The organism is Verrucomicrobiota bacterium, from assembly GCA_019247695.1.
Taxonomy (GTDB): Bacteria; Verrucomicrobiota; Verrucomicrobiia; order Chthoniobacterales; family JAFAMB01; genus JAFBAP01.
The window spans coordinates 1-56,402 of record JAFBAP010000078.1 but is presented as its reverse complement, the minus strand read 5'-3'; the positions used below and the strand labels follow the sequence as shown (position 1 = coordinate 56,402).

Genomic DNA, 56,402 nt, shown 5'->3' with positions numbered 1-56,402 from the left:
CCTGACTGGGACGAACACCTCACCGACCCGGAGTACTGGCGCCGGGTCATCGATATTCCCGACGAGGTATTGTGGGAAACGCACCAGGGGCTCAAACAGCGGCTGATCGAATTCGTGCGCAAACGGCTTCGAATACAGCGCGCGCGTCATGGTGAGTCGCCGGAGCAGTTGCGCCGGATCAACAGCATCCTCAACCCCGAAGTCCTGACGATCGGGTTCGCCAGGCGTTTTGCCACCTACAAGCGCGGCAACCTGCTTTTCACGAACAAGGAACGCCTGCTTCGACTCGTCCAGAACGAAGAGCGGCCCGTGCAATTTGTTTTTGCCGGCAAGGCGCACCCGAAAGATGAGCCGGGTAAACGGTTCATCCAGGAGGTTTACCAGGCGTCGCGGGAGGCCGGCCTGGAGCATGCGGTGGTCTTCGTCGAAGATTACGACACCTACATCGGGCGCCGCCTCTACCAAGGCGTCGACCTCTGGCTCAACAACCCGTTGCGTCCCCTTGAGGCCAGCGGCACCAGCGGCATGAAGTTGCCTCCCAACGGGGGCCTGAACTTCAGCGTTCTGGACGGCTGGTGGTGCGAAGGCTACAACGGGAAGAACGGTTGGCCGATCGGGCCGGAAATCACCGGCGGTCCCGACGATTTCCAGACCGCGGTTGACGTGGACAGCCTCTTCAACATCCTCGAGAACCAGATCATCCCGCTCTATTACGCCAAACCGGATGGACGCCTGCCGATTGCCTGGATCCAGCTGATGCGCGAGTCGATCCGCAGCGTGACGCCGGTGTTTAACACGCACCGGATGGTGACGGAGTACAATGAACGGCTCTATGAACCTGCGGCGGCGGCATTCCAGGCCCTGAGTGCAGGCAAGTGCCGGGCCGCGGTGGAGCTGGCCGAATGGAAGCATGCCACTCGGGTCGACTGGTCCAAGATCCGCATTGAATCGGTCGACACCAGTGAGAACGGCGCCGCCATGATGGTGGGCGACACCCTGAAGGTGAACGCGCGCGTTTACCTCGGCCCGGTCAGCCCGGCTCACGTCAGGGTCCAGGCCTACATCGGGGAGACGGATCACGGTATCCTGCGGAACCCCTACACGGTGGACCTGACCGAGGTGGAGAAGGCCAACGGCAACGGTGTCTACTGTTTCCGGGGCGCCATTTCGGCTTCGGAAAGCGGCAGCTACGGGCTTAACGTGCGGGTGGTCCCTACTCATCCGCACCTTAACCAGGAACACGAGATGCGCTTGGTGACCTGGGCAAGTTGAGCAACGCACCTATTACGAGGCGGACGATGCGGCCCCGACCAGGCAGACGATGCACCGCGCGGCGCATCCGGCTGGCCGGAGGACGCTCGTTTGGGTGCTCTGCCCCGGTTCCAGCCCTGCTCGTATCGGTGCGCAGGTGAACGAACCGGCTTTTTCAACCTGCTGGAATTCCGGACGCCACACCCGGGGCGAGCAGATGCTCGCCGAGATTGCCGGCCTGGGCTTTCACCGGGTGGAACTCGGGCATGGCGTCCGGCTGTCGTTATGGGACGGTATCGTCGATTACCTTGGCAGGCACGAACTGGAAGTAACCAGCCTCCACAACTTCTGTCCGTTACCGGTGCAAATTCTCCGGGCTGACCCGGACTGCTACCAATGCACTTCGCACCGGCCCGAGGAACGCGAGCGGGCGGCACGGTACACCCGGCAAACCATCGATTGGGCGGCCACCCTGCGCGCCCGGTACGTGGTGCTGCACCTCGGTTCCGTCCCAATGCCGCCTTACACCGACAAGCTGATTGCATTGATCCGTCGCGGCCACTATCTGGATCGGGGCTACGTCAAAGCCAAGATCGCAGCGCTTAAAGCGCGCGAAGGCGCACGAGCCCTCGTCCTGGAGCGGGTCCGGCAATGGCTCGTTCCTTTGGCGCAGTACGCAAAGGCCGCCGGCGTAAAACTGGCGATCGAAAATCGAATCGGGCTCGAGACCGTCCCGAGCGAACGGGAATTCGCGGCGCTCTTCGGTGAAGCTGACTTTGCGGAAGTCGGCTACTGGCACGATTTCGGCCATGCCCAGGTCCGGGCCAACCTCGGCTGGATCGATCACCGGGAATGGCTCACGGCGATGAAATCCCGCCTGTTCGGTGCTCACGTGCACGATGTACGCTTTCCGGACCTCGATCACCTCGCCCCGTTCACGGGGATGACGCCCTGGGCGGAGCTGTTCGCGATTTTGCCGCCGGAAACCTTGTGCGTTTGGGAGATGAGCCCGCGGCTCCCTGCAGCTGAAATCATCGCCGCACTCGCCAAATGGCGCGTCTTAGGGCAACGGTAGGTTGCCGCATGCCGCGTCCGAAGGTCCTGATCAATTTTGCCTTGACTGTTGACGGCAAAATTTCCACCGCCAGCTTTACCCCGACCACTTTCACCAGCGCTTACGACAAAAGGCGCCTCCTGGAAATCCGCTCCCTTGGCGATGCGATCATGGTCGGGCGGGGAACGTTGGAAAAAGACCGGATGACGATGGGCATGCCGGACGCGGAACTCCGCCGGGAGCGTAAGGATCGCGGGCAAACCGAGTACCCGCTCCGGGTGATTCTATCCGGTTCGGGCAAGCTGGACCTGAATCTGCCGGTATTCGGCCAGAAGTTCAGTCCCATCCTGCTTTTTACCGGCAGTTCGATTGAGACCGAGGTCCCCTGGCCGGACCACGTTCGCGTGCACCGGTCTGAGCGCGACTGGCAGGATCCGGACCAGGTATTGTCGTTTCTCTATGCCGAATACGGCGTGCGGACACTTGTCTGCGAAGGCGGACCGACGCTGATCCGGGCATTGGCGCAACGAGACCTGATCGATGAAATCTATGCCACCATCGTCCCTAAATTATTCGGTGGCGAGCATGCACCGGGACTTTTAGGCATTTCTGATGCGTTCTTATCAGCAAGCCGCGCGTATCGGATGATGAACCTCGAAGTCCATGGAGACGAGGCCTATCTGCATTACCGGCGAGACCGATAATACGAAATGCACCAGTCCAATTCCATCATCATGCACGCTTCCAAGGAACGGGTGTTCGAAACCGCCGCCAACCTGGAAGCCTGGCCCCGGTTTCTGCCTCATTACCGGTACATCCACTACTATGAGCGCGGTCCGGAACGAAATGTGGTGAAGATGGCAGCAAAACGGAACGGTTTGCCGATTTCCTGGGTCTCGGAGCAGATCATTGACCGGCGGGCCGGGCAGGTCCGGTTCCGGCATCTGAAAGCCTGGACCAAAGGGATGGAGGTCGTCTGGACTTTCGAGGAACAGGAGCGGGGGGTGCTGGTGACGATTCTGCACGATCTGCATTTCCGAATTCCGGCACTGGCGCCTGTTGCTGAACCGATTATCGGTGGATTTTTTATCGGACCCGTTGCGAGCCGGACCCTCGCTTGCATGAAGGCTTACCTGGAGACAAAATGAGACGAGTCGTCATAACCGGCCTGGGCCCCATAACCTCGATCGGAATTGGGAAAAATGCGTTTTGGGAGGGTCTCCAGGCGGCCCGCACGGGAATCGGGCCCGTAACCTATTTTGATGCGGCTATCTTCAACGCCCGCAGCGCGAGCGAAGTTAAAGATTGGTTCCCCGAACGTTACTTCCCGCCGCACCGCCTCAAGCGCCTGGACCGATACGCGCAGTTTGCGGTCGGCTCCGTGGCCTTGGCCCTGCAAGACGCCGGGCTGAACTACTCAACCGGCGATCCCCAGCCTCGCGTCGGCGTCAGTTTCGGGACGGCCCTCGGCGGGGTGGCCAATGCGGAAAGCCAGCACAAGGCGTTTGTGAAAGGGGGCCCGAAATCGGTGCACCAGACGTTGGCGCTCCAGGTGTTCGGCGGATCAGCTCACTGTAACGCGGCGATCGAGTTCGGCCTGCGCGGCGTGGGCACCACAAACTCGAACAGCTGCGCAAGCGGCAACGTGGCAATCGGCGAAGCCTTGCGCTATATCCGGGATGGTTGGGCGGACGTCATGGTGGCAGGAGCGGCAGAGGCGCCGCTGAGCCCCCTTACCTTCGGCGCATTTGCCTTTATCCGGACGATGAGCCGCAGTGCAGACCCGAGTTCGGCGTGCCGCCCGTTCGACAAGCGGCGCGATGGCTTCGTCATGGGCGAGGGTGCGGCAAGCCTGGTGCTGGAGGAATACGAGCATGCCAGGGCGCGCGGCGCGCACATTTACGCTGAGGTCATCGGTTACAGCCTCAATAATGATGCGTTTCACATGACGACGCCCCTGCCAACCGGTGAATCATGCATCCAAGCCATGGTCGACGCACTGGCTTCGGCCCGGGTGCATCCCGAACAGATCGATTACATCAACGGCCATGCCAGTTCGACGCAGTTAAACGATGCGAATGAATGTTTCTGCGTGAAGGCGGTCTTCGGCGAACACGCGCGCCGGTTAATGATCAGCGGCACCAAAGCGTACTATGGGCATCCGCTCGGAGCGAGTGCCGCCATCGAGGGGATCATTTGCGCGCTGGCCCTCGAGCGTGACTTTGTGCCCCCGACGTTAAACTATGAGGAAGTCGACCCCGCCTGTGACCTTGACGTCGTTCCGAACCAACCGCGCGAAAAGCCGCTCACTTACATCCTGAGCAACGCCTTCGGATTCGGCGGGATCAACTCCTGCGTGGTTTACAAGCGGGTCTAGCAAATGCCACGGCAGAAAATGCCACAAAGGGAAGAGGTGTCGGGTGTCGGGTGCCGGGTAACGGGTAACGAAGAGCGGGTGCCGGGTGCGATGCCACGAATGGAAGAGCCCCTGATTTGGAGCCCTTCTCCCTGAGGTTACACGGTTAAGGAATCAAGGAAGGTCACCGGCGTGGTAAGCAGAATGCCACAGATGGAGATGCCGGTCACTCGTGGCATTCGACTCGACACCCGGCACCCGGCACCTCTTCCCTTTGTGGCATTCTTACGCCGTGTGGCGGTGCACGCGGGTGGCAACTTTCAACCGCAGCGCGTTCAACGCGATGAAACCGGTCGCGTCGGATTGATTGTACGCCTGGGTCGGATCCGCTTCCATCGTGGCAATCTGCGGATTGTACAGGCTCACCGGCGAGGTGCGGCCTGCGGCGATCGCGTTGCCTTTGTAGAGTTTTACCCGAGCCAGGCCGGTGACGTGTTTTTGCGATTCGGTGACCAGCGCTTGAATGGCTTCACGTTCCGGCGCAAACCAAAATCCATTGTAGACGAGTGCCGCGTACTTCGGCCCGAGACCGTCACGCAGGTGCATCACCTCGCGATCCATCGTCAGCGATTCGAGTTGCCGGTGAGCAAAGAACAAGATCGTGCCGCCCGGCGTCTCGTAGACTCCGCGGCTCTTCATGCCCACAAAGCGATCCTCGACCATGTCCACGCGGCCGATGCCGTTGCGGCCGCCGAGCAGGTTCAACACCCGCATAACCCAAAGGGGCGATAACCGGACCCGCTCCTGCTGGCTGCCGGGCAGCTCGCCCGGGTAGCCGAGATCGTGCAGCAACCGGGACAGGTTTTCATGACCCAGCGCCGTGCAAATGCCGCGCTCGAATTCCAGCTCCACGTATTCCGGACGGTCCGGCGCCTCTTCGGGTGACACGGTAAGGCGGTACATGTCTCGGAGATCCTCGGCGCTGGCGTCAATCCATGGGTCTTCGAGTATCCCGCTTTCATAACTGATATGCAGGAGGTTGCGATCCATCGAGTACGGCTTTTTGGCGCTCGCCGTAACGGGAATACCCTGTTCCTCGGCATACCTGATCATCTCGGCGCGGCCGGGGAACTCCTTGCGGAAACGCTCCTGGCGCCATGGGGCAATGACTTCGATCTCCGGCGCCAGCGCAGCGGCCGTCAACTCAAAGCGCACCTGGTCGTTGCCTTTCCCGGTTGCCCCGTGGGCCACGGCCTGGGCACCTTCAGCGCGCGCGATGTCCACCATGCGCTTGGCGATTAACGGCCGGGCGATGCTGGTTCCAAGATAATACTGGTTCTCGTACAGCGCCGATGCCTGAAAAAGGGGAAAAACGAAGTCGCGCGCGAATTCTTCCCGCAGATCATCTATGTAACATTTGCTGGCGCCTGTTTTGATCGCTTTTTCTTCCAGCCCCTCCAGTTCCTCCTCCTGGCCGATATCTGCACAGAACGCGATGACTTCCGCGTCGTAAACCTGCTTGATCCATTTCAAAATGACCGAGGTGTCGAGCCCTCCGGAATAAGCAACGACGATTTTCATGGCGGCTGCACCAATACACGGTCACACGGCGGGCACAACGTAAGAGTTCACACGGTCACGCGGCGGCCGCAGCGGGTGTGGCGGGCACCACGTAAGAGTTCACACGGCGAACACGGCGAGCCACGGCGAACACGGCGGGAAGAGGAGGGAGTTCGGAGTTTGGCATTCGGAGTTCGGAGGCGTCGTATCAACGGGTCCGATCGTCCGGCGGAACACGGCGGGAAGAGGAAATCATCCGCAAAACACGCAGAGAACGCAGAAAAGGGAAAACGTCCACGGATTACACAGATTGACACAGATTAAGGTCACACGGCGGAGGTATAGGTTACGTGGCTTCTCCTGATTTACCCGGCACCCCACACCCGACACTCGGCACCATTACGTGAGGCCCTTTCAGGTAGAGCGGTTCGACCGAAGCAGTCCAGGCAGGGGACCGACTCAGAAGATGTTCTGCGCCAGGGTCGCTAAACCGGGCCTGAACGTTTTCCGGAATTGGCGTGGTCGCAAAACAGGGTATGGACGGCAATGCGGCCAGCGTTACGTGGAGGTCGTGGGCGGGGATAAGCCGGGGACCGTCAGCGAGGCGGTGGTGGCGGACCATGGCAAAGAAATAGCTTCCACGGCGAGCGTTCCCGATCACAAGGTAGGTGTCCTCGGCAAACCCGAGTACGGACGGGCATCCCGCCAACTCGCAGCCGAGAGCTACCTGTAACCCCAGGGCCGTTGCGGCTGCCACCCGCAAACCGGTGTACGAACCCGGTCCGGTACCGATTACGATACGATCGAAAGCGGTTACCGCCTGCCGGGCCGCGGCGACGGCAAGCGCCAACTGGCTGGACCCCTCAAACGACGCCGTCTGCACTACGCAGCCATCCTTCGCGACGGCAAGGCTGCCCCGGCCGGTTGAATTCTCGATCGCAAGCTCGATCACCACCGTACCTCACGGGCGTCATCCGTTAAGAACGACAGATAAACGTGTTGAGTTCCCGGCGGCAATTCCGAAGGGAACCTGCCGGCCCATTCGATAACCGTCACCCCGCACCGGTCCAGGTAATCGTAGAATCCGGTTTCCTCCAGCTCGTCGGCACGTTCGAGCCGGTACCAATCGAAATGGAATACCGGCAGCCTGCCTCCCCGATATTCGTGAACGAGGGTAAATGTGGGACTGCTGACGGGTTCGTCGCTCCCCAGCCCGGCAGCCAAACCCTTGACCAGCTCGGTTTTGCCCGCTCCCAGGTCCCCGTGCAAGGCCAATACCGCTCCGGGTACGGTCGATTGACCCAGATCGAACCCGACCGCCTGCGTTTCCTCGGGAGAATGACAAATCCGTTCCACGATCCGGTCGAGCGTTAACGCCGAAAATGGTCATACCCTCCCGGCACCCCATCAACCGCGGTGCCGGTGTTAAGCTCACCAATCCGGCTCAGCTTCAATTTGGGAAACGCCTGAGGCCACGCAGCCTGGAGCCGGGCACCCTCTTCCGGCGCGACGATGAAAAGCAGTTCGTAATCCTCGCCGTCCCCCAACCCCTGGTCGACGGTGCAGCCGCGGTTCAGGGGCACGGCCGCGCGGTCGATCCGGAACCCGACGCCGCTCGCCCGCGCCAGACGCGGTAAATCTTTGGCGAGCCCGTCACTGAGATCCATCATGGCGTGAAGACGGAAATTTTCGTTCAGCCACACGGCCTCCTCCACCCGCGGCTCGAAACGGAGGTGACGGCCGGCCAGGGAGCCACCCAGTTTTCCCGTGACGAAAATCGAGTCACCGGGTTCACCGCCGGCCCGAGTCACGTATCGTCCCGAGGGCACCGACCCGGTCAGGGCGACGGAAATGAAGATGCCACCCAATGATCTGGCAGTCTCGCCGCCAACGACGTTGATGCGATACCTTTCCGCCGCGCGCCGCAATCCGGCGTAGAGCCCGCGCACCCAGGAGAACTCCAGCGCGGGAGGGGCGGCAAGGGTAATCAGGGCGTCTCCAGGCCAGCCCCCCATGGCCGCCACGTCGCTGACCGCCCGGCAGAGCGCCTTCCAGCCGACCGCTCGCGGCGGCGATGCGCGCGTGAAATGGACGTCCTCTATCACGCAATCGGTCTTCAGCAACAGAAGCTCGGGCCCGTGACGAACCACCGCGCAGTCGTCCCCTGCCGGCACAAGCACGCGCGCATCGTTAGGCAGCGCCTTGATGAGCTGCGCCACAACCTGATCTTCACCGGCGTCAGCTAAGGTCATGCGGAAACATCAGGACTGCGACAAGGTTCAGCGCGTTGAACACCGCATGCATCGCCATCGGCACGAACAACGACCCGGTCACCTCGTAGGCGATCGTAAACGCGCACGCCAGCACAAATAACGGCACCAGCGCCGGGACGTTCACGTGCACCAGGCCGAACAGCACCGCCGTGAAAACAAGCGATGGCAGCGACCCGAAAAATCGTTTCATCACCGTGTACAGATAACCGCGAAACACCAGTTCCTCCGCCACGGGTGCAATCACGACGGCCAGAAGGATGATGGACACGCGCTGCCCGGGCTGGGTCGAGTCTCGGAAAACCTGGATGATTTCCTGCGAATCCTGCCCGGAACGGTCTCTCAGCCATTGGGTGACAATTTCACTGGTCCCGAAGACCAGCGGCAGTGCCGTGAACAACAGCCCAACCCCCCACACGATCGCCCGCAGGATCGGCAACCGGTCGAAACCAAACAATTGGCCCACCCGAATGCCGCGGGCTCGAAAGGAGATGAGGATCGGGCCGAGAATCAGGGCCCACGAAAGCAGCGTCGCCAGGATCAACTGCTCTCCTGAGAAGCTTGCGGCGCCGGGCGAACCCGCCGTCTTCAAGTGGGCAAACGATTGAAAAACGATGTAAAACACCAGTGCCGTTGCAAATACCACGTCTACCCATGTAAGCTGCTCGGCGCTGACCTTTCCCCCGCCGGTCGCGTAAACGAGCCGAAAGAGACGCACGTAGACAGCCAGGCTCACCGCAACGAGGAGCGCGGCAACCAATGCGAAGGGATAGCTCATGGTAAAACGCAAAGCTTACACGCGTTCGCCGAAACGTCGAACCGGGTTCCGGCCATGCGCGCCTTGATCCAGCGGGTAAAAACGGCTTCGGTCACGGTCGACGGCCATGAGGCAGGGGCAATCGGCAGCGGGTTACTGATGCTGCTCGGGGTCGGCGTCACGGATGGACCGGAAGACCTGGAGTGGCTGGCACGGAAAACATTGCAGCTTCGCATCTTTTCGGATGCGCAAGGGGCCATGAACCGTTCCGTCACGGAGGTGGCCGGCGGCATTCTCGTGATCAGCCAATTCACACTTTTCGCGCGGACAAAGAAAGGCAACCGGCCCTCCTTCGTCGATGCGGCTCCCCCGGAAAAGGCCGAGGCGCTCTATGAAAGCTTTTGCCGGTTACTGGCGGGACGGCATTGCGGCCCGGTGGCGTCGGGCAAATTCGGCGCCCACATGGAAGTCAGTCTGATCAACGACGGCCCCGTTACCATCTGGATCGATACCCGGGAGTGGCAGTAAAAATTCGGTCACACGGCGGGCGCGGCGGAGAAGAATCACACGGCGCCACGGCGGGCCGCAGCGACCACGGCGGGAAGAAGAATGCCACCAATGAGGGCGGCTGGACAGGCACGGCGTAATCCTTGCCAGGAGCCGAATTCGGGGTCAAGCATCGGGTGCCGGGTAATTTTCTGTCTTCCCGCCGTGGTCGCTGCGGCCCGCCGTGGCGCCGTGTGATTCTTCTCCGCCGCGCCCGCCGTGTGACCGGACTCCGAACTCCACATGCACGCCTTTTCGGACATAAAGCGAATGGTCATCCTCTCGGACACTCATGGTTTGATCCGCACCGGCGTGGAACCGGAATTGGCCGGTGCGGACCTGATCCTGCATGCGGGAGACGTGGGCTCCGCCGGTGTCCTGGCGTGGCTTGAACGTTTTGCGCCGACCATCGCCGTGTGCGGCAATGTCGACGGCGATCGACTGAGCTTGCCGGCGACCGAAATCATCTCGGTCAACGGTGAACTCGTCTATCTGCTCCACCAGCTTGAACGGCTCGACCTCAACCCGCGCATAGCCGGTTTGCGGCTGGTCGTGTCGGGCCACTCTCACAAAGCGTCCATCACCCAGTCGGACGAAGTCTGGTTCTGTAACCCGGGCAGCATCGGGCCACGGAGGTTCCGGCTCCCGATTACGCTGGTGGGCTTATACCTGGGCGCGAAAACCTGGGATGGTACGCTCAGGGAACTTATGATTCCTCCCGGGCACGGCACGGAGCGCCTCGAGACGCGCGCCAGCTTTGTCATGGAGTTACCGGACAGGGATGCCGGGCTTCAGACCGACGAAGGGTAAGAGGCCAGGCCAGCCTGGACCGGCACGCCTCGGCCTCCGCCGTTGGTCGCATGCCGTCATGGAGATCCCGTCCGGGCCCGGGCCGCTTAACGCAGTGCCCCTCCCTTGCCCTGGTCGACCACGTTCAGGATGGCCTGCACCAAGTTAGCCGGTTTGGTGGGCTTGGCCAGATGCAGGGAGAATCCAGCGTGTTGGGTCCGCACTCTCTCGTCCGGACTGGCGTGCGCCGAAAGCGCAATCATCGGAACCGCCCCGCCCGACTCCGCCCCCAAGGCTCGCACTTCTCGAATCAACGTGTAACCGTCCATCTCCGGCATCGCCAGATCTGCCACCACGACGTCCGGTCGCAGGATGCGGATCGCAGCCAGACCTTCCTGCCCGTTTGCACCCGTCGTAACTTGCGCACCGTACATCTCGAGAATGCGGCTGGTCGATTCCCGGGTGTCCGCGTGATCCTCAACAAGAACGATTCTGATCCCTACCAACTCGTACACGCGAATGATGACACACGAGCGTTCAAGCCCCGATCGGCACGGCTTCCACCCCCCTTTCTCAGCGCGCCGCCTTGAACATCCATGGTCCTACCTCCTTGTCTAATGGTCATGTCGGTCATTGATAAGCCTATGCCGGAACGGGCCGGCTTACACCCCGGCCGCAGAGCAACACTCTGCACAAAATGCCTGAGTTGCCACTGAAATAAATCCGTCCCGACTTCCCTGCATTTAGTCGTGGAAACGGCGCCAAGGCAAACCGCCTCCTGGGTGGGCGGGATGATTTGTACACGCGTGGTCGGGTTCGCTCAAGAGTGCCGTACGACTATTTGTCCCGGCCGGTATCTCCCCTGTTTCCAAGGAAGGCACCGGCAGGACGCCATTGATCATGCGCTGGCACCAGTGTTCTTGCGCCGGACAGACACCTCGACGTCATGCCGGTTAACGCTGAACTCGAATGATGAATTGCAGCGCGATGTTGTCAGGCCGGAGCTTTCCCTGCTGCTTTATCATCGGTCCGAGGTCACCTCGCAACGCCATGGCGTCAACCTCCGCATCGGCTCCAGAGGCCGGGGGTTGGGTCTGCGCTTGCGTTTGCACCGGGGCGACGGGGGCATTCGGCGTCTCCCCGCCTCCTATGGCCGCTGGGCTGGGCGCCGCCCCCTCCACGCCGGCTTGCGCCTGAACGGGATTCGGGCTTGCTGCCCCGCCGCCGGGCGCCGAAGCCAAAGGGGCATTCCCCGGCGCCTCGCCGCTGCCAACCGGGAACGTTCGGACATCACTGCCAGGTCTCAGCTGCTCCCGCCGCTGGGTCTGATAAGCAAACAAATTTCTGCTCTGCTCCGTCCCCAGACCGCCCGCTACCCGCACGTCGGAGACGTCGTGGGTGTGCTGCGGCAGCTTCTCAGCCTGCTTACTCCCAACCTCACGAGGGGCATCTTCGTCGATTTTATCAGGGTCTCCGCTCTTACGGGTGTCAGCACCACGGATGAAATACCCCCTTAAATCCGGCACATGGACAGCCTTCCCGCCGTCGGTTGTCCAGTAAGCGTCCCTGAAAAGCTGGCAAAACTCAGGGCCTTCCTGACTGGTCACGGGCTGGCCATCGCAAATTCGCCATTTCGCAGGCGGCTTTTCCGTGAGCGGCCACATCAGGATGCTGCCGATCGGCATCTGCTCAAGAACGAGGGCTCCGACGTTATTCTCCAGGTCCTTCACCATCCCCTTGAATTCAGCCTCTTTAACCGTCAGAACCGCATCATAATTGCGAATGATGATCTGAAAATCGTTAATGACCTGGTGCGCCTGCTGGTACTGGCTTCTTGCCTCGTTCAGATCCTTGGAAGCGTCTGCGGCCCGACCTCTAAGCCGCTCAACTTCGTCCTGAAACGGCCGGAGCCGGTTCTCAGCCGCGTTGACCCGCTGCACCAGATCGTCCAGCCGCCCTTTGTCTTCACCGTTGGCCCTCTGAACGGATTCCCGCAGCGAGACCAGTTCATTGCTCAACCCTTGCAGGTCAGCTTTGGTGACGCCCTGCAGCGAATCCCGCAGCGAGGCGAGCTCATTGTTCAGCCGGTCAAAGTCGGCCTTAGTCACCCCCTGGAGCGAGTCCCGCATCGACGCAACCTCGTTGTTCAAGTGCTGGATATCGGCCCGGCTGACTCCCTGCACCGAGTCGCGTACGGAACGAAGTTCGTTGTCTAACCGCTGGATGTCGGCCCGGCTAATTCCCTGCAGCGATTCGCGGATTGGACGCAGTTCAGTATCCAGCCGCTGGGCGTCAGCCCGGCTGGTCCCCTGTACCGAGTCCCGGACGGAGCGCAGTTCGCTGTCCATTCGCCGAACGTCGGCTCTGGTATGGCTGCTCACCAAGCCTGCAGTCACGAGCGACACGATGACCGCGATAATCGGGGCGATGATTGCTACGATCAGCATCCCTTCCTCCGGCCGCAAGTCGCGGTACCAATCCCGCCACCACGGTCCGGGGGGGGATGGCTGTGCAGCAGGTGTCCTTTCTGGGGGTTCGCCGCCAATGGGCGGAATGGGGCTATCTGGGGGTTCGCTCATAACCGTGAATTAAGTCCAAGAGAGCCCCGATGGCTAGGGCAATCTAACGGCAGCTAAGAAAGCTTGCTCGCGGCGCGCCGGTTGCTGGATGCCGGCCTTGGGAGTCGGGCTGCTGACCGGCGGCTACGGTCGCGGGTGAACTTGAGCGCGCGGGCCTATGAAGATCCGGCCGACCTATTCCGCCGCCTCGATGAAGTTGCCGGCCGTCGCCGACGGCGGCGAAGATCTTCGCCGCCGCATGTAACGTTTGGTGCCGACCGCACGCGTTCACCCGGCGAAACTGTTGTGATGAACGGAATCAAGTTATGTCTCCCACGATAGGGTGGCCGGAGGTTGCTCTACGGTTAGTCCTGACCGTCCTGGCGGGTGGGTTGATCGGCCTGAACCGGGGCGAGCACGGCCATCCTGCCGGGCTGCGTACGACCCTGCTGGTCTGCCTGGCTGCCTCCATCACCATGCTGGAAGTCAACCTACTGCTCGACACGTCCGGCAAGGCCGCCAATTCCTACATCCAGCTGGACCTCATGCGCCTGCCGCTCGGCATTTTGACCGGTATGGGGTTCATCGGCGCCGGTGCGATCGTGCGCAAGGAGGGCCTCGTCCTGGGCCTGACCACCGCCGCCGCCCTATGGTTCGTCACCGTGCTCGGTCTCTGCTTCGGCGGCGGCCAACTCGCACTCGGTTTGGCATCGCTCGCGTTGGGCCTCGTTGTCTTGTGGGGCTTGAAATGGGTCGAGAAACGCTGGAAACAAGACCGCCACGCAACGCTGACGTTGACGGTGGCGGACACCGGGGAGGGCCCGACCGAGGATGAGATCAGTGCCCGTTTCAAGGCGACCGGCTACAAAACCGATACCTGGGCGATAACCTATGACGAACGGCGCCATGAGCGGCAGTTCAGCATCGAAGTGCACTGGCGGGCCTCCCCCGACGATCCGCAGCCGCCTCCGTTTCTGCACAGCCTTGCGCGGCAGCCCGGAGTCCTCAACCTCGAGTGGAAGCCCTGACCGGCGGTGAAGCGGGCCCACCGTGGCACCGGCCGGGAGGCCCGGGCCCGCACGGGGCGAGTTCACGGGATCAGGACGATTTTTCCATGGGCACCGGGTTCCATCAGAATCTGGTGAGCCCTTGCAGCCTCGGCCAACGGCAATTCGCGTCCTACCACCGGTTTCAAAATCCCGTTCTCCAGGGCCGCCGCCAAGGCCGCGTGAATGCGCTCGAGCTCTTTCTCCGGCGTGTTCCAGAGCGTCATCCCAAGGACGGCGGCGTCGCGGCTCATGGCGTCACGCGGGTTGACTTCCACGGTTCCCCGGCTGCCGACAACCACGACCCGGCCGGAGCGCGCAAGTGCCGTCAGATCTTTGCCCAGATTCACATTGGCCAGCATCTCGATAATGACGTCGACGCCGCCGCCACCGGTGATCTCACGCAGTTTCTCCAGATAATCCGGCGCATGATGGTCCAGAACGTGGTGCGCGCCTTCGCTGCGGACAAGCTCCCGGCCTTTGTCGCTGCCGGCAGTACCGATCACCGTCAAACCATAAGCTCGAGCGAGTTGCACCGCCGCGGTGCCCACCCCGCCGCTTGCGCCGTGAACCAGTACCGTCTCGCCGGGCTGCGCCTGGGCGCGGAAGAACAGGGCGCGGTAGGCCGTCGCACACGGGGTGTTCACGGCCGCACCTTGCGAGAACGACGCCGCCGGCGGCAGAGGATGGATCTGAGTGGATTTGCAAAGGGTGAACTCAGCGTAAGAGCCGGTAATGGTTCCACCCGTATAGACGCGTGCCCCCACGTCGATGTCCGTAACGCCCGGACCGGTTTCAGCCACAATGCCGCCTGCATCCGTACCCAGGGTAAACGGCCGTTCAGGTTTTGCAGGGTAGGTTCCGGCCCGGATGTAAGTCTCGAACGGGTTCACACCCGCTGCTTTCACCTGCACCAGGACTTCGCCGGGCCCGGGTTTTGAGATCGGGATGTCCTCCGGTTTCATTACCTCCGGGCCGCCGAATTCATGGATTCGAATCGCTTTCATTTCATGTCATGTCATGTCACAGGTTCGCCGCAGGCCGCCAGCCGGAGCCCGCCCGTTTACAGCCGTGATCGCCCGGAATCGGCGGCCTGCGGGCCTACAGGTAATCAACTGCGGTATTCTCCGATTGCAAAGCTACGAGTCTACACTGGACGGCTGACCGGCATGCGCCTGAGGGCATCATCAGGTCACCCCGCCAAAACCGTTCAGCCCACCCAAACCGCCGGGCTCACCCGGCTCGTCCGGGCGCAAAAACGGTACGCCAAGGCTGACTTGATCCACACACCTGACGCGTGAACCGGCGCAATTTTCGTTAAAAAACAGACAACATTACCGAAAATACTAGATTTGGGAGCATATTATCATATAAATGATAACTCTTAAGGATGGGTAGGAGTTTGAAAACGGTGTTTTTGGCCCTGCTGCTTGCCACCGCATGTGCAGCGCCGGCGCTGGCCTCAAGCGCTGATCAGGTTTGGACCTTCGACTCGGTTTCTTCGGATTCAGCAAACGGCGAGCAGTCGAGTGCCCACCAGGTATATCTCCTGATCATGGGGCAGGTGGCAGCCTGGAATTCTCAAGACATTGAGGGCTTTATGGCAGCCTACTGGAAAAGCCCGAAGCTGGTGTATCTCGATGACGGGGAGCAGGTCTTCGGCTGGGACCAACTCTACGCAAATTACGTGAACGGGTTTTCTGACCGCTCACTGATGGGTTATCTTGAGGCCCAGCGCGTGAAGGTTCAGATGCTCGAGCCCGACATGGCCTACGTGCTCTTATGGTGGGATATGCTGCTGGGGCGCCCGCGAAGCAAGGTTGTCGGGACTTCAACCCTGGTGGTACGCCGGATGGACAGTGAGTGGAAGATCGTCGCCGCGCACACCACTTCCCTGCAACCTTAAGCTTGACGCGGGTCGCCGCACCCGCGGGCAAGCTTCCGCGATTACCCGGCATCGGGATCTGCCCCGCTCCACGGGTCACCGGCTGAATCCTTTCTTTTTCATCCCCCTTGGGGCTGATTTTATGCCCTAAGGGGGGCAATGGCAACGAGCGATCGGTCCGGGTTGCACGGCCGGGAAAAGTCCCCTCTTTCCGCGCCCCGGTATCCCGTCACGCGACGGCCCGGCCGGCGGCTATACCCGTTGAACTTTCGGGCGGAGGGGAGTCCAACTGACTTTCGGGGCAGGGCTGTGCCCCCGGAGAGATTCCCAGGCTTTATCCTCCTGATGGCCTGAACGGCGCACCTGATCCTTGGCTGGCACTGCAAAATCCGCAGAAACGTAGGTTAAAGAACCGATCGCCAGAGCGCCATATACTATCATCTTCATATTTAAGAGAATTTAAAGCCCATTACCCATAGACCAATAAATATGATAATTTCAAGTAAACTTTACGATATAATTGTCGTTTTATAGTGAGTTCGGGACGGTTCGGCGGGAATCCGCGCCTCAGCGAGTGAATCAGCAGTGCGACAATTTTTTTGTCCCTCACGGGCGCAAAGCTTTCAGTTGCGCTATATATCGGCCCGTGTTTGCCCATCAATTGCAGTTCAGATCCGGCGCATCGGTTTTGGCCTTGTCTGCGTTTTTACTTTTTTTTAGTTTTTCACCCCTGGCGCTGGGTGAAGGGCCGCGCGGCTTTGACACGGTCGTCGTTGACCCCGGCCACGGCGGGTACGATCCGGGCGGCATCCTGGGCCTGCGAACCTATCCGCAGGAGAAAACCGTCACGCTGGCCGTTGCGCGCCGGCTTGCGCGCATTCTTCGCTCTGCCGGCCTGCGGGTGGTGATGACCCGTAACGCGGACGAGTTCGTGCCCTTGGGCCAACGTGCGGCGGCCACGTATTACTTCCAAGGGCGTGCAGTCTTCGTCAGCATCCATTTCAATGCGGCCTTCCGTTGGAGCGCCCGCGGAATTGAAACGTACTTTTACCGGGCGGACAGCCTGGGGTTGGCAACGCGGGTTCACCGCGCGATTCTCGCGGCCACCGGGGCCGAGGATCGCTACGTTCACTGGCGCGGCTTTTTCGTCGTCCGGCGTTCAGCCGTGCCGGCGATCCTTTGCGAGTGCGGCTTTCTGACCAATCCGGAAGAAAGCCGCCTGGCGGATCGGGGCGATTACCAGGAACGACTGGCGCGCGCCATCGCTGCAGGGCTCCTGGCGCAGCGGCAAGAAGGCAACCCGTACGGAATTCAGGCGCCCGTGATTACCGCCCCGGCTCGGCACTTTTACCGGCCGTCCCGCGGCCGTCGCGCGATTTACCGGCGCTACGTTCGTTCCCGAAGGGTCTACCGCTCCCACGTCCATCGCCAGAGCCGAACGCGCGCCGCGCACCATCGCCACCGTTACCGGTAGGAGCCCGGGTACCGGACGCCAGGGGGGAGTGCGGGCAGTTGCGAACGCCCCCGCTTGGTATAGTAAATATGTTTGATATTGCATTTTGAGGCGGCTGCCGGTCCGTTCACGGTAGTTTAACGCCTGCGGCCAGCAGCTTCACAATCAGGCCGGCGCAGAGCACCAGCAGAAGCAGACACATGGCCCGGTAGAAAGCGACCGGGTTTCGTTCCAGGAATGCGCCGTTCTTGCGGCGGAACGGCTGGACCTGGTCAGGGTGCTCAAGCTCAAAAAGCATTTCGGAGTAATTCCGGTACCGCCGCTCCGGGTCCGGTGAGATCGCCCGAAACAGTACCGATTCCAGCCAGGGCGGCACGTTCGGGTTCAGGCGGGACAGCGTTTTCACCTCGTGAAAGTGCGGCGTCTGAAAACGCTCAATTTCACCGTAAGGGAAACTCCGGGTAAGGGCTTCGAAAAGGGTGACGCCGATGGCATAGACCTCGGTACGTTCGGAAACAGGCGCTTCGTGAAAACGCTCGGGCGCCAGGTAACTGGCGGTACCGGCCCGTGACGTTATGGAGAAGAGTTCGGACGTGCTCCCGAGGTCCACCAGCTTGAACGTGATGGTGTCGTAACTGCTCAAGACGAGGATGTTTTCCGGCTTGACGTCGCCATGCACGAGGTCAAACCGAAGCAGGTGCTGGCTTGCGTTCAGCAGAAACTTTCCCAGCGCGATGGCCTCATCGACCGCCAGGGGGCGGGAGCGCAGCAGCGTTCTCAAGCTGGGCGCTTCGATGAATTCCATCGCGTAGCAACGCACGGAGGCCTGATCCGGCAGAAAGGCACGGACAAAAAAGTCGGACGCCTGCAGGCGCGTGGCGTTCCACGTCTCCTTGACGAACTGGTTGAGCACCTCCTCGTCGTCACGAGCCTCCAGCGGCGCAAATTTCAACACGAAACGCTGGCCCTCGCGGGCGGCCAGCCAAGCGCGATCACTGTGCTGAAACGGTTTCAGCAAGGTGAACCCGTCGATCACGTCACCTTTGCGCAGCGACGCAGGAATCTTGAGCGGAATTTTGCTCACGGCCTGGAGTTTACCGGTCTCCGCGATGTCAAGCACGACGGCACTCATATCGTCGAGCGCCTCGGGCGTCGCCTTTGCCCGGGCGTTGGAAACCAAAGCCCGGGCTGCCCATCGCGCCCGCAGCTTGGCGCCGAGCATCGCCTCGTCGAGCACGTTGGAAACGCCATCCGAGCAGAGCAGCGCAATATCTCCGTCCACGAGGTCGACTTCGAAAAAGTGCGGGTTCACTTCCGGCGCGATGCCGACGGCGCGATCGAGCACGTGGCGCATGCCGGGCTCTTTGCACACGTGGTCATCCGAGAGCCGGCGGAGCTCACCGCCGCGGGAGAGGTAGACCCGTGAGTCGCCGACGTTCAAGCCATGAAGTTTATCGCCTTCGATCACCGCTACGGACACCGTGGAAACCATCTCGGGCGATCCGTAGCGGATGAGCGAATCCTGGTAGAGGCGTTGGTTTACCAGCCGGGTAAACTCCGCCAGGGCCTTCTGCGGGCTCCAACTCTTTGGACGAACCGCATAGTTATTGACCAGCGATTCGACGACCCGGGCGGCCGCCTCCCCGCCTGCCTTGGCTCCGCCCGCGCCGTCCGCCAGCACGGCGATGAGCGTCTCGCCCCAGGACTTCACCGCAAAGGCGTCTTGCGACGGTTGCTGATCCGAACGCGCGCAGCCAAAGCTGGTGGCATTTATTTTCACTTCGTGGTCGCGCCTTTACGGTCGAGCCGGACCGACCAGATCGACTAGATTCGCGCACCGGCCACGGCGCCCCACGTGGTTCGCCAGCGCAGTTTCACGATGCTGAGGCCGGCGATGGCCAGCAGGCAGAGCCCGGCAAAAACGCAGAAACCGGCCAGGTACGATCCGGTCAGACCTTTGGATAAGCCCAGGGAACTGGCGAGGTAAAAGCCGCCTACCCCGCCGCCGGCGCCGACCAGCCCCGTCATTACGCCGATATCCTTGCCGAAACGTTGCGGCAGGAGTTGAAACACCGAACCGTTGGCCATTCCAAGCGCACCGGAAGCCACCAGGAGCATCGCGAGGGCAAAATAGAGATTTTGACCGAGCGCCGCCGCCAACAGCGCCAGCGCCGCGGTCAGGTAAAAGCGGTAAAGCGCACGGATGCCCCCGGCCCGATCGGCCCAGGCGCCGCCTACGGGTCGCAGCATCGCGCCGGTAAAGGTGCAGAGGGCAGCCAGGTCGCCCGCGTGCACGGCCGGCACGTTGAATTCGCTTTTGAAGAAGAGGACGTAGGAGCTGGCCAGCCCCACAAACCCGCCGAATGAAATGGTGTAATAGAAGCAAAACCAATGGGCATCCCGGTCTTTCAGGAGTTTCCAGTAATCGCCGAGCCGCTTGGGCGTCACCTGAACGGGAGCCTCTCGGGACACCAAGGCGTAGAACAGCAGAACGAGCACCGCCGGGATGAGCGCCAGCCCGAAGACGACCCGCCACCCGTAGGCCGCAGCCAGCCGGGGTGCGAGCAGGGCATCGAGCACCGTGCCGACGTTGCCGGCTCCAGCCAGGCCCATGACCATTCCCTGCAAGTGAGGCGGGTACCAGCGGCCGGCCTGCGGCAGGGCCACGGCGAAACTTGCCCCGGCAAACCCCAGCACCATGCCTAAAAGCAGGGTGGCCTCAAAACCCCCAAGCCCGACCAGCCAGGCGGTGGCCAGGCCGGCCATGACAATCAATTGGGCGGTAATGCCCGTTCTCTTGGCGCCGAACCGGTCGACCGCCAGCCCGAGCACAATCCTTAACAATGCGCCCGACAGGATCGGCACTGCCACCATCAAGCCCCTCTGTTCGGCGGTGAGGTGCAGACTTTCACCGATCTGGACCCCCAGGGGGCCAAGCACCGTCCAAACCATAAAGGAAAAGTCAAAGTAAATAAAAGCTGCCAGCAACGTCGGCCAGTGTCCCGCGGATTTAAATTGGGCGATGTTCAAGGTAGGTTTTCGGATGGTTAGTAGAATGTGTGTTCGAGAAATCCGACCTGAAGCGCGACGCGTGCCACCTCCGGCCCTTACCCCTGAAAAAGACGGTGAATCCAGGGTTACCGGGCACCTTTCACGGGAAACCACGCGCTTCCGGCCCCGTCCGTGCCGGATCATGAGCACGGCGGATGCCTGAAACATGGCGCGCAGTGTTTATTTTTGCGCACCGGCCTGCGTGGATCGTACGGCTTACGGCTGAAAGCGGCCCCTTCCGGCGGCCTTACACCGTTTCGACGGCCATGGAGGTAAAATCTTGTCTTCCTTCCCCGGTGCCCTGCCGGCGTTACACCTGTTAAACCGTATAAACGGTCCAGGCCCGACGGGCCGGCCAAGGTCTCCGGGTCCATTGGGTCCAAGGCCGATTCAACCAGCCACGGAGCACCCTCCGGCGCCCCCCGAGCCGACATTCTATCGAGATAACGTCTGAATGGTATTAACTAAATGGCCGCGCGTTGGAAACCACCCGTCTGATCCGCAGATCGCGTCAGCTTTCTCCCAACAGTAGGGTCAGTTTTTCCACGAGCTTCTCGAGCGAAAACGGCTTTTGCATAAAGACCGTTCCACTATCCTCCTCATAGAGAGGTTTTACCTTCCGCTCCGTGTAGCCGCTCATGATCACGACGGGAAGCCGCGGAAAATGGGTTCGGATGACCTTGAGCACGTAGTCGCCGTGGAGCTCAGGCATGGTCAGGTCAAGCAGAACCACCCGGTAGCCACCGGCCCGCTCAAGCAGTTTCTGGATCGCCTGCCGGCCGTTCTCAGCCGTCTCGACCTCAAAGCCGCAGTGACGGAGGGCGTGGGTGGCGGCCAGACGGACGATCGGTTCGTCGTCGATGAGAAGTGCCCGCCCGCTGGTTTTCCAGCTCATGTTAACGGCCCGCGCCGTTCCCACCACCGGCGGGCTACTTGCCCGCGGGAATAGGATCCGGAACGTCGTACCCTGCCCCGGCGTGCTTTCGACGTGGATCGCGCCGCCGTGCGCGCGCACGATGCCCAGGACCGCCGACAAGCCGAGCCCTCGTCCGGTAAACTTGGTCGTAAAAAACGGGTCGAAGATGCGGGTGAGCGTCTCGGGGCTCATGCCGTGACCGGGGTCGCTGACTTCCAGAAGAACGTATTCACCTTCGGACAACTCGGAATTCAGGCGGCATTCGGCTAGAAAGGATTGATCGGCTCGAAACCGGCGGGTCCCGATGCTGAGGCACCCCGACCCCTCACCAAGCGCCTCAGACGCGTTGAGAACGAGATTCATCACCATTTGGTAGAGTTCCGCGCCGTCGGCCAGGATCGGCGGCAAGCTCTCTTCCAAATTCAATGCCAGCGTCGCGTGGTTCTGGATAACCACCTTCAGCAGCGGTGCCGCCTCCCGCACGAAGGAGTTCAGGTTCAATGCCCTCATCACCAGGGAACCCCCGCCTGCATACGCCAACATCTGGTTGCAGAGCCGCGCGGCCCGGCTCGCGGCGGTTTTGATCTCGTCCAGCAACTCGGCCATGGGCGTACCCTCCCTCACCAGGGTACGGGCGAGCGAGGTGTTCAACGTGACGGCTACCAGCAGGTTGTTGAAATCATGCGCGACGCCGCTGGCCACCTGGCCCAGGCTCTCCAAGCGGAGGGCCTCGCGCATCTTTTCTTCAAGCCGCAACCGTTCCTCCTGCGCCTCTTTGCGGGCCGTCGCGTCGCGAAACACCGTTACGTACCCGGTTAAGGTGCCGTCTCTCTCGCGAATAGGCGCGATGCTGTCATCCAACGCCACGTGCCTGCCTTCGCGCGTCCGCAAACAGTGCCCCTCTTCCAGGGCAATGGCCAGGCCGTCCACGGTGGCGCGCTCGAGAAGATCGGTTACGGGCGGTCCCTCCGCCCCTTTTTCCACCACGAATACGTCATAAAAGTGCCGGCCCAGCGCCAGTTCCCGGCTCCACCCGGTGATCGCCTCGCCGATGGCATTGATGAATTTGATCTGCCCGTACGCATCCGTTGCGATTACCCCGTCCCCCATGCTCCCGAGCGTGGCCGACAACCACTGTTCCACCTTTCGAAGCCTTTGCTCCGTCCGTTTGCGGTACAGCGCGATCTCGATGGTGGCTTTCAGCTCGCGCTCGTCAAACGGCTTGAGCACGTAACCGAACGGCTCGGTAATCCCGGCGCGTTTCAGCGTGGCATCGTCGGCATGAGCCGTGACAAAAATGATGGGTACGTCGGCTATCTTCCGGATCTCGGCGGCCGCGTCGATCCCGTCCCGTTCACCGTGCAGGTGAATGTCCATCAACACCAGATCGGGCGTTTGCGCAAGAGCGATAGCGACCGCTTCAGCGGCGCTGTCGCTCACCCCACAGACTTCGTAACCGATCTTCGTGAGGCGATCCTCGAGGTGGATGGCCACGAGGCTTTCGTCCTCCACTATCAGGATAGCCGGCCCTTTCTCAGCCCGACCGGCGTCTGGCTCGCATGACACGGACATAACTTGTTCCACCGCTAACCCTTATCTCCGTTTATAGTCAGGATAATTTCAATGGAATTTAGATTCCCATTAGAAAATCTTAATTCGCCCCGGATCTGACGAACGAGCATCCGGACCAGCCGGAGCCCGAGCGAGTTGGTTTTTGCCGGTTCGATCCCACCCGGAAAGCCGGCACCGTCGTCGGTGACCCGAAGGGCCACCTTGCAGTCCGGCAAGCTTTTCCAGGCCACGCCGATGCGGCCCTTCTCCCGGTCGCGAAACGCGTGTTTGTAGGCGTTGGAGACCAGTTCGGTGGCGATCAGTCCAAGCGGCAGGGCCGTATCGAGGTTAAGCTCGACGCTCTCGCAGTCGGTGGTAAGCACGATTCTCCGGCCGGTCTTACACTGGCTTCGGCCGATCAGCGCCGCCAGGTCAACCAGGTGCGCCCCGAAATCGATCGTGGCCAGTGAGTTGGCCCGGTAGAGCCGGTCGTGCACCAGGGCCATCGCGTGAATGCGCATCTGGCAACCCTTAAAGATCTCGACATCCGCCGGGTCCCGCAGACCGGCGGCGTGGAGCTCGAGGAGGCTCGAGATCACCTGCATGTTATTTTTTACCCGATGATGGATCTCGCGCAGCAGCACCTCTTTTTCGGCCAGGGAAGCCTTGGTTTGTCGCTCACCCTCTCTACGAGTCGTGATGTCCTGGATCTGCTTCACGAAATGCAACGGATGGCCGTCGCTGTTGCGTATCACGGTACAGGTAACCATAACCCAGACGATCCGGCCGTTCTGGTGAAGGTACCGCTTATCCAGTTGGCAACAGCTGGCCTCCCCGACAAGGAGCGCCTGCATCTGGGTAAGGCTGGCCTCCAGATCGTCCGGGTGGGTGATTCCCTGAAACGTCATCGCGAGCATCTGCTGCTCGCCTCGCCCGACGAGCTCGCATAACGCGCGGTTGACTTTTAGAAAGCGGCCGTCAAGCGCCAGGATGGCCATCCCGATGGCGGAATGTTCGATCGCGCTGCGAAAGCGCTCCTCACTTTCCTCCAAGGCCCGTGCGACCATTTCCTGCTCGGTGACGTCGAGCATGATGCCGAGCAAAGACACCGGGGTGCCAAAGCTGTCCCTTAGCACCGTGGCGGAGCAGCGGAGGTAGCGCACCTCGTTGGTGCCTCTCAGGATCCGGCACTTGACGTCCCGGTATTCCGGTTGGTCCGGCGCAGTCCCCATCATGGCGATCCCAGCCGCTTTATCCTCGGGATGAAGCGCGCCTCTAATCAGCGCCTGGTCTGCCGGCACCCTCTGCGGCGCATAACCCAGGATCCGGTATAGCTCGTCCGACCAGGTTTCCAGGCCGGTAGTCAGATTGCGCGACCAGCTGCCGAGGTGCGCCAGCCGTTGAGCCTCGGCCAGGAGGGATTCCCGCTCGCGCAATGCCTGAAGGGCCGCCTCCTGCTTGCTAACGTCGCGAATGGAGGCAATCACAAACCGGCCTCCGGAGGTGGCGAGCGGATTGAAGCGGACCTCGACGGCGAATCGCGACCCGCTGCGGTGTTGAGCCGGCACGTTGACAACGGCCTGCAGCATCTGCACACCGGGCAGCAGGTGACCGATGGGGTAGTCGATCAGTTCAGATCGTTCGTACCCGAAAAGCCGTTCGATCTCTGAATTGACGGTTTGGATTCTCCCCGCTGAGTCCATGACCACCATTCCGCCCGGTGCGAATTCGTAAAAGGCCTGGGCACGCACCAGGGCGCGTTGCACCTCCCGTTCAGCCCGCCGGTGACGCCGGTCGAGCCGGTCCAGCGCCATCACGCCGCGCAGCGAAAGGGCTGCGAGCGAAACGAATACCCCCGTCCCATACCCCGCCAGGCCGAGCGCCGGGCCCAGGCCCCAGCGGCGCTGCGCCCACAAAGTGCCAAAGCCAAGCGCCACCGTCAGAAACGCGCCGGCCGGTACCAGCCGCCGGGCAAGCGAACCGGCCCGCCAAGGGCTCGAGAAAAGCCGCAGCATGCCTTCAAACGGGCGTAGAAACACGAACCCGGTGGCCGCCGAAACGAAAGCAGCCGCCGCCGGCATAGGGAGGACGCTGCGAAACACTGCCGGCTCCCGATCGAACGCCCCGTAAACCAAGGCTGCGACCGAAAGCCAGGCCAGGCAAATCAGCGCGACGATGCAGCCGGAATACAGCGCCAGCCCTCCTGGACGGCGCCAGGCAAGGAGGGCCATGCCGGCCAGCCCGACCGCGATCGCCCCGGCAGGCGAGGGACGGATGGGAAGTCGGCCCGCATCGTCAAAGGTGTCGGGCCAGAGGCCTCGATCAATCCCCAAGCCCATCCTGGTAAATGACTCCAACAAACTATAACCCGCCACCAGCAGCGCCACGCACGCGAGCGCGACGGATCCATACTTCAGCGCCCGGTACAGCCCCGACCGCCGATGGCGTCGCTCCATTGCGGCCAGCAAAAGCGATACGCTGACCACGACCGCGCCGAACGCAAGACTGAACTCCATCGGCACCAGCCCCGGCATGAAGCTGATCAAAATACGGCAGTGGAATATCCAGCCTGCCATCACGACGCAGCTCATTAACGCCGACACCCCTGCGCAGGTGCAGGCCATCCGCCCTGCAAACCGCCGCGTATCGGCCACGCTGACCATTTCTTCCGGGAGAGCACGCATCTGACAACCACCGGCAACAATGAGTTACCGGTGTAATAAGATAAAAACTAATAATGGCCAGACAAGCCAATTTTCTCATAGGATAAGGCCCGAAACGGCCCTGCGCTACGCCTGCGCGGGAGGGATGCCTCCCCGATTTTTTCACGGAGACGGGTTGAGCGTCTCAGCGGCGGGCGTGAGCGCCAAACGCAGCCTCATTCGGGCCTGCTCACCCCGATGGCTGCGCGCGCATGCCGCTTGCACAACCAGCGCCGGACGCAGCGTGGTAAACGGGCGCCGCGAAGCCTTCACGGCACCTTGCCTGGATCCCTCGAGCCTTACCCTCGATTGCGGTGCGGCCTTTTCGGCCGGCTGGGCCGGGGACGGTTGCGTCGCCGGATGCCCTCACCATCCCGTCTCCTGCCTCCACCACCTGCGAAGGTATCCTCGGCCGCTTCGGCGGAAGGCCGGGGCGACACATCGACGCGGCGATTGTCTTCCTTTCGCAATTCCTGGAGGGCCGCACACGCGATATCGGTCGACAAGAATCCCTGCTCCAACAGGCGATCCACAAGGTCTTGTTCGGCTTGGAAGTTGTCCTGCAAAAGGGCACCCCGGATTCGCTCGAAAAAGGCGCTGGTCCGCTTTTCCTCGATCTGCTCCAGGGAAGGCGGCATGCGGCGGAGGATTTTGGTCCGCGCGTAGCGCTCAATGCTTTGCAGCTTGTAGATCTCGCGTCCGGCAGCAAACGAGATGGCGCGTCCCGAACGGCCGACGCGCCCGGTCCGGCCGATCCGGTGCACGTAGTCCTCTTCGTCCCAGGGCAAGTCGTAGTTGAACACCACCTCAACGTTTTCGACATCCAGGCCGCGGGCCGCCACGTCCGTGGCCACCAGAAACTCCAGATTACCCGTGCGGAATTTCTGCATCACCCGGTCCCGCTGGGCCTGGCTCATGTCGCCGTGCAACCGGTCGGCCAGGTAACCCCGGGCAACCAGTTCATCGGCGAGTTCGTCCACCATCCGTTTGGTATTGCAAAAAATGATGGCGAGTTTGAGATCGAGAAAGTCGATGAGACGGGTAAGCACCTCGGTTTTGGAACGTCCACGGATCTCATAATAGGTCTGCTCAACCGTCGGGACGGTCAGCATCTTGTGCTCGATGCGCACCGTCTGAGGGTCGCGCCCGAAGGTACGGATCAATTCCTGGATCGGCTTTGAGAACGTTGCTGAAAAGCAAATGAACTGCCGGGTGGACGGTACGGCTCGCAGGATCTCCTCGATGTCCTCCCGGAAACCCATGTCGAGCATCTTATCAGCCTCATCGAGCACGGCCATCCGGACCTGATCCAGGCGCAAGGTGCCGCGGCTCAGATGATCCAGAACCCGGCCCGGGGTTCCGATGACGATCTGGGCACCCTGGCGCAGGGCGCGCAACTGGCGGTCATAAGACTGGCCGCCGTAAATCGGCACGCAATGAAGGCCTTGTTTGAAGGCGGCCATTTTGAAAACCTCCTCGGCCACCTGAACCGCGAGCTCGCGGGTCGGGCAAAGGATGATCGCCTGCACCACGCCCTGCTGCGGATCGGTTCGCTCAACCAGGGGAACGGCGAAGGCTGCGGTTTTGCCCGAACCGGTTTGCGATTGACCGATGACGTCGCGACCGCTGAGCAGGAGGGGGATGGTTTCTGCCTGGATGGGCGTAGCCTTTTCATACCCGAGGCGGTCGATCGCTTTCAGCAGCTCCGGGGAGAGGTTCAGTTCGGAAAAAAGTTTCGCAGTCATAACAAGGAAAAATTGCGTTCACCTCACCGTAAGCGCACAGGAGGAGCGTGCCGGTCGCGCCACAAAGGAAAACTTAGTGAATTGTATCCTAAAGCGAACCGGCCAAATTACAAACGGGCGGTCGCGCCTAAAAAAGCGCAGCCGGAAGCTGGCTCCCGGTCCGCGTTGCCGCTACGATCTAAAAATTGTCTGCCGTCGCCCACCACAATGAGAGCGGCCGTCCAGGGACCTAGTCACTCGCGACCCGCCCTTTTGTGCAGCCATCTTCAGGAGTGCGCTTTGGTGGGCACAAAAACTGCCTCTTAAGTGATACACCTGATCAAATTATCGTCGTAGAGGATGGAATTGAATGCGTTTACCCGGGCGCTAGTTTGGCCGCAGAAAAAATCCAGCTCGCTTTAAAAATAACACTGGCGACAACAATGGCGGTTTATTACCTACATGGTCCGGAAACGGCAGGGACGACCTGTGAGGTGAACCCGAAAGTCATTTTCTTCGAGGAAACCCGCCGGTTCAAAATCGCCGCAGAGGCTCTGGGAATCAAATTCTCGGTCTCGCGAGTCAGGGTTCGTTGCCGAGGCGGCAAGGCACGCAAGCCGCCGTACTTTGCGTGTTGTTACAACGTGGGCAATCTCGGCAGCGTGAACATTGTGGCTTTTTTTTACCCGCTGTTGGCGGATTGGGAGCTTATGGACAAGGATGCCGAAGGTTATCGCCAGCGCATCCGGTCGGCGCTCCGTGAAGAAATGATCCACGCCGTACAGGTGATGGCCGTCAGGGACCGTTACCTGAGTTCACCCGAGCTGAGGGAGCGCTTCAAGACGGCGGAGGCCTATTATGAGCGCCTCCTGGGCCGGATCATCGACGAACTTGCTATTAACCAGGAAGGCCACGATGCCGTGCTCACGGCGGCGAGGCTTTACTACGAAGATTGGACAATCGATTCATTGGACAAGCTGCGGCAAACGGACAAACGGCTCCATGGGCGTGACGGTTACATGGCCAGTGAGCTGATCCGGCAACTGGCGCAGATCCGGTGTGGAGAACTCACCAGCGAGGAAGCCAAGGGGAAAGCGTGGGACCGGTACCGCCAATTCTCGACGGGCCCCTTCGGTACGACTGAAAACCTGCTGAAGTCGATGGCCGCAACCTTGCGCCAGGCGGCGCCCGCTTTGGTCTCTTTAAGTCCGGCCCTGGCGGAAACGCTGGCCGAGATTGAACGGACGATCTGTACCTTGCGGCAGGTCGATGCCGCCCGATGCGGGACTGAGCAGAAACCGCTGGCCGCGACCGCATTAGTGAGTTGAGTGCCACTGTGGATAATCTTGAGGGCAGGCTGGAGCGCCTTGCCGCGACTTTACCGGAGACGCGGCGGCACCTTCACCGCTACCCTGAGTTGAGCGGGGCCGAGTTTGCGACGACGGCCTACCTGAGTGAACGATTGGCGCGGGCGGCGGTACCTCACCGGGTCGGCCAAGGCAACCGCGGCATCATTGCGGATCCGGCAACGGCCGTCCCGTCTCCCGGCAAACCCGTGATCGCGCTGCGGGCCGACATCGATGCCCTGCCGATCGAGGAGGCAAATCCGGTGGAGTACCGTTCACAGCAGCCCGGCGTCATGCACGCCTGCGGGCACGATGCGCATACCTCCATCCTGCTGGGCTTGACGCTGGCGCTTCACCGCGCAGAGGGGTTGGCAGTGGGCTGGCGGGCCATTTTCCAGCCGTCCGAAGAGGTCGGCCAGGGGGCGCTTGAGATGATCCGTCAGGGCGCCCTGTCCGGGGTTGAGGCTGTAGTGGCGCTCCACGTCGATCCGAACCGGCCGGTCGGAACCGTTGGCGTCACGCCCGGGCCACGCACCGCTTGGTGCCAGGATTTCACGATCGAGGTGACGGGGCGTGGGGGACACGGCGCCCGGCCGCATGACACCGTGGACCCGATCGCCGCCTCGGCCCACCTGATAACGCTGATCTACCAGGCTTTGCCGCGACAGAACGACGCCCGGAACCCGGTAGTCGTCACGATTGGCGCCATCCAGGGCGGACATGCCTCCAACGTCATCCCGAATCACGTTTCCCTGAAAGGCACCATCCGTTCCGTCGACCAACCAACGGCCGAACGCGCCCACGACTGTCTTCAACGCCTGTGCGCAAGTGCCGCCCAGGCTTTCCAGGCAACCGTCACCCCCAGGTTTGACCCGTTGCTTCCGGGGTTGGTCAATGATCCCGCCATCGCCCGGCTTTGTGCCGGCGCTGCTCGTGAACTGCTCGGGGATGCTGCCGTCGCGACCGATGACCGCGTCAGCATGGGCGCCGAAGACTTTGCCGAATACACGCGGCTGACCCCCGGGTGCATGATCAGCCTCGGGACGAACACGCCCGGACGCCCCGTCACTCCCCTGCATACCCCTACGTTTGACATCGATGAACGGGCCCTCCTGATAGGAGCGCGCCTGCTTGCGCGCGTACTCTCGTGCTGGCCAAACGCCTTTGCCAATCCCTGACCACGGACCGCCTTATGCTGATCAAGATCGGATATGATATCGCCCTTAGTTTGCCATTCCCGACCGCCGTCATCTACCTGCTGCGCGTTCATCCCGAACGTGAGGCCGATCTAACCGGAGACGAACTCTTCCGGATCGAGCCCGAATCCCCCATCACGCATTATCATGACGTGTTCGGTAACCACTGCGGGCGGGTCAGTGCCCCGGCTGGTACCATCCGATTCGTAAATGAAGCCGTCATCCGGGACAGCGGGGAACCTGATGTTTACGCGCCGGACGCGGCTCAACACGACGTCCGGAACCTGCCCGTCGAAACTTTGCAATTCCTCTTGCCGAGCCGCTATTGCGAAGTCGACAGCGAACTCCTTGATTTCGCCTGGCAACAGTTCGCCAACACGCCGCCCGGTTGGGCCAGGGTGCAGGCGGTGGTCGACTTCGTGCACAAGCACCTGCGCTTCGATTACATGCAAGCCCGCGCCACCCGCACCGCGCTGGATGCTTTCCGGGAAAAGGTCGGCGTTTGCCGCGATTTTACCCACCTGTCGATCACGCTCTGCCGGTGCCTGAACATCCCGGCCCGTTACGTCACCGGGTACCTCGGCGACATCGGCGTACCACCCTCGCCGGACCCGATGGACTTCAGCGCCTGGTTCGAAGTTTTTCTGGGCGACCGTTGGTATACCTTCGATGGTCGTCATAACCGGCGGCGGATCGGCCGCATCGTGATCGGACGAGGACGAGACGCGGCGGACGTCCCGATCACGATGGTCTTCGGGCGTCACCGGCTGGAGAAATTCACGGTGATTACCGAAGAAATCAAAGCGCCCAGCGGAGTTCAGCCCGTCACCGCCTGACGGCGGCCGGCGTGCCTGCAGCGATGCGGGCACCCATGGAGCCGTTGCCCGCCCCAGGAATTCGCGGTGGTTGACAGCCCGGGAGACCACCCCTTTACTGATCGCCTCTCATCATTCGAGAAAAAATGAAGGACGTTGAGCTTGCATTCGCCGTTAACCCCGTCACCGATCTCAAAAGGGCGCGGGATTTCTACGAGGGAACCCTCGGCCTGAGCTCAGGCACGGTATACGAAGGGCGGGGTATGAGCTGGGTTGAATACGAAGTCGGATCGGGGGTGCTGGCCATCGGCTCCGGCGCCGAGCAATGCAAGCCCTCGGTAGATGGCGGCCCGGTCGCTCTGGAGATGGAGGATTTTGAGGCGGCCATCGGGGAATTGAAATCAATCGGATGCACCTTCCTCATCGAACCGGTGGAGAGTTCCGCGTGCCCCAAGGCGGTCATTCTGGATCCGGACGGCAATACCGTTACGCTCCAGAAGCGCAACCCGTGACGGCGTCACACCAAGGTCACAGCGGGAAAGAATCACACGGCGCCACAGCGGCACACGGCGACCACGGCGGGAAGAGGAAGAGTTCGGAGTTCGGGGTTCGGAGCCCGGAGGCGTCGTAGAACCGGGCCCGATCTCCCTGGAGCGTCAGGCTCACCCGGCGGGAAAACGAAATGATCCGCAGAACACGCAGAAGAACGCAGAAAAGAGGATCCATCCACAGATTACACAGATTGACACAGATTAAGAGGAGCGGGCGGTAACTCTAAGCTTGACACTCGCACCTGCCCCCCAGATGCCACTCCGAACTCCGAACTCCGAACTCCGAACTCCGAACTCCGAACTCCGAACTCCGAACTCCGAACTCTTTCCCCCTCTTCCCGCCGTGTTCGCCGTGTTCCGCCGTGGCGCCGTGTGATCCGTTTCTTCGCCGTGGCCGTGGTGTGCCAGAACTCTGCGCTCGACTCGGCGGGGCCGATTCGGGTAATGCAACTATGTAAATGAGAATTTTCATAGCAATTGTGGCGCTGGCTTCGTTCACGTTCGGCTCGGCTTATGGCAATGCAGTCAGTTACGACATCACTGGAGTGATCGACGGTACCCCGGGCTGGCCGAGTTTCGTGGGGTCGAACCCGGCCCCCTTCCGCCTCGATTTCACCCTCGATACCGCCCACCTGACCCTCGACGTCGGCGGCCGGTACCTTTCGATTACGCCAACCGGTCTCTCCTATCAGGTCGGGGGCGTCAAAGAGCCCGTCACCTCGAGCGATGTGGCCCTGCAGATCGCCAGCGCGTACCCCCAACTCGGCTTCGACCTGCAGCACGGGAACGACCTCCTGGCATTCCAATTCAGCGTGAATGCCAGCACCAGCCTGAACCCCCTCTACACGCAATTGCAGAGCGGCCCCGTGCTGAATACCGGTACCTTTTCCAATCTTACGCTCAGCCGGGCTGACATCCTGCCGAGCGGTACGGTGAACGACATTGGGCTCAACATTTCCGATGCACGCATTCTGGTGACCCCGGTACCGGAAACCTCCACGTTCCTGCTTGCCCTCGTTGCCCTGGCCGGGATTGCCGGTTGTCCGGCGGCCAGGAAACTCGCCCGCCGTCGCCGGCGAATCTCCGCCTGACCGGACTGCACGCCGTACGCCACGCTCAGGGAGTCGCCCCCAGGACCATTCGCTTGCAGCCCGGTTGATTGTGGTGTCAACGTGGGGGGTAACCGTCCGGGGACGGCCGTTCTGAGCATGGAAGTACAATTAGATCCGGTAGGAGGCATCGCAGGAGACATGTTCATCGCGGCCCTGTTGCATGCTTTTCCGGAGCATCAGGATGGTCTGTTTGCGGCTGTCGATGCAATGCGCCTGCCTGGGCTGCGCGCCTGCCGCGTGGAAGCGCACCGGAACCATGGTTTGCATGGGTTGCGTTTTTTAGTCGAGGTGGACGGCGCCCAGGCGGGTGATGGTGACGCCGAGGACCATCATACGGGCGAACACCAGCATGCGTCTGTGCCGTGGCCGGCTCCGGACGCGGCGCCCGTCCGGCACGGGCACGGGCACGTTACCTGGCGGGAAATCAAGGGATTGATCGGCGACGCCCTTTTGCCGGCCGGCGTCAAATCCCATGCTCTCGGGATCTTCGGCCTTTTGGCCCAGGCGGAAGCGCAGGTCCACGGGATCGCCGAGGAACACGTGGCCTTTCATGAAGTCGGCGCGACCGATTCGATCGTCGACATTGTCGGAGCCGCCCAATTGATTGCGGTATTAGACGCAGGCCTGTGGTCGATCGGCTCTCTCCCATTGGGTACCGGGCGCATCCGGACCGCCCATGGATTGCTTCCGGTGCCGGCCCCGGCAACGGCTTGGTTGCTGGAGGGCTTTCCGGTGCACCAGGATGGGATCGATGGCGAACGCGTCACCCCGACCGGCGCAGCCATTGTCCGTTACCTGGGTTGCCGACCGCTTGGCCGGCGGATTTCGCAGGCGCTTTTGCGCTCCGGCACCGGCCTGGGCACCAAATCGCTGGCCGGTATCAGCAACTGCCTGCGCGTACTGGCCTTTTCGGAAGCTCCGGCGCGGCGGGAGGAAGACGACCGCGCCGCTTCGCAGATGGACACGGCGGCGGCAGCGGAGGACTGGCGGCCCGGCCACCCGGCCGAAGGCACGGTGGCCGATGGATTTCCCGCGCCGGACTTCTGCCGGCGCGAGCTTGCCGTGGTGGAATTTGAAGTGGACGACCAGACGCCGGAGGACCTTGCCGCCGCTTTGGACCGGTTACGCTCGCACCCTGCGATTCTCGATGTCGTGCAGCAGACCGCGATCGGAAAACGGGGCCGGTCGGCCGCCCATCTCCGGCTTCTCACCGCTCCGGATGACGTCGAGGAAGTGGCTCGGCGGTGCTTTGAAGAGACTACCACCATCGGGTTGCGTTACCATTTTGTGCACGGTTTCACCCTGGCACGCACCATTGAGCCGGTCGCGGTGACGGGCCGGCCGGTCAGGGTGAAGGTCGTGTCACGCCCGGGCGCCGGTTTTTCGGGAAAGGCCGAGATCGAAGATCTGGCCCGCATCGAGGGCGGGCACTTTCGCCGAATCGAAGCTGGCCAACTGGCAACGGAGCAGGCTTTCCGGCAGCTGCGGGACCGTCAACCGTGGTTTAAAGCCGAGCATGAAAACCAAAAGGTTCCACCCACCGAACTTCCCGGCCATGACGAAAGCGCCTGAGCTTTACGCGCCTGACCCTGTTGACCTGGACGGCATTGAGGGCCGGCTGAACGATATCCTGCGCAACGTGCAGCCCGTCGCCATCGCAGTCAGCGGAGGGGTTGACAGCCTTACCCTGGCGACGCTGGCCCACCGGGTGCTGCCCGACGGCGCTTCCGCGATGTTTCACGCGGTTTCCCCGGCCGTCCCTGAAGAAGCGAGTGCGAGGGTGCGCGCCCTTGCGCAACGGGAAGGCTGGTCTCTGACCGTTTTCGATGCGGGCGAGTTTGGAAATGAGAATTACCGCAGCAACCCGGTTAACCGTTGCTTCCACTGCAAGCACAGCCTTTATGAAGCGATTCACCGGTTGACGGACGCGACAATCCTTTCGGGAGCCAATCAGGATGACCTGGGCGAGTATCGTCCCGGCCTGGAAGCGGCACGACTCTTCAGGGTGCGGCACCCGTACGTCGAAGCAGGCCTGGCCAAGGCGGACGTCCGGGCGCTGGCTGCACGCCTCGGGCTCGGGAACATCGCCGACCTGCCCGCCGCGCCTTGCCTGGCAAGCCGGGTCGAATCGGGTATCCGCATCGAGGCGGATACGCTGCGCTTGATTCACCGGGTCGAACAAGCTATCGCCGCCAGCTTAAAGCCCCAGGTCGTCCGGTGCCGGGTCCGGCGCGGTGCAATCGTCATCGAGCTGGATCCGCAAACCCTTGGGCAGCTTTCCATCGACGATCAAGATCGGCTTACCTGCCACCTCCGGTCCTTACCGGACGCCGGAGTTGCGATCCCGCCCGGCACCGCCGTCCGGTATGAACGTTACCGGGTCGGCAGCGCTTTTCTGCACACCTGACGATGCGCGAGGACGAGCAGATCAAACTCGATTTCGACCGCGCCGAACGCCTCGGTTTCAGCGAGGCCGTTTACGCCGAATCCAAGAGCGTTCCCCAGCTGGCGCGGATCCTTGAACAAGCGGCTGTAGCCGGGCAGTCGATCTTGCTGACCCGCTTGGCGCAACGCCAGTACGACGGGTTGCCGCCGGATTTGAAGCGGCAGCTCGACTACGATCCGGTCTCGCGCACGGCGTTTTTTGGCCTGATAAAAGCGCCTCCGGCACGTCCCCGGGTCGCCGTTCTCTCAGCCGGTACATCCGACGCACCGGTGGTCCTGGAAGTCATGCGGACCCTGGCGTTTTATGGTCAGGCAACCACCCTGGCAAGCGACGTCGGCGTTGCCGGGCTCTGGCGCCTCCTCGAGCGGATCAAAGAAATCCGGACCTTCCCCGTCGTAATCGTCGTCGCGGGAATGGACGGTGCACTTCCCAGCGTGGTCGGCGGGCTCGTGCCGGGCCTGGTCATCGCCGTGCCCACCTCCGTCGGCTATGGGGTTGCGGCTAACGGCACGGCTGCCCTGCAGGCGGCTCTGGCCAGCTGCTCCCCGGGGCTGGTCGTCGTAAACGTGGATAACGGCTACGGTGCAGCTTGCGCGGCGTTGCGCGTGCTCGGCGCTTTCGGAACCAGAACATCTTATGAAAACCAGTCGCCGTGATTTTCTGAAAAATAGTTCCCTTGCCTTGGGCGCCGGACTCGTTGCTCCGGCGCTTTTGCCGGCATCGAGCGGCGCGGAGGAATCCGGTCAGGATCAACCGCACCCCGAGCAGACCAGAAAAGGTGACATGCTGTACCGTACCTTGGGGCGTACGGGCCAGCAGGTCTCGCTCGTCGGGCTCGGCGGATTCCACATCGGCAAGCAGCCGGATGAAGCCGACAGCATCCGGATCATCCGCACCGCGATCGATCGCGGGATCACGTTCCTGGACAACTCCTGGGATTACAACCAGGGCGCCAGCGAAATCCGGATGGGAAAGGCGCTCCGTGACGGTTACCGGGACAAAGCCTTTCTGATGACCAAAATTGACGGCCGCACCAAACAGGCGGCAGCCCAGCAGATCGAAGAATCCCTGCAGCGCCTTCAAACCGACCGCCTGGACCTCCTGCAACACCACGAGGTCATCCGCATGGAGGATCCGGACCAGATCTTCGATGAGAACGGCGCCATGGCGGCCTTTCTCGAAGCAAAGCAGGCCGGCAAACTCCGTTTCATCGGGTTCACCGGTCACAAAGATCCGGCCGTTCACCTCCGGATGCTGGAGGTGGCTGGACAGCACGGTTTCCAGTTCGATACCGTTCAGATGCCGCTCAACCTCATGGACGCGCATTTTCGTAGTTTTCGGCACCAGGTGGTTCCGGCGGCGTTAAAGGAAGGCATCGGCGTGTTGGGAATGAAAAGCATGGGCGACGGTCTCCTGCTGAAAAGCAACACCGTGTCCCCGATTGAATGCCTTCATTACGCGATGCATTTGCCGGTCTCAGTGGTCATTACCGGCATCGACTCGATGCAGATCCTGGATCAGGCGTTCGAGGCGGTTCGTACTTACGAGCCGTTCAACTCCGAACAACTGGCCACTCTGCTTGCCAAAACCCGGCAGGCGGCCGCCAGCGGGAAATTCGAGCTCTACAAAACCTCGAACAAATTCGATTCGACGGCCCAGAACCCACGGTACCTGGGCTACCCTCAATCGGCCTGATGCGACTAAGCCGAGGGCCGTTCGGGGTCGCATGGCCTCAGGAGGCTTTACAAGGCGCCATTCTGCCGGTTGCCGCGGCCTGGGCCTGCCTGGGCCTGCTTCCCTGGCGCCCCTGGAGCACCCGCGAACGGCTCGAGCCTGATCCGGCGGCAAACCACCTGGACCTGGGGTCAGTGACGGCCCTGCTTCCCGCCAGAAACGAGGCAGCGACCATCAGCCGTACCCTCAAGGCGCTGGCAGCGCAGGGCGCGGGTTTGCAGATGGTCGTCATTGATGATCAGTCAACCGATGAAACCGCCGGGTACGCCCGGGCGGCCGTTCCGGCCGAGAGACTGACCGTCATCCAGGGCGAACCGCTGCCCCCCGGCTGGTCGGGTAAACTCTGGGCGCTCCACCAGGGGCTGACCCGGGTGCAATCGCCACTGGTGCTGCTCCTGGATGCCGACATCGAATTGCTTCCGGGAACCCTTGCCGCGCTGCTGCGCAAGTTGGAAACGGAGAAGCGCGACCTGGTCTCGGTCATGGCCGAACTCAGCGCCCGATCGGATTGGGAAAAGCTGCTGGTGCCCGCGTTTGTCTATTTTTTCAAACTGCTCTACCCGTTCGCCCTCGGCAACCGGCCCGGAACCAAACTGGGGGTCGCAGCCGGGGGCTGCATCCTTCTGCGCACGGACCGGCTTCGCACCTTAGGCGGATTCGCAGCGTTGCGAGGTGCGCTCATCGATGATTGCACGCTGGCAAAGGAGGTTAAACGTTCCGGCGGCAGCACCTGGGTCGGATTAAGTCACGCCGTGAAAAGCCGGCGGTCTTACGGCCGCTTGGCTGAGTTCTGGCGCATGGTGGACCGCACGGCCTTTACCCAGCTCGGTTATTCTTCGTTTCTTCTCGCGGGCACAACCGTTGCCATGCTTGCCCTCTTCTGGGTGCCATGGGCGGCACTGATTTTTGCGCGGCGCCGGACCCGGTTGCTGGGCCTTGCGGCCGTGGGCATCATGGCCGCCACTTACACGCCCGTGATCCGATTTTACCGGCTGGCCTGGTGGCGGGTTTTTGCCCTTTCCGGAGCCAGTTTTCTCTACCTGCTGATGACGTGGTCGTCAGCCTGGCGCTATTGGCACGGGCAGCGATCCGAATGGAAAGGGAGGGTTTACGGGCGGTGAGCGGGTAACGGCTAACGGGTAACGAGTAACGAGTGGCGGGTAACGGGTGACGGGTGGCGGTCAGTGAGCTTCGTTGATCCAGTCTTTTAATGGGTGCTCCGTAGGGAAAGCGCGTTCAGCAGCGGTGTGTTCGCTCTCGGGTAGCGGAGGCGGGGTCAGGGCCAGGGAACCCGGCTCGTTCGGCGGCTCCGCCTGCCCGGGATTCAGGCCTTCACCCGGCCGGACGTCCTGGATATCGGTAACCCGCTGCGCAGGTACCTGGACTCCGAAGTGCTGATTGATTCGTTCCTTGTCAAGCGCGGCCAACTCCAGACCCGGGACAAAGGCCGGCGCGCTTTTGACGAGCGAGCCCGGGCAGAGAAGCCGGACGGCATACTCGTCCTCCGAGGGGACGACCATTTTTGCGGGAACCAGGTGCGTTTTTCCGAACCCCAAGCCGATCTGAACGCCCGCAAACTCGATCGCCAACGTCGATGGATCGAGCCAGACTGCGTCGACGACGCCGATTTGTTGGCCGTCCGAGTCCAGAACGCTCTTTCCGGTCCAGGTATTCGCCGGGTCCTCAGGTGATGAAATGTCCATGGTAAACTCCGCTACGGCTTCGCGGCACCGGCCCGGGTTGGCCGGGTCAGACCTGCAACGGGGCTTAACGTGAGGAATTTTTTGACAACCCTATAATGCTGTGGTTTCTTGCAGGTTCACGTTTGACCCCGGACAAGCATGACGCTGCTTGTGGCGGGACAAGGGCAAAACGATGGCGGCTTGGGATTTTTTTAGAATCCAAGCTGGAAGTAAGAGGCGAAACCCTTTTTGGAACAATCCTTTGCTGAGAACTAAAAATAAGAGAATAGCAAAGGATTTTCTTGAACACCGTGACTTCTTGGGGTGTCAAAGCCCGAAGGAATTGATTAAGGTGGTTAAGCATTTTCTCAGGCCCGCTGTTTCGGGCAGAGAAGATGGTTGGTTGTCTTTGGAATACCGAACACGTTACTATGGCTGGTGAAGATTCAGATACGGGGATTAAGATATATCTCCGCGAGATTGGACAAATTCCGCTTCTCACCCCCCAAGAAGAGATTGAGCTCGCCGCGCGCATCAAGAAGGGCGACCGTGAAGCGCGTGCGTTGATGATTAAGGCGAACCTTCGCTTGGTGGTTAAAATTGCACACGATTACGCGAATTTAGGGCTTCCGCTGCTTGACCTGATCTCTGAGGGCAACATCGGCTTGATGAAGGCCGTGGAGCGCTTCGACCCGGCAAAAGGTGGCAAACTGAGTACCTACGCTGCTTGGTGGATCAAACAATCCATCAAACGCGCGCTGGCCAACCAGAGCAAGACCATCCGTCTGCCGGTCCATTTGGTCGATAAGATCTCAAAAATGAGACGGGTTTCCTTGCAAATGAGCGAGGAACTGGGGCGTGAACCGACCGATGAGGAACTCGCCGAGGAGATCGGCATTTCCAGCGGCAAGGTTTCACAGCTCAAGACGGTCTCGATCCGTCCTGCCTCATTGGATGCTCCCATCAGCGACGATGACTCGACCGAGTTCGGTGAGATCGTTGGAGATGAGGATGCGCAGACGCCGTTTGAGTTGTTGCGGGATAAGAACCTCCGCGACGAAGTCAGCGAATTGCTTGAAGTGCTCGATGATCGCGAACGGAAGATCATCTTTCAGCGGTTCGGACTGGACGGCGGCAAACCGAAGACCCTGGAAGAGGTCGGCAAGAAGTTCGGCGTGACCCGTGAACGCATCCGGCAGTTGCAGAACATTGCTTTGGCAAAGCTGCGCCGGGCGTTGAGCAAGAAAGAGAAGCCGATTGACGTTCCTCAGGAAGTTCTGGCCTGAACGGTCGAACCCTGAAACGAAGTTCTCGGAACGATGGCCGCGCAGTGCAAGCCGCGCGGCCTTGGTTTTTTTTGAATGCGGCCTCGGTTCCGTCCCGCCGGGTGTGCCGGCCACCCGCGTTTTTCGAGCAAAACCGGCCCGCCTGTGGCATAATATAACTCCTTCAAAGCTCCTTATGCGTTCAACAAATCCGGTTTTAACTGAATCGATGTTTCGTGCGCTGCCGGCATCGGCTCGCGCGATGACCTTGCGAGGCGTGGTCAGTCGAACCCTTCTGCTTCTGGTGCTCGTGGCAGGATCCGCCGCGTTCAGCTGGCGCGCTTGTCTCCACGAACCCGGTCTGGCTGCGCCCTTCGCCTTCGGCGGCGCTCTCGGGGGATTTATCCTGGCGATGGTAACTGCCTTCAGACCGGTCTGGAGCCGGGTCTCGGGCCCGTGTTACGCCCTGGCCGAAGGCTTGTTTATCGGGTCGGTGTCCGTCTTCTTCGAGCAGCGCTTTCACGGCATCGTGGTGCAAACGGTCTGCCTGACCTTTTCAGTGATGTTCGCGCTGCTCGCCGGCTACCAGGCCGGTTTCATCCGCGTCTCCCAGACGTTTCGATCCATGATCGTGGCGGCAACTGCCGGGGTGGTTCTGCTTTACCTCGGGAACATGATCTTCTCCCTGTTCAGCCATCAGTCATTCGGGTTTCTGCAGGATGCAGGTCCGGTCGGCATAGGATTCAGCCTCCTGGTGGCGGCGGTGGCGGCGATGAACCTCGTGCTTGATTTCGAGTTCATCGACCAGGGGGTGCAGGTCCGCGCCCCGCAGTGGATGGAGTGGTACAGCGCCTTTGCCCTGACCGTGACCCTGGTCTGGCTTTACCTGGAAATCCTGCGGCTTCTCTCGAAGATCCGGCGCAACGATTGATTGACTGACCGACTGATCCGGAGCCGAAACGCGGCTTGAGGCAAGACACAGGCGCGGCGCCTTAAGGGGCGGCCTGTCCGGCCTCGCTTTTGAATTTCGGCGACGCCTCCCTGGAGCCCGCACCCGGCGGACTTTCGGGCTCACGCCGGCGGCACTCGCCGGTTTGCAGCAACTCCAGACACGTCGCCTCAATGCGAACGTTCAGTTTTGACGGCTTGAAGCCCAGGCGATTGGCCAGGAAACGTTCACGCAGGGTGATGCACTCGTCCTGCACCTGTACGACCTGGCCGCAGTCCGTACACACGATGTGAAACGCCGCCGGCGATTGCTCCCGGTTCACCTCGTAATAGCGGTGTTCGCGGTTGAGCTCGACCTCCCGGATGAGACGGCTGTCCAGCAGCATCGGCAAGGTCCGGTAGACCGTGGCCAGGGAGATCAACCGGTCAATCTCGCGGGCTTTGGCCAGCAGGTCCTCGGCGTGGAACGGTCCGGTGAAGGAGATGGCCGCACGCAGGATCAGCTCGCGCGGTTTTGTCACCCGGTAGCCTCCCTCCCGCAGGAAGCTGAGCGCTTCCTGGAACAGGGCCTCCGGATGCTTGTTTGCCTCCGGGCCGGTTGGCGGAACCGAACTCACCGGGGGACGCACAGCGGCGGAGAACGCCTTCGGCGAAATCTGATGAAGGATACACTCTGTGCGTTCAAACGCCATGCCAAGCCGATAATATACCCTTTTCGAAAGGCCGCGTCCAGCACGTATCGGGTTCGCCCCCGGAAGCATGCCCGGGGGCGGCTGTCACGGTTTCCTGCAGGCCGGTTCGGGCCTTCCGCGATCCGCATCGCACCTAACGATTCTCCGGGTTTTTGCGCAGGAACGTCGGGATGTCGAGGTTCTGACCATCGATGATAGTCGGCTCACCCTTGTCAAAGCGGCCGCGGGACGCCGGCTCTGCCTGCATCACTTCCGCCCGCTTAGGCGGTGGTTGAAACGGGCCGGTCGTGCCATGATCACCCTCACCGGCAACGGACACAGGCACCGGGCCTGCGGCAATGCGGGCACGATCCGGTAAAACCGTCGCCCTGGCAGGGTCCGGACCGGTGTCCGGAACGGGCGCAGGCAACGTCTGGTAGGGTATAGCGTGCAGAGCCGGCGGCGGCTGCACCGCCCGGACGGAGCCGTCCCCAAGCGAACTCAGGACACTGACGGACAGTTTGCCCCCCATTTTTGAGTTGATCCCGATCCCCATGAAAATCTGGGTCTGTTCGTTGATGTGCCGGTTCAACTCCTCCATCACGATTTGCACCTCGCCCAGGGTGACGCTCGTCCCCCCGCAGATATGAACCACGGCGTGGTAGGCGTCAGCGAGCAACTCGCCCCGGTTCATCAGGGGACTTTTCAAGGCCCTCGTCAGGGCCTCGTGCGCCCGATTTTCGCCTTCCGCCTCACCGTACCCGAAGAGGGCGCGCGCATCCCCGTTACGCAGGACGGCGCACACGTCGTCAAACCCGATGTGAAGCAACCCAGGATGCTGCAGAAGGTTGGCGATTGAGCGAATGCTCTGGCTGATGGTCAGGTCTGCAGCCGCGAAGGCCTCGTGGATTCCCATCCGAGGCAACGCCAGTTCAGCCATCCTGTCGTTCTCAAAGCAGACGACGGCATCGGCCACCGACCTCAGCTGCGCCAGGCTTGTCGCCGCCTGCTGGCATCGGCGCCGGCCCTCGAAGCTGAAAGGCATCGCCGCGAACACCAGCACCAGCGCGTTATTCTCCTTGGCAAGCTGCGTGATCAACGGGCCGGCCCCCGATCCCGTGCCGCCCCCCAGCCCCGTGCAGATAAAGATGACGTTGCCGCCGCGCAGGACGCTCCGGATTTCTTCAACCGCCTCCTGGGCCGCCGCGAGCCCCAGCTCCGGGTCGCCACCCGTCCCCAAGCCGCGCGTCAGGCTCCGGCCAAGCTGAACTTTCTGGGTAGCCACGGACGCGGCCAACGACTGCGCATCGGTGTTAATCGCTACCATCTCCACCGCATCGATGCCGTCCAGCATGACGCGATCCAACGCATTCGAGCCGGCCCCACCCACCCCGACGACCTTTATCGTGATCGGCTCTTCTAAACTGTAACTGCGTTCATATTGCCGGTTTAATTGGACCATAGCCTTTGATTCGATCACCTCATTCCCTTCCTGGTTTTATAGCTTTTGGTATTTATTGAATTTTTCCGATCAGGCGAAAAAAAAACGTTTCAACCGGCCAAAAATGCTTCTCGGGGCCGGCCGGTCCATGTGCATGAACTGGGCATACCGGACAAGCCCCAGGGCGGTCGCATACTGCGGGTTCTCGAAGGCCGAGGTCACCCCGGCGATCGGCAACGCGTGCGCGATCTGTACGGGCATGCTGAACACTTCCATCGCCAGAGATTCCAACCCGCGAATCTGACTGCAGCCGCCGGTAATGAAAACGCCGGCGCCCACCAGGTCCAGGCTCTTCTGATCCGCCTCGATCTGACGACGCACGACCTCCAGGATTTCCCGGAGCCGCGCATGGATAATCTGGTTCAGAACTTCGCGCTCAACTTCCCGGCCGGCAAACCCCGTCTCGTCTTTCAGGACGATCGTTTCATCGGGACGGGTGGTGCCCAGGTTGACGTTGCCTTCTTCAATCTTCAGTCTTTCGGCGCGTGCGGTCGGGATTTTCAGGCCGATGGAAATGTCGTTGGTGATGTGGTCGCCGCCGACGCCCAGGACGCCGCTTTGACGGACGGCGCCGCCGACGTACACGACGTAATCGGTGGTACCCCCGCCGATGTCGATCACAATGGCGCCGAGTTGCCGTTGGTTCTTGTCGAGAATCGCCTGGGCCGTGGCGAACGAGTTGATCACCACGTCCGTCGTCTCCAGATCGAGTTCCTTGACGCAGCGGATGGCGTTCTTGATCCGGTTACCGATCCCGTAAACAATGTGGTAATCCGCCTCCAGCTGTTTGCCGAACAGCCCCACCGGGTTGAGCACGCCGTCCCGGCCGTCCACGTAGTAACGCTGGACGATCGTGTGCAGGATCGTGTTTTGTTCCGGCAGGCTGACGTCGCACGCGTTCTTGCACACCTCTTTAAGGTCGTGCTCCTCGATTTCCTCGCGATCGTCTTCCAGCAGGACCACGCCCCGGTTGTTGAAACTGCGGATGTGGCCGCCGGTGATACCGAGATAGACTTCACTGATGTCGACGTCGCTTTTTTCCTCGGCATCAACGATGGCATCGTGCACGCAGCGTTTTGCCGTTTCGAAATCAACGATCTCGCCCTTCCGGATACCGCGCGAGGGAACCGTCCCGATGCCCAATACCTTTACGGTGCCGTCATGACGCGCTTCGGCCACCACGACGCAAACCTTCGAGGTACCGATCTCAAGGCCTGCGAAAATATTATCTTTAGCCATTCCAGTCGAACCTTCTCGAGTTTAGAGGGCATGCCGTACGTGCGACGCTTTTTTCGGCACCCCGCCCTTTGTTCTCCGGCCCTCGGCCTTGTTTCTGCCGATGATAACCTTGCCGGCGGGTTTGGCGGCGTTGTGGGGGATGATGACCTCGGGCTGCTGATCGATTTCCTCGGGGTCATCCAGCGTTTCAGGCGTTTCCTCCGGGACGAAGGTCACGGGCACGTTGCGTTCGGCCATCAGGTTCGCTGTTTGCAGCGCCTTGCTGTTCTGCTCGCAGTAGTCGAGCAGGAGGGCGAGCCGGTGCAGTTGCCACTCGAGGTTATCCAGGTTAAACGTCACGCTGGCCTTTTGGCGGTCGGTGGCGACCAGGCAATACCCTTTCGAGACGTCAATGCTCCGGATCTGGAAGCGGGTCTGCAGGATCTCGGAGTTGATCCGGATAAGGTCCAATGCTGCCCGCACTTCGTCCTGATCGAGTGCCTGCCCGGGCGAATAGTTGCTGGTCTTGACCCCTGAAATCGCAGGCAGGCCGCGGTACTCGGGGGCGATGGATTTGGTTTTGAGCAGAACGCCCCGCCGGTCAATGAGGTAGGCGTTTTCGAAGTTAAACGAGGCCAGGTTTGTCTCCGGAGGAACCACCCACGCCACCGGGCGCCGTTCCTGGACTTTGATCACCAGACGATCGGGGAGAATGCGTTCGACGCGGCTGTCTTCGATCTGCGGAAGGCTGCCGAGACTTTCCCGTACCTGCGGGAGGTTGACCGAGAAAATGTTCATGCCCTCGCTCAGATTGCAGGCCCGCAGGATGGCTTCCCGGCTAAGATTGCCGTCCGAGACGATCTCGATGGTTTTGACGCGGTAATCCGGGTTTTTGAAAAAGAGCGCATTCAAGGCGCTCTTTGTACCGAAGGTGATGCCGCCCACGACGGCCAGCGCCGTCACCAGAATACAGGACAAAAAAATCACGCGTTGGGTCCGTTGCGCGGCCGCTTTGTGCGCGCGCACCTTGACGTCGAGCAGGTATTGATCGCGACGCTGGCGTCCCGTCGAGACCCGGCGATTCTGCCTGGGCGGAATTTTTTTTACCATTGGCGCTGGTTCGAGGTCCGCTTGTCGAGGGAGAGCTCAACGATCTTTTCGCAAAGCTTCGGCATGGAAAGGCCGGCAACCCCGGCGGCCTCAGGCAGCAGGCTGGTTTCGGTCATTCCCGGGATGGTGTTGACCTCCAGCACGTAGGGCCGGCCTCGCCGGTCCAGGATAACGTCCACTCGCGAGTAGACTTCCAGATCGAGCGCACGATGCGCGGCCAGCGCGGTTTCCTGGACGAGGCGGGTGACCGCGGGATCCAGCGCGGCCGGGCACTCGTGTTCCGCGGCGCCCCCCCGGTTGGTCCAGGTATACTTGTTTTCGTAACTGTAGAAACCGCCTTTCGGCCGGATCTCGATCACCGGCAGCGCCTGCCTGCCCAGGATGCCGACCGTGAGTTCGCGGCCTTCGACAAATTCCTCGATCAGAATTTCGCCGGTCTGAGCGAAAGCCGCCGCCACGGCAGCGTCGAATTCCGCTTCGGTCCTGACGATGTAAATGCCGACGCTGGACCCCTGGCAGGGGACCTTGACCACCGCCGGCAAAGCGAAGCTCGGCCGGCCGGAATCCCCCCTGCGTACGGTGATGTAGGCCGCCGTCGGCACGCCGCGCTCGATGAAGCGCTGTTTGGATGCGATCTTGTCGAATGCCAACCGGCTGCCGGCCACGTTCTCCCCGGTGTACGGCACCCCTTGCTCCTCAAGCAGGCGCTGGACCGTGCCATCCTCGCCGAAGGTCCCGTGCAGCGCGTTGAACACCACATCCACGGCGTCGGGCAACTGAAGGGTTCCATCCGCTCCTGCATCCATCAGGACGACTTCCGCGTCGAGCGCCCGCAACGCTTTGCCCACCGCCGCGCCTGACCGGAGCGACACCTCGCGCTCCGCGCCAGGACCGCCGCACAATACCACCACCTTTTGTCCCGCCAGAAAACTATGCATCCGCAACTCCTATAATCTGAACTTCCGTCTCGAGGTCGATGCCTCGGCTCCGTTTGGCTACACTCCGAATTTCCTCGATCAGATCGAGCACGTCGGAAGCCTTGGCGCCCCCGTCGTTCACGATGAAATTGCCATGCACTTCCGATACGCGGGCTGCGCCGGCCGACAGGTTTTTTAACCCGAGTTCTTCCACCAGCCTGCCCGCAGGGCATTCAACCGGATTTTTGAAGATACACCCCGCACTCGCCGCGATCGGCTGGGTGGCTTTTCGTTTCCGGATCGACGCCTCGAGGCGGTCATTGATTTCGTCGAGGGAGGCCGGGAAACCTCGAAACCCCGCTGACACGGCGATACGGTCCGACAGGGCCGGCACGTTGCGGTAGCGCACGTCCATCTGGTCCGGATACAAGGTCTCAAACTCGCCGCGCACGTTCATCGTTTGCACGCTGACGACCTGTTGAAACGCTTCCGACCCCATGGCGCCGGCGTTCATCCGGAGGCACCCCCCCACGCTGCCGGGAATGCCTTCCATCCACTCGAAACCGCCCAGGCCCGCCGTTCGGGCAGCCGCGCAAACCTGCTTCAGCCGGAGCCCGGCCCCGGCATGGATCTCGTGGCCTCGCACCTTGAGGGAGAGGAAATCGCCGCGGTCGAGGTGAATCACGACTCCGGGGATGCCGCCGTCGCGCACGAGCAGGTTCGACCCCCGTCCGAGCACAAAAACCGGCAAGCGCCGCGCGGAGCAAAAGGCCAGCAGGCTGGACAGCCCGGCGCACGTTTCCGGCTCGACCCAGAATTGCGCCGGTCCGCCCACCCGCAGGGTAGTATGTTTCGAAAGCGGCTCGTAGAGGCGGACCTCGCCCGCGCCGATCACTTCGCGCAGTTCGGCCGCCAATTGCAAATCCTGCACCAGTTTGGCGGCCTCTTCGTGGATGTCCCCAGCCCCGAGGCTGATGATCAGGTCGCCCGGCCGCGCCACCCGGCCGACTTCACGATGCAAGGCCTGGCGTTTCGGAAAGTAATGGACTTGGTCGAAGCCTTGCGCCCGCGCCGAACTCACGATCAGGTTGCCGTCAACTCCCGCGATCGGCCGTTCGCTGGCCGCATAAACTTCAGTTACATAGACCAGGCCGGCGCCCGCAAACGCCCGTCCGAATTCTTCCTTGAGCGCCAGGGTGCGGCTGTAGCGATGCGGTTGGAACATCACCAGGATGCGCGCGCAATCCAAAGCCTTGGCCGTGGCGAGGGTCGCCCTGATCTCGGTAGGATGGTGGCCGTAATCGTCGATGACCGTGTATTCCGGGCCGGCCAGCTTCACCTCAAACCGGCGGCGAGCGCCGCGGAACGACTCGAGCGCGCCGGCCACGTCCCTGAATTCAAGGCCGAGTTCAAGGGCCAGGGCGATCACCCCAAGCGCGTTGCTTACGTTGTGGTGTCCCGGTACCCCGAGGAAGACCCGCCCCAAAAAGCGGCCGCGGCCACTGACTTCAAAATCCGAGCCGAACGCGGTGGCCGAAACCGCGCCGCCTCGGTAATCGGCGCGCTCGCCGAATCCGAAGCTGACGGCCTGCGGGTGCGCCCCGCCCAGCCGCGCCGCGTGCGGGTCATCCACGCAGTAAAAGGCCGTGCCGCGCGTCTGTTCAAGAAACGTCCGGAACACGCGCTCGATCGCCGGAAGATCTTCGTAGTAATCGAGGTGTTCCTCCTCGACGTTCAGAAGGATGCAATGCTCCGGCTTATACTGGGTCAGGGTGCCGTCGCTCTCGTCCCCTTCCGCCACGAAGTATTCGCCTTCGCTTTCCCACCAGGCGTTCGTGCCGAGCAGGGGAATTTCTGCGCCGACGTAGTGGGACGGCTTCATCCGGCCGCAGCGCAAGACGTGGGCGGCCATCGCCGTGGTCGTCGTTTTGCCGTGCATCCCGGCAATCACGATGCCCTTCTTCAATGACATCACGGCGGCAAGCGCTTCAGCCCGGCGCAGCATCGGCAGCCCGAGACGACGCGCCTCGTCGAAAGCAGGGTTCCCGGTCCGGATCGCCGACGAGTAAATGATTAACTCAGCCCCGTGGACGGTTTCTGCCGTCTGCGGCAGGTGAAACCTCAGACCGAGCTTCTGCAGCCTTTGGATCTCGCCCGTGCTGACGCGATCCGAGCCGCTGACCTCATGCCCTAACGCCAGCAGCAACCCCGCCAAACCGCTCATGCCGGATCCCGCGACGCCGATGAGGTGGACGCGCCGGGAACCGCTTAAGAGGAGGTCGGTCGTGATTTCTTCTACCGCTAAATTCATTTGACGGATGTCTCGATCAACCGGGCAATTCGCTCGGCTGAATCCTGCGGGGCCAACGCCCGCATTCGTGCTGCCATCTGCCTTCTCCCGGCGCCATCCGCCAGAAGCCGGTCTATCAATGAGCCAAGCGTGTCTTTGTCGACCCGCGCCTCCTGTATTACTTCAGCCGCCCCCTGCCTCGCAAATATTTCCGCATTTAAAAGTTGATGATTTTCCGCCGCGTACGGAAATGGGATCAGCACGCTGGGTACCCCGAAGTAAGCAAGCTCAGCCAGGCTCGCGGCTCCGGAACGCGCCACCGCGAGATCGGCTGCCCCGTAAACGTCCTGCATGCGATGGTAAAACGCGCCCACAAACGCCGGGATGCCCGCGCTTTTATAACTTTCCGAAACGCTGTTTTGATCCTGCGTCCCGGTGAGGTGAATGAATTGAACGGGACGGCCGGCGAAACGCGTCAGGGTTGCCAGGGTCGCCTGGTTGATCCCGTGCGCGCCCTGGCTGCCGCCCATTATCAACACGGTCTGAAAATCTGTTTTCAACCCCAGGTCGCGTCGCGCCGCAGCGCAGTCGACGGTACTGCGCAGGCTCGCCCGGACCGGTGTTCCAGTTACCTCGACGCGAGCCCTGGGAAAAAAACGGCGGCAATCCTCAAACCCGACCAACACGCGGCTGGCCAGCCGGGCATTCAGACGGTTCGCTTTACCCGGGATAGCGTTCGATTCGTGCACAAAGGTAGGTAAACGGCGTACCCGGCCGGCGAGGATCGGCGCGGTGGACGTAAAGCCGCCCATCCCCAGCACCGCCTGCGGCTGGAAATCCCGATACACCCGCTGGCACCGGGCAAACCCTTTCACCGCCTTGAAGGCAAATCGCGGCAGGTCCGCCGAGACGAGGCGCGGCAACCCGATTGCGGGAATGCGCTCGATGCGGAACTCGGTCCGGTCCCGCACCGCCGTCGCGTCGACCGGTTTTTCGGAGATCAGCAGCAACACCTGGTGACCGCGCGCCTGCAGCACTTCGGCAACGGCAATCCCTGGAAACAGGTGCCCTCCCGTGCCGCCGCATGCAATCGCCACGTTCATGAATCCCGGCCCGCTAAATCCTCTTCAGGTGGCGGATGCGCACCGGGAGCCGCGTTTTGTCTGAGGAAGAGGTATCCTTACCCTGCCGGTAGATGTTAATGAGGATGCCGACGCAGACCAGGCTGAAGAATAAGTTGGATCCTCCATAGCTGATATAAGGGAGCGGCAGACCTTTGTTAGGCAGTAACGAAGTTGTCACCCCGATATTGATGGCCGCCTGCAGCGCCAGAATGGTAGTCAAGCCGAACCCGGCGAGCATCCCGAAACGGTCCTTGGCATTCAGAGAGATCAGGATGCCCGCGGTCAGGACAAGCAGGTAGCAGAACACCACCAGCAAGGTCACCTTCAGGCCGAGTTCCTCGCCGATGACGGGGAAAATGAAGTCGGTGTGTGCGTAAGGCAGGTACAACATCTTCTGGCGCCCGTTGCCCAGGCCGAGGCCGTCGATCCCGCCGGAGCCGAACGCGATGAGCCCCATCAACTGCTGGTGGCCTTCGGTCTCCTGGTATTTTTCCGGGTTAAGAAACGCGAGCAGCCGGCTCTGGCGTTCGGAGATGCGCCAGGCCACCGCCAGGAGACCCACCAGACCGCTCAACACCAGCGGCCCCAGGTAACGCAAACTGGTGCCGGCGACAAACATCATCAGGAGGACCGTCCCGCCGATCAGCAGCGTGCTGCCCAGGTCCGTCTCGGTGATGATCAGCAGCAAAATGACGCCGATCACCGCGAAGGGAAAAGCGAAGGTCTGCAGAAACTTCCGTTTAACCTCCTCCTCTCTGGAAAACCACCAGGCGATGAACATAACCGACGCCAGCTTGGCCAGCTCCGACGGTTGAAAGGTCAGCGGCCCGGCGTGCACCCAGCGGGATGAACCATTTAACCGCATCCCGATCGGACGGATGAAACAAAGGGTGAGGAGGACGATCGAAGCGCCTAACCAAAAGTGCCAGGTTTTCTGCCACCAATGGTAGTCGACCACTGAACACACGACTACTCCGGTGAGACCTACCCCTAACCAGAAACTCTGCTTTTTTAAGAAGCTGAATTCGTCCCCGTGGTTGTCCGGGGCGTAGGCGCCGGTGCTGAAAAGCATGACGATGCCGATCAGGGTCAGCGTCCCGACGGCCAGCACCAGGAGGTAGGCGCTTTGTTTGTGCATGACGAACGGTAGCGGGCGCAGGCTCGGTTACAGATTATGGAACGGCCAGCTTTTGGCCGACCTGCAGCTTCCGCGGGTCCTGGATGTTGTTCACCTTCAGCAGCTCGGCGGCACTCACTTTCAATCGCCTGGCGATCAGCGCCGGGGTATCGCCGCGCTGGACGACGTAACTGCGGGAACCGTCTTCAGCCTCTTTATCGGGACCGGTGCCACCCTTGTCCGGGGCCGCGTTGTTGCCGGCTTTCGGGGGCGCCGCCGTCTTGGGGTTTTCCACGAGTTTCTGGACGTTCAGCGGTACCGGGCGCAGGGCCGCTTTCTCGGGAACGACCAGATCCTTGCCGGGAACCAGCGCTGCGCCGGGCTTAAGGTTGTTGGCCAGCTCGAGGTCGTGAGGCGCGAGGCCGTTGGCCATGGCGATCGTTGCGAGCGTTTCACCCGGCTTGACCCGGTGGGTGGAGTTGGCCGCCGGCGTCAACTCGTTCTGGTTTGTGGTCGCCGCGACGTTGCCCGGGAGCGATTCCCCCCGGCCTTTCGCCGTCCCGCTGCCGGCCTGCTGGCGGTCTTTCAACGCGCTGAAGGCAAAAATGCCGCCGACCGCCACGACGTGCAACAGCAGCACCACCACGAAAGCGCGGGATAGTTTCACGTTGGGCTCTTCAACCTCATGCTCCTCCGGCGCGTATTTCACCGGGGCGCGCTGGGCCGTCGCGCGCAGGCGTTGGTTGGAGGCGTGCTTGCTGGGTATGCGGTTAAGGGAACGTTTCATCATCTTCACGTGGTAACTCCTGAACGATCCGGCGGAACTGGTCGCCGCGGTCGGCGTAGCTTTTGAACATGTCGAAAGACGATGTGCCGGGCGAGAACAGGACGACGTCGCCCGCCGAAGCGGCGCCGGCCGCCGCGCGCACGGCTTCAGCCAGGGTCGCCGCCCGCAGGCACGGGACCCGGTCCAGCCAGGCTGCCTCGATCGCCGGCGCCATTTCGCCGATGAGCACGGCCCGCTTCACTTTTCGCGCGGCGAGATCCCGTAACGGCTCGTACCCGAAGCCTTTGTCTTTGCCGCCGGCGATGAGAACGATGGGCTGCTCGGCTGATTCCAGCGCCTTGGCCATGGCGTCGAGGTTCGTCGCCTTGGAATCATTGATGAACGTCACGCCGGCACGTTCACCGACCGGTTCACAGCGGTGCGGCAGCGGGCGGTACGATTTGATCGCTTCAGCAGCCGCCGCGAGGTCAAGTCCGAGCGCCAGCGCAACGCCCAGCGTTGCCATGACATTCTCGAGGTTGTGCACACCGCGCAGGCCGGTGTCACGCAGGCTCAGGATATGCCGGTCCCCGTGGTAGAGGTTGTCTCCCTTACTCCAGAAATCGCCTCCCGGCATCGAGGCACTGAAGGTGATCCGCCGGGCTCCCAACGGCGGCAGCGCATCGGCCAGGTTGACGACCGCGAAATCAGCCGCCGTCTGATTTTCAAAAACCCGCAGCTTGGCCTGCCGGTACTCGTCCATGTCGCGGTAACGGTCCAGGTGATCCGGCGTCAGGTTAAGCCATACCGCAACCTCCGGGCGAAACGTTTGGATGGTTTCCAGCTGGAACGAGCTCACCTCGAGGGTGAACCGGTCCAGGCGCTCCTGTTCCAGGAGCGCGTCGCTGAGCGGCCGTCCGATATTTCCGCAGGCGACGGTCCTTACCCCTGCCTGGTTCAGGACGCGTTCGATCAACTGCGTCGTGGTGGTTTTGCCGTTGGTGCCCGTGATGGCGATCACCGGCCGGCGGCAGCATTGAAAGGCCAACTCCAGTTCCCCGACCAACGGCGTCCCGCGGGTCACAAACCTCCGGAACAGCGGCGCTGCAGGGGCGATGCCGGGGCTGACGACGGCCAAATCATAATCACCCGGCACGGTGTTTGCGCGCTCCCCCAGGACCAGCGTCATGCCGAGCGCAGCCAGGCCGCTCGCCCGGACGGGGTCGGGCGTACCGCTGTCAAGCACCGTCACCCGGGCCCCTTCCCGGCATAACAACTTCGCCGCGGCCTCGCCGCTGCTGCCCAGACCCAGGACCGCCGCACGTTTTCCTTCGAATCTCATCGCAGTTTCAACGTTGCCAGCCCGAGAAAGGCGAACATCAGCGACATCGCCCAGAAACGCACGATAACGGTGTTTTCTTTCCAGCCCTTGAGTTCAAAATGGTGGTGCAACGGCGCCATCAGCAACACCCGTTTGCCGCGCAGCTTGAAGCTCAGGACCTGCGCAATCACCGATAAGGCTTCGATCACGAAGATGCCGCCGACCACCGCCAGCAACAGTTCCTGTTTGCAGCAGATCGCCACCACCCCCAGGGTGCTGCCGATCGAGAGAGAACCGGTGTCGCCCATGAACACCGTCGCCGGATGACAGTTGAACCAAAGAAAACCAAGACCGGCCCCGACCAGCGCGGCGCAGAGCACGGCCAGTTCGCCGCTCTGACGGTAAAACGGCAAATCGAGGTAGGTGGAAAGCGGGACGCTGCCCGCGGCGTACGTCATCACCGCGTACGTGGACGCCACCGTTACCGTGCAACCCGTGGCCAGGCCGTCCAACCCATCCGTAAGGTTCACCGCGTTGGACGCCCCCATGATGACCAGGGCGTAAAAAATCAGCGTCAACCAGCCCAGGTTTTCGACGATCGGGTCCTTGAAGAATGGGATAAAAAGCTCCTTGGCCTGGACCTGCAGGCTCGGATTCAGCAGAAAATAGGCGGTCACCACGACGGCCAGAAAAAATTGGCAGACCAGCTTCACCCGCCCGGGAACACCGTCGGATTTCTTCTTCTTGACCTTGAGGTAGTCGTCCGCGAACCCCAGGGCGGCGGTGAAGACGATCGTAAAAAGGCAGAGCCAGACAAAGCCATTATCCCAGCGCGCCCACAGCAGCGTGGCGATTACCACCGAGCCCATCAGGAGGACGCCGCCCATGGTCGGCGTACCCTTTTTGCCCCCGTGCAATTCATAGAGCCGGTGCACCTCCTCGGCGGTCCGGATCGGCTGCCCGAATTTCAGGGAGGTGAGAAGCCGGATCACCCAACTGCCGAAGAGCAGGCACAGCAAAAACGCCGTGATCGCCGCGCACACCGCCCGGAAGGAGATGTATTGGAAAACGTTGAACCCGCTGAGGACAAAATGGGGCGGCTGGCTGAGATAGTACAAATAGTACATCATGGCGCCCTCCACTTACCCTCCTTTTCCAGCGCTTCAAGGCCCCAAATCACCCGGCCCATTTCGGCCGAGGCGCTGCCCTTGACCAGAACCACGTCCCCGGCGCGGAGCACGCTGCGGAGGAGTTGCACCGCTTCATCGTGCGATCCCGTGGCGCGCACCAGGGGCGAACCCGCGGCGGCCGCCGCCCGCCCGATCTCGGCGGCCTCATGGCCCACGGTGATGACGCACTCGAACCCGGCCTCGGCGGCGCTCCGGCCCACCCGGCGATGACCGGCTTCGCTCTCCTCACCCAGTTCCGCCATGCGGCCGAGCACGGCCACTTTGCGTCTGCCGGACTGCATGCGCGCGACCGTGTGCAGCGCCGCCACCATCGAGTCCGGGTTGGCGTTGTAGGCGTCATCCACGATGAGCATCTCCCGCAGCTTCTGCACGCGGAATCGGCCCCCCGGCAATTGCAGGCCGGCCAACGCGCGAGCCGCCTCGGCCAGGGTGACGCCAAATCGCAAGCCGGCGGCGACCGCCAGCGCCGCGTTGGCAACCATGTGTTCGCCCGGGACCGGCAACTCCACGGGCTCGGCACGGGCGCCGTCGGCCAGGGTGAAACTCACCCCGCGATCGTGAAACCGCAGGTCCCGCGCCTGGACCTCGCCTCGCCCCAGCCCGGCGGTCGTCACCGCCGCCCGGCAGCGCGCCGCGATGCACGGGCTAAACCGGTCGTTGGCGTTCAGCACCACGAATCCTTCGGGACCGATCGCCTCCGCGACGGACGCTTTTTCGACGGCAATGGCCTCCTGGGAATGGAAATGACCGATGTGCGCCACGCCGATGTTGGTGATCACGGCTGCCGCAGATCGCGCCAGGGCCGCCAGGGGCTTGAGTTCACCCGGATGATTCGTCCCCATTTCCACCACCCCCAATTCGTGTTCCGACCCGAAGCTCAGCAAGGTAAGCGGGACGCCGATGTGGTTATTCAGGTTGCCGAGCGTTTTGCCGGCCCGGTAACGCACGCCGAGGACTGCCGCGAGCATCTCCTTCGTGCTCGTCTTGCCGTTGCTGCCGGTGACGCTCACAGTTTGCAGCGGCAGCGTTGCGCGGTAGGCCGCCGCGATCCCCTGCAGGGCCGCCAGCGTGTCGGCCACGCACAGTTGCGGCCAATCGTGCAGGGCCGGATCCGGCCTCGAAACGACTGCACCGGCCGCGCCCGCCGCCTTCGCCGCCGCCAGAAACGCGTGCCCGTCGAATTTCTCGCCGTGTAACGCCACGAAAAGGTCGCCCGGCTTCACGATCCGGCTGTCGGTCACGATGCGCTGCACCTGGACGTCTCCGGCCGGAACGCCCAGGCCTAACCAGACGGCAATCTGTGCAATCGGTCTAGGATCCATGACGCACCAATTCCACGGGCCGATCCTCGAGGGCGCGCGCGGCGACTTCCACGTCGTCAAACGGGACGATGTGATCAGCGAACTCCTGGTACTTTTCATGGCCTTTGCCGGCGATCAGAACGATGTCACGCGACTCGGCCAGGGCGATGGCCCGTGCGATCGCCTCACGGCGGTCCACGATTTTTTCGTAATTGCGGCGCCGGAAGCCGGCCTCGATGTCCCGCAGGATCGCCTCCGGGTCTTCCTTGCGCGGGTTATCGGAAGTGATGATCGCGTGATCGGCGTACTGGTCGGCAACCGCCCCCATAAGCGGGCGCTTGGCCCGGTCGCGGTTTCCGCCGCAACCGAAAACCAGAATGAGCCGGTGCGGGCGCAGGTCGCGGCAGGTCTTGACGACGTTCAGAAGCGCATCGTCGGTGTGGGCGTAATCGACGAAAACCTGGAACTGGCGCTTGGCCGGCACCATTTCCAGCCGGCCCGGAACCTGGGGTGAACGCGCCAGGGCCAGAACCGAGGACCGCAGGTCGACGCCCATCGCGTAAGTCGCCGCCAGAGCCGCCAGCGAATTGTAGATGTTGAAGCGGCCGATCAGCGGGAGCCGGACGAGGTAGGAGCGTTCCTGCGCGTCCAACTGGTAGGAGGTTCCGCTCAGCTCCACCTTGAAATTGCTGGCCCTGAATTCGGCCCGCGCCCCCATTCCGTACGTGACCAGCCGAAGATCCTTGCCGAAACGGGCCGCCAATTGTTGCCCGTACGGATCATCGATGTTGATCACCGCCGCCTTGGTTTTCTGAGGGTGGGCGCGCAGGGATTCGAACAACTTCGCCTTGGCGTCGAAGTAATTTTTCATACTCCGGTGAAAGTCGAGGTGGTCCTGCGTAAGGTTGGTAAAGACGCCGACGTCGAAAGCGATCTCGGCGACGCGCTCCTGAGTCAAAGCGTGCGAGGAAACCTCCATCGCAACCGCCTGGCAGCGCGCTTCAACGCACCGCGCCAGCATTTCCTGCAGATCGAGGGCTTCCGGCGTCGTGCGCTCAGCCGCCAACACGCGGTCGCCGACCTGGTAGGCGACCGTCCCGATCAGGCCGGTGCGCTGGTGGGCTCGTTCCAGGAGGTGTTTGATGAGGTACGTCGTGGTGGTTTTTCCGTTGGTGCCGGTGATTCCGGCAATCCGCAGCTTGTCCGCCGGCCGGCCGAAAAAGAGGGCCGCAGCCTGGGCCAAGGCGCGGCGGGAATGGGGGACCACGATCGAGGTCGCGCGGTCAAAGGCGGCCGGCTGCTCGCCTATCAC

General features: G+C 61.9%; 49 protein-coding genes. 22 read left to right on the top strand and 27 right to left on the bottom strand.

Features of this window, described 5'->3' with window-relative positions; all coding sequences use genetic code 11:
- From glgP to JO015_08325, 5 genes are all read left to right on the top strand, one after another.
- Positions 1 to 1,272, top strand: a 1,272-nt coding sequence (gene glgP / locus JO015_08345) for an alpha-glucan family phosphorylase (protein ID MBV9999109.1), incomplete at its 5' end; no start/stop codon positions are given.
- 136 nt (positions 1,273 to 1,408) lie between these two features.
- A complete protein-coding gene (locus JO015_08340; protein ID MBV9999108.1) occupies positions 1,409 to 2,326 on the top strand; it encodes a sugar phosphate isomerase/epimerase in 918 nt (305 codons plus the stop codon).
- An 8-nt stretch (positions 2,327 to 2,334) separates the two neighbouring features.
- Positions 2,335 to 3,009, top strand: a complete 675-nt coding sequence (locus tag JO015_08335; protein ID MBV9999107.1) for a RibD family protein — start codon at positions 2,335 to 2,337, stop codon at positions 3,007 to 3,009.
- A 6-nt stretch (positions 3,010 to 3,015) separates the two neighbouring features.
- Complete coding sequence (locus JO015_08330) at positions 3,016 to 3,453, top strand: hypothetical protein (GenBank protein ID MBV9999106.1); 438 nt, start codon at positions 3,016 to 3,018, stop codon at positions 3,451 to 3,453.
- Positions 3,450 to 4,682 carry a beta-ketoacyl-[acyl-carrier-protein] synthase family protein gene (locus JO015_08325; GenBank protein MBV9999105.1) on the top strand — a complete coding sequence of 411 codons (1,233 nt, stop codon included), beginning with the start codon at positions 3,450 to 3,452 and terminating at the stop codon, positions 4,680 to 4,682. The genes JO015_08330 and JO015_08325 overlap by 4 nt, the downstream gene beginning before the upstream one ends.
- A gap of 264 nt (positions 4,683 to 4,946) precedes the next feature.
- On the opposite strand, the gene JO015_08320 is transcribed toward JO015_08325, so the two are convergent.
- The 5 genes from JO015_08320 to JO015_08300 form a co-directional block, all read right to left on the bottom strand.
- Positions 4,947 to 6,242, bottom strand: coding sequence for an argininosuccinate synthase (locus tag JO015_08320; GenBank protein MBV9999104.1), 1,296 nt, complete (start codon positions 6,240 to 6,242; stop codon positions 4,947 to 4,949).
- 325 nt (positions 6,243 to 6,567) lie between these two features.
- Positions 6,568 to 7,173 carry a tRNA (adenosine(37)-N6)-threonylcarbamoyltransferase complex dimerization subunit type 1 TsaB gene (tsaB, locus tag JO015_08315; GenBank protein ID MBV9999103.1) on the bottom strand — a complete coding sequence of 202 codons (606 nt, stop codon included), beginning with the start codon at positions 7,171 to 7,173 and terminating at the stop codon, positions 6,568 to 6,570.
- Positions 7,170 to 7,568, bottom strand: coding sequence for a tRNA (adenosine(37)-N6)-threonylcarbamoyltransferase complex ATPase subunit type 1 TsaE (gene tsaE, locus JO015_08310; GenBank protein ID MBV9999102.1), 399 nt, complete (start codon positions 7,566 to 7,568; stop codon positions 7,170 to 7,172). The genes tsaB and tsaE overlap by 4 nt, the downstream gene beginning before the upstream one ends.
- 23 nt (positions 7,569 to 7,591) lie before the next feature.
- A complete protein-coding gene (thiL, locus tag JO015_08305) occupies positions 7,592 to 8,473 on the bottom strand; it encodes a thiamine-phosphate kinase (protein MBV9999101.1) in 882 nt (293 codons plus the stop codon).
- Positions 8,460 to 9,269, bottom strand: a complete 810-nt coding sequence (locus tag JO015_08300; GenBank protein ID MBV9999100.1) for a CPBP family intramembrane metalloprotease — start codon at positions 9,267 to 9,269, stop codon at positions 8,460 to 8,462. Before JO015_08300 ends, thiL begins: the two co-directional genes overlap by 14 nt.
- Before the next feature lie 54 nt (positions 9,270 to 9,323).
- Between JO015_08300 and JO015_08295 the strand changes: the two genes are divergently transcribed.
- Together JO015_08295 and JO015_08290 are read left to right on the top strand one after the other, a co-directional pair.
- Complete coding sequence (locus tag JO015_08295) at positions 9,324 to 9,776, top strand: D-tyrosyl-tRNA(Tyr) deacylase (protein ID MBV9999099.1); 453 nt, start codon at positions 9,324 to 9,326, stop codon at positions 9,774 to 9,776.
- A 261-nt stretch (positions 9,777 to 10,037) separates the two neighbouring features.
- Complete coding sequence (locus JO015_08290; protein MBV9999098.1) at positions 10,038 to 10,604, top strand: metallophosphoesterase family protein; 567 nt, start codon at positions 10,038 to 10,040, stop codon at positions 10,602 to 10,604.
- An 86-nt stretch (positions 10,605 to 10,690) separates the two neighbouring features.
- Here JO015_08290 and JO015_08285 read toward each other — a convergent pair whose 3' ends face one another.
- Positions 10,691 to 11,089, bottom strand: a complete 399-nt coding sequence (locus JO015_08285; GenBank protein ID MBV9999097.1) for a response regulator — start codon at positions 11,087 to 11,089, stop codon at positions 10,691 to 10,693.
- Between the two features lie 447 nt (positions 11,090 to 11,536).
- Positions 11,537 to 13,030 carry a tail fiber protein gene (locus tag JO015_08280; protein MBV9999096.1) on the bottom strand — a complete coding sequence of 498 codons (1,494 nt, stop codon included), beginning with the start codon at positions 13,028 to 13,030 and terminating at the stop codon, positions 11,537 to 11,539.
- 437 nt (positions 13,031 to 13,467) lie between these two features.
- Here JO015_08280 and JO015_08275 point away from each other — a divergent pair, with 437 nt between their 5' ends.
- The gene (locus tag JO015_08275; protein MBV9999095.1) at positions 13,468 to 14,169 is read left to right on the top strand and encodes an MgtC/SapB family protein; all 702 of its coding nucleotides are present in this window, start codon (positions 13,468 to 13,470) and stop codon (positions 14,167 to 14,169) included.
- A gap of 62 nt (positions 14,170 to 14,231) precedes the next feature.
- Here JO015_08275 and JO015_08270 read toward each other — a convergent pair whose 3' ends face one another.
- Positions 14,232 to 15,194: an NADPH:quinone reductase gene (locus JO015_08270; protein ID MBV9999094.1), complete on the bottom strand. Its 963-nt coding sequence runs from the start codon at positions 15,192 to 15,194 to the stop codon at positions 14,232 to 14,234.
- Positions 15,195 to 15,589: 395 nt separating this feature from the next.
- On the opposite strand from JO015_08270, the gene JO015_08265 reads away from it, so the two are divergent.
- On the top strand, positions 15,590 to 16,093 hold the full coding sequence (locus tag JO015_08265) for a DUF3225 domain-containing protein (protein MBV9999093.1): 504 nt from the start codon (positions 15,590 to 15,592) through the stop codon (positions 16,091 to 16,093).
- Positions 16,094 to 16,718: 625 nt separating this feature from the next.
- The gene (locus tag JO015_08260) at positions 16,719 to 17,546 is read left to right on the top strand and encodes an N-acetylmuramoyl-L-alanine amidase (protein MBV9999092.1); all 828 of its coding nucleotides are present in this window, start codon (positions 16,719 to 16,721) and stop codon (positions 17,544 to 17,546) included.
- Between the two features lie 106 nt (positions 17,547 to 17,652).
- Here the strand turns inward: JO015_08260 and JO015_08255 are convergent, their stop codons facing one another.
- From JO015_08255 to JO015_08235, 5 genes are all read right to left on the bottom strand, one after another.
- Positions 17,653 to 19,305 carry a bifunctional protein-serine/threonine kinase/phosphatase gene (locus JO015_08255; protein ID MBV9999091.1) on the bottom strand — a complete coding sequence of 551 codons (1,653 nt, stop codon included), beginning with the start codon at positions 19,303 to 19,305 and terminating at the stop codon, positions 17,653 to 17,655.
- Positions 19,306 to 19,349: 44 nt separating this feature from the next.
- Positions 19,350 to 20,477 carry a NarK/NasA family nitrate transporter gene (locus JO015_08250; protein ID MBV9999090.1) on the bottom strand — a complete coding sequence of 376 codons (1,128 nt, stop codon included), beginning with the start codon at positions 20,475 to 20,477 and terminating at the stop codon, positions 19,350 to 19,352.
- A 610-nt stretch (positions 20,478 to 21,087) separates the two neighbouring features.
- Entirely contained in the window at positions 21,088 to 23,064 is a 1,977-nt protein-coding gene (locus tag JO015_08245) for a response regulator (GenBank protein ID MBV9999089.1), read from the bottom strand.
- Positions 23,065 to 23,078: 14 nt separating this feature from the next.
- Positions 23,079 to 25,727: a PAS domain S-box protein gene (locus JO015_08240; protein ID MBV9999088.1), complete on the bottom strand. Its 2,649-nt coding sequence runs from the start codon at positions 25,725 to 25,727 to the stop codon at positions 23,079 to 23,081.
- Positions 25,728 to 26,044: 317 nt separating this feature from the next.
- Complete coding sequence (locus tag JO015_08235; protein ID MBV9999087.1) at positions 26,045 to 27,490, bottom strand: DEAD/DEAH box helicase; 1,446 nt, start codon at positions 27,488 to 27,490, stop codon at positions 26,045 to 26,047.
- 422 nt (positions 27,491 to 27,912) lie between these two features.
- Between JO015_08235 and JO015_08230 the strand changes: the two genes are divergently transcribed.
- The 10 genes from JO015_08230 to JO015_08185 all read left to right on the top strand — a co-directional run bounded on the left by JO015_08230 (position 27,913) and on the right by JO015_08185 (position 37,790).
- Entirely contained in the window at positions 27,913 to 28,797 is an 885-nt protein-coding gene (locus JO015_08230; GenBank protein ID MBV9999086.1) for a hypothetical protein, read from the top strand.
- A gap of 8 nt (positions 28,798 to 28,805) precedes the next feature.
- Positions 28,806 to 29,993 (top strand): amidohydrolase, encoded by a 1,188-nt coding sequence (locus JO015_08225; GenBank protein ID MBV9999085.1) that lies wholly within the window; start codon positions 28,806 to 28,808, stop codon positions 29,991 to 29,993.
- A 14-nt stretch (positions 29,994 to 30,007) separates the two neighbouring features.
- Entirely contained in the window at positions 30,008 to 30,847 is an 840-nt protein-coding gene (locus JO015_08220) for a transglutaminase family protein (protein ID MBV9999084.1), read from the top strand.
- Positions 30,848 to 30,972: 125 nt separating this feature from the next.
- On the top strand, positions 30,973 to 31,338 hold the full coding sequence (locus tag JO015_08215) for a VOC family protein (GenBank protein MBV9999083.1): 366 nt from the start codon (positions 30,973 to 30,975) through the stop codon (positions 31,336 to 31,338).
- A gap of 497 nt (positions 31,339 to 31,835) precedes the next feature.
- On the top strand, positions 31,836 to 32,468 hold the full coding sequence (locus JO015_08210; GenBank protein ID MBV9999082.1) for a hypothetical protein: 633 nt from the start codon (positions 31,836 to 31,838) through the stop codon (positions 32,466 to 32,468).
- Positions 32,469 to 32,585: 117 nt separating this feature from the next.
- On the top strand, positions 32,586 to 34,061 hold the full coding sequence (locus JO015_08205) for a LarC family nickel insertion protein (GenBank protein ID MBV9999081.1): 1,476 nt from the start codon (positions 32,586 to 32,588) through the stop codon (positions 34,059 to 34,061).
- A 34-nt stretch (positions 34,062 to 34,095) separates the two neighbouring features.
- Positions 34,096 to 34,896, top strand: coding sequence for an adenine nucleotide alpha hydrolase (locus JO015_08200; GenBank protein MBV9999080.1), 801 nt, complete (start codon positions 34,096 to 34,098; stop codon positions 34,894 to 34,896).
- A gap of 2 nt (positions 34,897 to 34,898) precedes the next feature.
- On the top strand, positions 34,899 to 35,591 hold the full coding sequence (gene larB / locus JO015_08195; GenBank protein MBV9999079.1) for a nickel pincer cofactor biosynthesis protein LarB: 693 nt from the start codon (positions 34,899 to 34,901) through the stop codon (positions 35,589 to 35,591).
- On the top strand, positions 35,572 to 36,630 hold the full coding sequence (locus JO015_08190) for an aldo/keto reductase (GenBank protein MBV9999078.1): 1,059 nt from the start codon (positions 35,572 to 35,574) through the stop codon (positions 36,628 to 36,630). Before larB ends, JO015_08190 begins: the two co-directional genes overlap by 20 nt.
- Positions 36,630 to 37,790 carry a glycosyltransferase gene (locus JO015_08185; protein ID MBV9999077.1) on the top strand — a complete coding sequence of 387 codons (1,161 nt, stop codon included), beginning with the start codon at positions 36,630 to 36,632 and terminating at the stop codon, positions 37,788 to 37,790. The genes JO015_08190 and JO015_08185 overlap by 1 nt, the downstream gene beginning before the upstream one ends.
- Before the next feature lie 60 nt (positions 37,791 to 37,850).
- On the opposite strand, the gene JO015_08180 is transcribed toward JO015_08185, so the two are convergent.
- Positions 37,851 to 38,372, bottom strand: a complete 522-nt coding sequence (locus JO015_08180; GenBank protein MBV9999076.1) for a PRC-barrel domain-containing protein — start codon at positions 38,370 to 38,372, stop codon at positions 37,851 to 37,853.
- 410 nt (positions 38,373 to 38,782) lie between these two features.
- Between JO015_08180 and JO015_08175 the strand changes: the two genes are divergently transcribed.
- Positions 38,783 to 39,637, top strand: coding sequence for an RNA polymerase sigma factor RpoD/SigA (locus JO015_08175; GenBank protein MBV9999075.1), 855 nt, complete (start codon positions 38,783 to 38,785; stop codon positions 39,635 to 39,637).
- 175 nt (positions 39,638 to 39,812) lie between these two features.
- Entirely contained in the window at positions 39,813 to 40,547 is a 735-nt protein-coding gene (locus tag JO015_08170; protein ID MBV9999074.1) for a Bax inhibitor-1/YccA family protein, read from the top strand.
- Between the two features lie 61 nt (positions 40,548 to 40,608).
- On the opposite strand, the gene JO015_08165 is transcribed toward JO015_08170, so the two are convergent.
- The 13 genes from JO015_08165 to JO015_08105 form a co-directional block, all read right to left on the bottom strand.
- A complete protein-coding gene (locus JO015_08165) occupies positions 40,609 to 41,256 on the bottom strand; it encodes a transcriptional repressor (protein MBV9999073.1) in 648 nt (215 codons plus the stop codon).
- 133 nt (positions 41,257 to 41,389) lie between these two features.
- Positions 41,390 to 42,697 carry a cell division FtsZ family protein gene (locus tag JO015_08160; GenBank protein ID MBV9999072.1) on the bottom strand — a complete coding sequence of 436 codons (1,308 nt, stop codon included), beginning with the start codon at positions 42,695 to 42,697 and terminating at the stop codon, positions 41,390 to 41,392.
- Positions 42,698 to 42,766: 69 nt separating this feature from the next.
- Positions 42,767 to 43,975, bottom strand: a complete 1,209-nt coding sequence (ftsA, locus tag JO015_08155; protein ID MBV9999071.1) for a cell division protein FtsA — start codon at positions 43,973 to 43,975, stop codon at positions 42,767 to 42,769.
- Positions 43,976 to 43,996: 21 nt separating this feature from the next.
- Positions 43,997 to 45,064 carry an FtsQ-type POTRA domain-containing protein gene (locus tag JO015_08150; GenBank protein ID MBV9999070.1) on the bottom strand — a complete coding sequence of 356 codons (1,068 nt, stop codon included), beginning with the start codon at positions 45,062 to 45,064 and terminating at the stop codon, positions 43,997 to 43,999.
- A complete protein-coding gene (locus JO015_08145; GenBank protein MBV9999069.1) occupies positions 45,058 to 46,002 on the bottom strand; it encodes a D-alanine--D-alanine ligase in 945 nt (314 codons plus the stop codon). The genes JO015_08150 and JO015_08145 overlap by 7 nt, the downstream gene beginning before the upstream one ends.
- Positions 45,995 to 48,292 (bottom strand): UDP-N-acetylmuramate--L-alanine ligase, encoded by a 2,298-nt coding sequence (gene murC / locus JO015_08140; protein MBV9999068.1) that lies wholly within the window; start codon positions 48,290 to 48,292, stop codon positions 45,995 to 45,997. The genes JO015_08145 and murC overlap by 8 nt, the downstream gene beginning before the upstream one ends.
- On the bottom strand, positions 48,289 to 49,374 hold the full coding sequence (gene murG, locus JO015_08135; protein MBV9999067.1) for an undecaprenyldiphospho-muramoylpentapeptide beta-N-acetylglucosaminyltransferase: 1,086 nt from the start codon (positions 49,372 to 49,374) through the stop codon (positions 48,289 to 48,291). Before murG ends, murC begins: the two co-directional genes overlap by 4 nt.
- Positions 49,375 to 49,387: 13 nt before the next feature.
- A complete protein-coding gene (ftsW, locus tag JO015_08130) occupies positions 49,388 to 50,533 on the bottom strand; it encodes a putative lipid II flippase FtsW (protein ID MBV9999066.1) in 1,146 nt (381 codons plus the stop codon).
- Between the two features lie 34 nt (positions 50,534 to 50,567).
- Positions 50,568 to 51,302 carry a LysM peptidoglycan-binding domain-containing protein gene (locus tag JO015_08125; protein ID MBV9999065.1) on the bottom strand — a complete coding sequence of 245 codons (735 nt, stop codon included), beginning with the start codon at positions 51,300 to 51,302 and terminating at the stop codon, positions 50,568 to 50,570.
- Entirely contained in the window at positions 51,283 to 52,620 is a 1,338-nt protein-coding gene (gene murD / locus JO015_08120) for a UDP-N-acetylmuramoyl-L-alanine--D-glutamate ligase (GenBank protein ID MBV9999064.1), read from the bottom strand. Before murD ends, JO015_08125 begins: the two co-directional genes overlap by 20 nt.
- Entirely contained in the window at positions 52,617 to 53,729 is a 1,113-nt protein-coding gene (locus JO015_08115; protein ID MBV9999063.1) for a phospho-N-acetylmuramoyl-pentapeptide-transferase, read from the bottom strand. The genes murD and JO015_08115 overlap by 4 nt, the downstream gene beginning before the upstream one ends.
- A complete protein-coding gene (locus JO015_08110; GenBank protein ID MBV9999062.1) occupies positions 53,726 to 55,111 on the bottom strand; it encodes a UDP-N-acetylmuramoyl-tripeptide--D-alanyl-D-alanine ligase in 1,386 nt (461 codons plus the stop codon). Before JO015_08110 ends, JO015_08115 begins: the two co-directional genes overlap by 4 nt.
- A partial coding sequence (locus JO015_08105) for a UDP-N-acetylmuramoyl-L-alanyl-D-glutamate--2,6-diaminopimelate ligase (GenBank protein MBV9999061.1) occupies positions 55,101 to 56,402 on the bottom strand: 1,302 nt, incomplete at its 5' end. The genes JO015_08105 and JO015_08110, both read right to left, overlap by 11 nt.

Bases quoted from the DNA above. Each gene is read 5' to 3' on its own strand.
- murD (MBV9999064.1), bottom strand. From the start codon at position 52,620: ATGAGATTCGAAGGAAAACGTGCGGCGGTCCTGGGTCTGGGCAGCAGC.
- JO015_08335 (MBV9999107.1), top strand. From the start codon at position 2,335: ATGCCGCGTCCGAAGGTCCTGATCAATTTTGCCTTGACTGTTGACGGC.
- JO015_08180 (MBV9999076.1), bottom strand. From the start codon at position 38,372: ATGGACATTTCATCACCTGAGGACCCGGCGAATACCTGGACCGGAAAG.
- JO015_08215 (MBV9999083.1), top strand. From the start codon at position 30,973: ATGAAGGACGTTGAGCTTGCATTCGCCGTTAACCCCGTCACCGATCTC.
- murC (MBV9999068.1), bottom strand. From the start codon at position 48,292: ATGAATTTAGCGGTAGAAGAAATCACGACCGACCTCCTCTTAAGCGGT.
- ftsA (MBV9999071.1), bottom strand. From the start codon at position 43,975: ATGGCTAAAGATAATATTTTCGCAGGCCTTGAGATCGGTACCTCGAAG.
- JO015_08165 (MBV9999073.1), bottom strand. From the start codon at position 41,256: ATGGCGTTTGAACGCACAGAGTGTATCCTTCATCAGATTTCGCCGAAG.
- JO015_08240 (MBV9999088.1), bottom strand. From the start codon at position 25,727: ATGCGTGCTCTCCCGGAAGAAATGGTCAGCGTGGCCGATACGCGGCGG.
- JO015_08160 (MBV9999072.1), bottom strand. From the start codon at position 42,697: ATGGTCCAATTAAACCGGCAATATGAACGCAGTTACAGTTTAGAAGAG.
- ftsW (MBV9999066.1), bottom strand. From the start codon at position 50,533: ATGCACAAACAAAGCGCCTACCTCCTGGTGCTGGCCGTCGGGACGCTG.
- JO015_08170 (MBV9999074.1), top strand. From the start codon at position 39,813: ATGCGTTCAACAAATCCGGTTTTAACTGAATCGATGTTTCGTGCGCTG.
- JO015_08270 (MBV9999094.1), bottom strand. From the start codon at position 15,194: ATGAAAGCGATTCGAATCCATGAATTCGGCGGCCCGGAGGTAATGAAA.
- JO015_08185 (MBV9999077.1), top strand. From the start codon at position 36,630: ATGCGACTAAGCCGAGGGCCGTTCGGGGTCGCATGGCCTCAGGAGGCT.
- JO015_08300 (MBV9999100.1), bottom strand. From the start codon at position 9,269: ATGAGCTATCCCTTCGCATTGGTTGCCGCGCTCCTCGTTGCGGTGAGC.
- JO015_08275 (MBV9999095.1), top strand. From the start codon at position 13,468: ATGTCTCCCACGATAGGGTGGCCGGAGGTTGCTCTACGGTTAGTCCTG.
- JO015_08110 (MBV9999062.1), bottom strand. From the start codon at position 55,111: ATGGATCCTAGACCGATTGCACAGATTGCCGTCTGGTTAGGCCTGGGC.
- JO015_08235 (MBV9999087.1), bottom strand. From the start codon at position 27,490: ATGACTGCGAAACTTTTTTCCGAACTGAACCTCTCCCCGGAGCTGCTG.
- JO015_08295 (MBV9999099.1), top strand. From the start codon at position 9,324: ATGCGCGCCTTGATCCAGCGGGTAAAAACGGCTTCGGTCACGGTCGAC.
- JO015_08125 (MBV9999065.1), bottom strand. From the start codon at position 51,302: ATGATGAAACGTTCCCTTAACCGCATACCCAGCAAGCACGCCTCCAAC.
- JO015_08205 (MBV9999081.1), top strand. From the start codon at position 32,586: ATGGAAGTACAATTAGATCCGGTAGGAGGCATCGCAGGAGACATGTTC.
- JO015_08210 (MBV9999082.1), top strand. From the start codon at position 31,836: ATGAGAATTTTCATAGCAATTGTGGCGCTGGCTTCGTTCACGTTCGGC.
- JO015_08175 (MBV9999075.1), top strand. From the start codon at position 38,783: ATGGCTGGTGAAGATTCAGATACGGGGATTAAGATATATCTCCGCGAG.
- JO015_08145 (MBV9999069.1), bottom strand. From the start codon at position 46,002: ATGCATAGTTTTCTGGCGGGACAAAAGGTGGTGGTATTGTGCGGCGGT.
- JO015_08325 (MBV9999105.1), top strand. From the start codon at position 3,450: ATGAGACGAGTCGTCATAACCGGCCTGGGCCCCATAACCTCGATCGGA.
- JO015_08320 (MBV9999104.1), bottom strand. From the start codon at position 6,242: ATGAAAATCGTCGTTGCTTATTCCGGAGGGCTCGACACCTCGGTCATT.
- JO015_08150 (MBV9999070.1), bottom strand. From the start codon at position 45,064: ATGGTAAAAAAAATTCCGCCCAGGCAGAATCGCCGGGTCTCGACGGGA.
- JO015_08290 (MBV9999098.1), top strand. From the start codon at position 10,038: ATGCACGCCTTTTCGGACATAAAGCGAATGGTCATCCTCTCGGACACT.
- JO015_08250 (MBV9999090.1), bottom strand. From the start codon at position 20,477: ATGGTTTGGACGGTGCTTGGCCCCCTGGGGGTCCAGATCGGTGAAAGT.
- JO015_08190 (MBV9999078.1), top strand. From the start codon at position 35,572: ATGAAAACCAGTCGCCGTGATTTTCTGAAAAATAGTTCCCTTGCCTTG.
- murG (MBV9999067.1), bottom strand. From the start codon at position 49,374: ATGAACGTGGCGATTGCATGCGGCGGCACGGGAGGGCACCTGTTTCCA.
- JO015_08245 (MBV9999089.1), bottom strand. From the start codon at position 23,064: ATGTCCGTGTCATGCGAGCCAGACGCCGGTCGGGCTGAGAAAGGGCCG.
- JO015_08220 (MBV9999084.1), top strand. From the start codon at position 30,008: ATGCTGATCAAGATCGGATATGATATCGCCCTTAGTTTGCCATTCCCG.
- thiL (MBV9999101.1), bottom strand. From the start codon at position 8,473: ATGACCTTAGCTGACGCCGGTGAAGATCAGGTTGTGGCGCAGCTCATC.
- larB (MBV9999079.1), top strand. From the start codon at position 34,899: ATGCGCGAGGACGAGCAGATCAAACTCGATTTCGACCGCGCCGAACGC.
- JO015_08230 (MBV9999086.1), top strand. From the start codon at position 27,913: ATGGCGGTTTATTACCTACATGGTCCGGAAACGGCAGGGACGACCTGT.
- JO015_08330 (MBV9999106.1), top strand. From the start codon at position 3,016: ATGCACCAGTCCAATTCCATCATCATGCACGCTTCCAAGGAACGGGTG.
- JO015_08115 (MBV9999063.1), bottom strand. From the start codon at position 53,729: ATGATGTACTATTTGTACTATCTCAGCCAGCCGCCCCATTTTGTCCTC.
- JO015_08280 (MBV9999096.1), bottom strand. From the start codon at position 13,030: ATGCTGATCGTAGCAATCATCGCCCCGATTATCGCGGTCATCGTGTCG.